29 protein-coding genes and 3 pseudogenes (2 of these 32 only partly in view) are annotated in these 57671 nt (G+C 73.8%); 14 read left to right on the forward strand and 18 right to left on the reverse strand.

Features of this window, described 5'->3' with window-relative positions; translation table 11 throughout:
* Both ACWD3O_RS28775 and sigK read right to left on the reverse strand, forming a co-directional pair.
* Positions 1-306 carry the start of an anti-sigma factor gene (locus ACWD3O_RS28775; protein WP_451412935.1) on the reverse strand. Its footprint begins 447 nt before the window's first position, so the window shows 306 of its 753 coding nt (coding positions 1-306); it begins with the start codon at positions 304-306; its stop codon lies off the left edge, out of view.
* A complete protein-coding gene (gene sigK / locus ACWD3O_RS28780; RefSeq protein ID WP_451412934.1) occupies positions 303-887 on the reverse strand; it encodes an ECF RNA polymerase sigma factor SigK in 585 nt (194 codons plus the stop codon). The genes ACWD3O_RS28775 and sigK overlap by 4 nt, the downstream gene beginning before the upstream one ends.
* Before the next feature lie 192 nt (positions 888-1079).
* Between sigK and ACWD3O_RS28785 the strand changes: the two genes are divergently transcribed.
* From ACWD3O_RS28785 to gap, 4 genes are all read left to right on the forward strand, one after another.
* A complete protein-coding gene (locus ACWD3O_RS28785; RefSeq protein WP_451417926.1) occupies positions 1080-1334 on the forward strand; it encodes an HU family DNA-binding protein in 255 nt (84 codons plus the stop codon).
* 14 nt (positions 1335-1348) lie between these two features.
* Positions 1349-1735, forward strand: coding sequence for an SRPBCC family protein (locus ACWD3O_RS28790; protein ID WP_451412932.1), 387 nt, complete (start codon positions 1349-1351; stop codon positions 1733-1735).
* A 65-nt stretch (positions 1736-1800) separates the two neighbouring features.
* On the forward strand, positions 1801-2757 hold the full coding sequence (locus tag ACWD3O_RS28795; RefSeq protein ID WP_451417927.1) for a GlxA family transcriptional regulator: 957 nt from the start codon (positions 1801-1803) through the stop codon (positions 2755-2757).
* Positions 2758-2950: 193 nt separating this feature from the next.
* A complete protein-coding gene (gene gap / locus ACWD3O_RS28800; RefSeq protein ID WP_451412930.1) occupies positions 2951-3949 on the forward strand; it encodes a type I glyceraldehyde-3-phosphate dehydrogenase in 999 nt (332 codons plus the stop codon).
* 67 nt (positions 3950-4016) lie between these two features.
* Here the strand turns inward: gap and ACWD3O_RS28805 are convergent, their stop codons facing one another.
* Positions 4017-4928, reverse strand: coding sequence for a dioxygenase family protein (locus tag ACWD3O_RS28805; protein ID WP_451417928.1), 912 nt, complete (start codon positions 4926-4928; stop codon positions 4017-4019).
* A gap of 112 nt (positions 4929-5040) precedes the next feature.
* Positions 5041-5478, reverse strand: coding sequence for a DoxX family protein (locus ACWD3O_RS28810; RefSeq protein ID WP_451412928.1), 438 nt, complete (start codon positions 5476-5478; stop codon positions 5041-5043).
* 102 nt (positions 5479-5580) lie between these two features.
* On the opposite strand from ACWD3O_RS28810, the gene ACWD3O_RS28815 reads away from it, so the two are divergent.
* Positions 5581-6105, forward strand: a complete 525-nt coding sequence (locus tag ACWD3O_RS28815; protein ID WP_451412927.1) for a MarR family winged helix-turn-helix transcriptional regulator — start codon at positions 5581-5583, stop codon at positions 6103-6105.
* A 98-nt stretch (positions 6106-6203) separates the two neighbouring features.
* On the opposite strand, the gene ACWD3O_RS28820 is transcribed toward ACWD3O_RS28815, so the two are convergent.
* Complete coding sequence (locus ACWD3O_RS28820; RefSeq protein ID WP_451417929.1) at positions 6204-6776, reverse strand: hypothetical protein; 573 nt, start codon at positions 6774-6776, stop codon at positions 6204-6206.
* Between the two features lie 183 nt (positions 6777-6959).
* On the opposite strand from ACWD3O_RS28820, the gene ACWD3O_RS28825 reads away from it, so the two are divergent.
* From ACWD3O_RS28825 to ACWD3O_RS28835, 3 genes are all read left to right on the forward strand, one after another.
* Positions 6960-7568 (forward strand): helix-turn-helix domain-containing protein, encoded by a 609-nt coding sequence (locus ACWD3O_RS28825; protein WP_451417930.1) that lies wholly within the window; start codon positions 6960-6962, stop codon positions 7566-7568.
* On the forward strand, positions 7565-8872 hold the full coding sequence (locus ACWD3O_RS28830) for an MFS transporter (RefSeq protein WP_451417931.1): 1308 nt from the start codon (positions 7565-7567) through the stop codon (positions 8870-8872). The genes ACWD3O_RS28825 and ACWD3O_RS28830 overlap by 4 nt, the downstream gene beginning before the upstream one ends.
* Positions 8873-8996: 124 nt before the next feature.
* Positions 8997-9761 (forward strand): dienelactone hydrolase family protein, encoded by a 765-nt coding sequence (locus tag ACWD3O_RS28835; protein ID WP_451417932.1) that lies wholly within the window; start codon positions 8997-8999, stop codon positions 9759-9761.
* Here ACWD3O_RS28835 and ACWD3O_RS28840 read toward each other — a convergent pair.
* The 4 genes from ACWD3O_RS28840 to ACWD3O_RS28855 form a co-directional block, all read right to left on the reverse strand.
* Positions 9727-10293 carry a hypothetical protein gene (locus tag ACWD3O_RS28840; protein ID WP_451417933.1) on the reverse strand — a complete coding sequence of 189 codons (567 nt, stop codon included), beginning with the start codon at positions 10291-10293 and terminating at the stop codon, positions 9727-9729. The genes ACWD3O_RS28835 and ACWD3O_RS28840 overlap by 35 nt on opposite strands.
* Positions 10294-10357: 64 nt before the next feature.
* The gene (locus ACWD3O_RS28845) at positions 10358-10834 is read right to left on the reverse strand and encodes an NUDIX hydrolase (protein WP_451417934.1); all 477 of its coding nucleotides are present in this window, start codon (positions 10832-10834) and stop codon (positions 10358-10360) included.
* A 77-nt stretch (positions 10835-10911) separates the two neighbouring features.
* Positions 10912-11763, reverse strand: a complete 852-nt coding sequence (locus ACWD3O_RS28850; RefSeq protein ID WP_451417935.1) for an SAM-dependent methyltransferase — start codon at positions 11761-11763, stop codon at positions 10912-10914.
* Positions 11764-12141: 378 nt separating this feature from the next.
* Positions 12142-12822 (reverse strand): NAD(P)H oxidoreductase, encoded by a 681-nt coding sequence (locus ACWD3O_RS28855; RefSeq protein WP_451412920.1) that lies wholly within the window; start codon positions 12820-12822, stop codon positions 12142-12144.
* A gap of 122 nt (positions 12823-12944) precedes the next feature.
* On the opposite strand from ACWD3O_RS28855, the pseudogene ACWD3O_RS28860 reads away from it, so the two are divergent.
* Both ACWD3O_RS28860 and ACWD3O_RS28865 read left to right on the forward strand, forming a co-directional pair.
* Positions 12945-13874, forward strand: a pseudogene (locus ACWD3O_RS28860) (AraC family transcriptional regulator); the annotation flags it as partial.
* A gap of 92 nt (positions 13875-13966) precedes the next feature.
* Positions 13967-14323: a hypothetical protein gene (locus ACWD3O_RS28865; RefSeq protein ID WP_451417936.1), complete on the forward strand. Its 357-nt coding sequence runs from the start codon at positions 13967-13969 to the stop codon at positions 14321-14323.
* 59 nt (positions 14324-14382) lie between these two features.
* Here the strand turns inward: ACWD3O_RS28865 and ACWD3O_RS28870 are convergent, their stop codons facing one another.
* Together ACWD3O_RS28870 and ACWD3O_RS28875 are read right to left on the reverse strand one after the other, a co-directional pair.
* Positions 14383-15027, reverse strand: a complete 645-nt coding sequence (locus tag ACWD3O_RS28870) for a pectate lyase (protein ID WP_451417949.1) — start codon at positions 15025-15027, stop codon at positions 14383-14385.
* Between the two features lie 126 nt (positions 15028-15153).
* Positions 15154-15696: pseudogene (locus ACWD3O_RS28875) on the reverse strand (RICIN domain-containing protein); the annotation flags it as partial.
* A gap of 511 nt (positions 15697-16207) precedes the next feature.
* Between ACWD3O_RS28875 and ACWD3O_RS28880 the strand changes: the two are divergent.
* Positions 16208-18484 (forward strand): glycoside hydrolase family 9 protein, encoded by a 2277-nt coding sequence (locus tag ACWD3O_RS28880; RefSeq protein ID WP_451417937.1) that lies wholly within the window; start codon positions 16208-16210, stop codon positions 18482-18484.
* On the opposite strand, the gene ACWD3O_RS28885 is transcribed toward ACWD3O_RS28880, so the two are convergent.
* From ACWD3O_RS28885 to ACWD3O_RS28895, 3 genes are all read right to left on the reverse strand, one after another.
* Positions 18462-19097, reverse strand: coding sequence for a chloramphenicol phosphotransferase CPT family protein (locus ACWD3O_RS28885; protein ID WP_451417938.1), 636 nt, complete (start codon positions 19095-19097; stop codon positions 18462-18464). The two genes, ACWD3O_RS28880 and ACWD3O_RS28885, sit on opposite strands and share 23 nt — an antisense overlap.
* Entirely contained in the window at positions 19094-20485 is a 1392-nt protein-coding gene (locus ACWD3O_RS28890; protein ID WP_451417939.1) for an MFS transporter, read from the reverse strand. The genes ACWD3O_RS28885 and ACWD3O_RS28890 overlap by 4 nt, the downstream gene beginning before the upstream one ends.
* 197 nt (positions 20486-20682) lie before the next feature.
* The gene (locus tag ACWD3O_RS28895) at positions 20683-21906 is read right to left on the reverse strand and encodes a M20 metallopeptidase family protein (RefSeq protein WP_451412911.1); all 1224 of its coding nucleotides are present in this window, start codon (positions 21904-21906) and stop codon (positions 20683-20685) included.
* A gap of 55 nt (positions 21907-21961) precedes the next feature.
* On the opposite strand from ACWD3O_RS28895, the gene ACWD3O_RS28900 reads away from it, so the two are divergent.
* The 3 genes from ACWD3O_RS28900 to ACWD3O_RS28910 all read left to right on the forward strand — a co-directional run bounded on the left by ACWD3O_RS28900 (position 21962) and on the right by ACWD3O_RS28910 (position 26705).
* Positions 21962-23170 carry an Lrp/AsnC family transcriptional regulator gene (locus ACWD3O_RS28900; RefSeq protein WP_451417940.1) on the forward strand — a complete coding sequence of 403 codons (1209 nt, stop codon included), beginning with the start codon at positions 21962-21964 and terminating at the stop codon, positions 23168-23170.
* Positions 23171-23323: 153 nt separating this feature from the next.
* The gene (gene aspT, locus ACWD3O_RS28905) at positions 23324-25003 is read left to right on the forward strand and encodes an aspartate-alanine antiporter (RefSeq protein ID WP_451417941.1); all 1680 of its coding nucleotides are present in this window, start codon (positions 23324-23326) and stop codon (positions 25001-25003) included.
* A gap of 31 nt (positions 25004-25034) precedes the next feature.
* Entirely contained in the window at positions 25035-26705 is a 1671-nt protein-coding gene (locus ACWD3O_RS28910) for a bifunctional aspartate transaminase/aspartate 4-decarboxylase (protein ID WP_451417942.1), read from the forward strand.
* Positions 26706-26739: 34 nt separating this feature from the next.
* Here the strand turns inward: ACWD3O_RS28910 and ACWD3O_RS28915 are convergent, their stop codons facing one another.
* The 4 genes and pseudogenes from ACWD3O_RS28915 to ACWD3O_RS28930 form a co-directional block, all read right to left on the reverse strand.
* Positions 26740-27117 (reverse strand): fic family toxin-antitoxin system, toxin component, encoded by a 378-nt coding sequence (locus ACWD3O_RS28915; protein ID WP_451412907.1) that lies wholly within the window; start codon positions 27115-27117, stop codon positions 26740-26742.
* Positions 27117-27362 carry a hypothetical protein gene (locus ACWD3O_RS28920; protein WP_451412906.1) on the reverse strand — a complete coding sequence of 82 codons (246 nt, stop codon included), beginning with the start codon at positions 27360-27362 and terminating at the stop codon, positions 27117-27119. The genes ACWD3O_RS28915 and ACWD3O_RS28920 overlap by 1 nt, the downstream gene beginning before the upstream one ends.
* Positions 27363-27478: 116 nt before the next feature.
* A pseudogene (locus tag ACWD3O_RS28925) lies at positions 27479-51337 on the reverse strand (amino acid adenylation domain-containing protein); the annotation flags it as partial.
* Between the two features lie 117 nt (positions 51338-51454).
* Positions 51455-57671: the 3' portion of a type I polyketide synthase gene (locus ACWD3O_RS28930; RefSeq protein WP_451417943.1), read on the reverse strand. 3938 nt of this gene lie beyond the right edge of the window; only the last 6217 of its 10155 coding nucleotides appear in the window; the start codon falls outside the window, past its right edge — the gene reads right to left on this strand; the stop codon is at positions 51455-51457.

A 57671-nucleotide genomic window follows, 5' to 3' on the forward strand; every position in this document is an offset into this window, starting at 1 on the left:
CAGCGCCCACCGGGCAAGGCCCCGTGCCCGCTGCGCGCCACGGCGTACCCGCTCCGGCGGCGCGGCACCGGGCGGCACCTGCCGCACGGTCCGGATGCGCCGCATGACCTGCTCCCGCATGGCCGGAGGCACGCGCACCGTGGTCGCCAGAGCCAGGCGCCCGGCGGTGGCCCGGAACTCGGCGACCTCCTGCCGGCAGGCGTCGCACTGGGCCAGGTGGCGCTCGAAGGCGGCACGTTCCTCGGTGTCCAGTGCGTGGACGGCATAGGCACCGGTCAGCGCGTGCAGGTCGGTCGTCCAGGTCATGCGGTCACCCCCAGGCAGTCGCGGAGCCGGATGAGCCCGTCACGCAGACGGGTCTTCACCGTTCCCAGCGGCAGCGACAGTGCCGCGGCGACCTCCCGGTAGGTGAGGCCGCGGTAGTAGGCGAGCGTGACCGACTGGCGCTGCAGCTCGGTCAGCGTGCGCAGGCAGCGCCGCACCTGCTCCTGTTCCAGCCGGGTCTCGACCTGTTCGGTCACCTCGTCGTGCATCGGTTGGTGCTCGAGCAGCGCGGCCCTGGTGTCACGCGCCGCGGCGGCTTCCACGGAGCGGACCCGGTCCACGGCCCGGCGGTGGGCGAGGGTGAGGATCCAGTTGACGGCCGTACCGCGCTCGGGCCGGTAGCGCGGGGCCGTGCGCCACACCTCCACCAGCACCTCCTGGGTGACCTCCTCCGACTGCGCCCGATCCCGCAGGACCGCCCGGACGACCCCGAGGACGGAGCCGGCCACGGCTTCGTAGACCGCGGCGAAAGCCTCCTGATCCCCCAGCGCCACCGCCTGGATCAGCTGTTGCAGATCGGGTCGGACAGCTGGATCGCTGCCGATGAATACCGGTTCCTTCACGATGAATCTCCCCTGAGCACAGCAGGGCGGAACAGCCCTCTGTAATCCGGAGCCACGCTAACCGCGGATTGGTCGCCCGCCGGACGCGGTCGCGAGGCGGTGCCTTTCCGCGTGCGGGAGGGCGGGGCCGGTGCCACGATGAGGAGGTTCGTCGTCCCCGAGGGCAGGAACACCGGGAAGCGGGTGCGTCGTATGGACAGGTCGGCACTGGTCGAGGCGGTCACGCGGAAGGCGGCGGACGGCGGTGACCTGTCCGACGCTCAGGTCGGCCGGGTGATCGACGCCGTGTTCGGCACCGTCGAGGAGGCGGGCGCGATCGCCCAGGCCCTCAAGGCGGGGCAGACCGTCACCCTCGTCGGCTTCGGCAGCTTCCACCAAGAGGACGGCGAGGCGGGCCTGCGTCCGGGCAAGGCCCTCAACGAGTACGTCAACGGCCAGGTCCGCTGAGCCGGCGACCGCCGATGGCCGCGCTCACGCTCCGGGTCACGGGCACCGCCTCCGCCGAGGAGGTGTGGCGGCGGTACGCCGCGCCCTCGCGCTGGCCGACGTGGTCGCCGCAGATCCGCACGGTGCGCGTGGCGGGCGACCGGATCGCCCCGGGGCTGCGGGGCGAGGTGGTCTCGTTCCTCGGTGTGACGGCCCGGTTCGTCGTGGAGAGCGTCGACGAGGCGCACCGGGAGTGGACCTGGCGGGTCCGGCTCGGGCCGGTGCGGATGCGGCTGCGGCACGCGGTGCTCGCCCGGCCGGCCGGATCGGCGACCGCGCTGCGGGTCGAGGGTCCGGCCCTCGCCGTCGCCGCGTACGCCGGTCCCGCCCGGTGGGCCCTGGGGCGCCTCGTGCGCGGGTGACGGCAGGGGTGGCCGGGGCGTAAGGCGCGGCACGGCCGCGGTCGGGCGGCACGTAGCCTTCTCCCATGCCAGCCCCGCGTCTGCACCGTGTCGCCGTGCTCGTGCTCGAGGGGGCGAAGCCGCTCGACGTCGGCATCCCCGCGCAGGTCTTCACGACCCGCGCGAGCATGCCGTACGAGGTGCGGGTGTGCGGCGCGACGCCCGGTCTGGTGACGGGCGGAGACGGCCTGTCGTACTCCGTCGCCCACGGTCTCGACACGCTCGCGTGGGCCGACATCGTCTTCGTGCCCGGCTACCGGCACCCGGACCGCGAGGACCCGCCGCGGGCCGTCGTCGAGGCGCTGGTCGCCGCCCACGCGCGGGGCGCGCGGCTGGCCGCCATCTCCACGGGCGCCTTCGCCCTCGCCGCGACCGGTCTGCTCGACGGCCGGCGCGCCACGACGCACTGGCACTACAGCCGGGCGCTCCAGGCACGGCATCCGCTGGTCAAGGTGGACGAGAACGTGCTGTTCGTCGACGAGGGCCGCGTCCTCACCTCGGCCGGGGCCGCCTCCGGCATCGACCTGTGCCTGCACATCCTGCGCGGCGACCTCGGGGTGGCGGCGTCGAACCACGCGGCCCGGCGCCTGGTCGCCGCCCCCTACCGCAGCGGTGGTCAGGGCCAGTACGTGCCGCGCAGCGTCCCGGAGCCGAAGGGGGAGCGCTTCGGCTCCACCCGGGAGTGGGCGCTGCACCGGCTGGGCGAGCCGCTCACCCTCGGCGTGCTGGCGCGGCAGGCCGGGGTCTCGCCGCGCACGTTCTCCCGGCGCTTCGTCGAGGAGACCGGCTACACGCCGATGCAGTGGGTGATGCGGGCCCGTATCGACCTGGCCCGTGAGCTGCTGGAGCGGTCGCAGCTCGGTGTGGAGCAGATCGCCGCCGACGTCGGCCTGGGCACCGGGGCGAACCTGCGGACGCACTTCCAGCAGATCCTCGGCACCACGCCCAGCGAGTACCGGCGCACCTTCACCCGCGGGGAGTAGCCGGCGGGGCCCCCACCGGCGGCCCCGCATCGGCGCTGACCCGGCCTGATCCTGCCTCGTCCCTGCCTGGCCCCTGCCTTGTCCCTGCCTCGTCCCTGCCTTGGCACGATCCTTTCGAACTGTGGCGATCTCGCCACTGTCGGCGGCGCGCGCCGCGAGCGAGGGTGGGTGGCGAAAGGGAAGGGACATCACCATGACTCGCATCGCCATCAACGGATTCGGCCGCATCGGACGCAACGTGCTGCGCGCGCTGCTGGAGCGCGACACCGCCCTCGAGGTCGTCGCCGTGAACGACCTGACGGAGCCCACCGCGCTCGCCCGGCTGCTCGCGTTCGACAGCACGTCCGGCCGGCTCGGACGTCCGGTGACGGTCGAGGGGGACGTCCTCGTCGTCGACGGCCGGCGGATCAAGGTGCTGGCCGAGCGTGACCCGGCGAACCTGCCGTGGGCCGAACTCGGCGTCGACATCGTCCTGGAGGCCACCGGCCGCTTCACCTCGGCGAAGGCCGCGGGCGCCCACCTCGACGCCGGTGCGCGGAAGGTGCTCGTCAGCGCGCCCGCCGACGGCGCGGACGTCACGCTGGCGTACGGGGTCAACACCGACGCCTACGACCCGGCGGTGCACACCATCGTCTCGAACGCCTCCTGCACCACCAACGCGCTCGCGCCGCTGGCCGCCGTCCTCGACGACCTGGCCGGCATCGAGCACGGGTTCATGACCACCGTGCACGCCTACACGCAGGAGCAGAACCTGCAGGACGGTCCGCACCGCGACCCCCGCAGGGCCCGCGCCGCCGGCGTGAACATCGTGCCGACCACGACCGGGGCGGCCAAGGCGATCGGCCTGGTGCTGCCGAACCTGGACGGCAAGCTGTCGGGCGACTCGATCCGCGTGCCGGTGCCGGTGGGCTCGATCGTCGAGCTCAACACGACCGTCGCGCGCGAGGTGTCGCGGGACGACGTGCTGGCGGCGTACCGCGCGGCGGCGGAGGGCCCCCTCGCCGGTGTCCTCGAGTACTCGGAGGACCCGCTGGTGTCCTCCGACATCACGGGCAACCCCGCCTCGTCGATCTTCGACTCGGCCCTCACCCGTGTCGACGGCCGCCATGTGAAGGTGGTGGCCTGGTACGACAACGAGTGGGGCTTCTCGAACCGTGTGATCGACACGCTTCAGCTGCTCGCGGCGGGCTGAGGCGGAACGGCGTGCCCGCGCGGGCGCGAGTCCGCGCGGGCGTGCGCCCGGTGGGGCGGTGTCGTGCTCAGGCCGCCTGGAAGGAGCGCCGGGAGCAGCCGACGGAGTAGCCGTCGAGCGTCGTCTCCACGGGCGCGGTGGGGTCGGTGGCCGCGCCGAGGGTGACGAACAGCGGCGTGAAGTGCTCCACCGTCGGGTGGGCGTAGGGCATGCCCGGCGCGGCGGTGCGGAAGCGGGCCAGCTCGGACACGTCGCCGCGGGCCAGCGCGTCCGCCGCCCAGGCGTCGAAGTCGGCCGACCAGCCGGGCACCCGGTTCTCCACGAGCATCTCCCGGGTCAGGAAGGGCAGCCCGTGGGTCATGTGCCCGGAGCCGACCACCAGCACCCCCTGCTCGCGCAGCGGCCGCAGCCGCCGGCCCAGGGCCAGCAGCGCGTCGGGGTCGTCGGTGGGCAGGCTCAGCTGCAGCACGGGGACGTCGGCGGCCGGGTACATGATCTTCAGCGGCACCCAGGAGCCGTGGTCCAGGCCGCGGCGGGTGTGCTGGTGCACCGGCGTCGTGTCCGGCAGCAGGCCCGTCACCTGGCGGGCCAGGCCGGACGCGTCGGGAGTGTCGTAGCGGAAGGTGTAGTACAGGGCGTCGAAGCCGCCGAAGTCGTAGACCAGCTCGGCCGGTCGGGTGGCGCTGAGCGACAGCGGCGCGGACTCCCAGTGCGCGGAGACCACCAGGATCGCCCTCGGCTTGGGCAGGGCGCGGGCCCAGTCGTGCAGCGGGTCCAGCCAGTCGGTCGCCTCGAACGGCATCGGTCCGCCGCCGTGGGACACGTAGAGGGTGGGCAGCGGCCCGTCCTCCGGCGTCCAGGGGCGGTGCGGGGCGTCGGCCTCGGCGGCCGCGGCACGGCGCAGGTGCGCGGCGAACGGGTGCGCGGCCGGGATCCGGGCGTCGGCGAGGGCGGTCGTGGTGGACGCGGGACTGGTCATGCGGACTCCTCGAGGGTGACGGCGGGCGAGGTGGGAGGCGGGACCGGGAGGCCGGGGGGGTGCGGACGGGTGCCGGCGGGCCTGACACCCCCGCACGCCCGGCCCTGGGGTGTCAGGCGTTCACGGGCCGGGGGGTGCGGCGGCGGCCGGCGAGCAGGTGGTCGACGCTGAAGCGCCCGGCGCCGACGGCGGCCAGCAGCAGGGCCGCCGCGCCGAGGACGAGGACGAGCTCGTAGCCGCCCTGGTCGACGAAGAGGCCGGCGCCCGCGTGGACGAAGGCGAAGGCGCCGATCATGTTGACCAGCAGGAGCAGTCCGGCGACGGGGACGGCGACGCCGAGGACGAGGGCCGCACCGCCGACGAGCTCGACGAGGGCGGCGAACCACGCGGCGGCCGTGGCGGCGGGCACGCCGACCGAGTCGAAGAAGGCGGCGGTGCCGTCGATGCCGTTGGTGAACAGCTTCTGCCAGCCGTGGGCGAGGAAGACGAGGCCGACGGCGATGCGGGCCAGCAGGACGGCGAGGTCACGGGCGGGGGCGGGGAACGTCACGGCGGATCCTGTCGGTGTGATGGAAGACTATGGTTGTTGCGACAACCTTCGACCATGACAGCACAACTTGTCGCTACAACCATTCCGCGGGAGGATGTGACCGTGGACACACCCTGGCTCGATCGCCGACAGCTCCGCGCGTGGATCCGGCTGCGCGGCGTCCTGGAACTACTGCCGGGCGTCCTCGACGCGCAGCTGCGGCGGGACGCCGGCCTCACCGAGTTCGAGTACTACTCGATGGCCATGCTCTCCGAGGCGCCCGGCCGCACGCTGCGCATGACCGAGCTCGCCCGGCAGACCAACGCCACCCTGCCCCGGCTGTCCCACGTCGTCAGCCGTCTGGAGGCCCGAGGGCTGGTGGAGCGCTTCCCGTGCCCGGAGGACCGCCGGGCGACCAATGTCCGGCTCACCGAGGCGGGGTGGGCGGGAGTGCGGGACGCCGCCCCCGGCCACGTGGCCACCGTCCGCGACCACGTCATCGACGCGCTGACCGACGAGCAGGTCGACCAGCTCGCCGCCATCGGCGCGGCGCTGCTCGCCCGGCTGGACCCGACCGGGTCGATGGCCGCCACCTACACCCGCTACGACGAGCCGGGGCCGGAAGCCGGTGAGCGGGGAGCCGGCTGACAGCCGGAGCAGCCGCCCGACAACCCGGAGCGGGGTCGGTCCGACCCCGGCGGCCGCACGGAGCACCGACACAGGCCGGGCGGCCGGACGTCCGACGGTTACCGCCGGGCCGCGGCGCCGTGCGGGGTGGTCTGCGCGGTCCGGGTGGTGAACCCGCGCTGCTGGGCCGTGGCCCGGACGAAGGAGGTGTGGGTGGGGCACGTCTCGATCACCGCGACCTCCGTGCCGGTGGCGTCGACGAGGGCGAGGCGCTCGGCGGCGGCGGGGACCTGCCCGTAGCGGTCGCGCATCCCGCGTCCGACGCACACCTCGCACTCGGTGTAGGAGCCGGGCGGCAGGGGCGGTGCGGGGACCTCGACGGTGATCTCGCGGACGACCTCGACGACTTCGACGCGGGTCATCGCGGCGCGCTGGGCGGCCTTGACCTCTTCGGGGTCCACCCGCGTCGGCGGCATCGTCCACTTGGCGTCGATGGCCGCCGCCCGGGAGGCCAGGTCGGCCAGCCGCTGCTCGGGAGGCAGCGCGAGACGCGCCTTGCGGGCCAGCTTCGCTTCGCGGTTGCGCTCGTGCTCCGCGCGCCGCCGGGCCTTGAGCTCCGCCTGCTCCGCCGCGTCCTGCAGGCGTCGCGCCTGGGCGTGCCGGACGTCGCCCGGCGTCGGTGTCCCTGCCATCCCCGTCTCCTCACGAACCCGGCCCACCCGGGCCTGCTCGGCAGCAGGTTAGTGACGCCGCCCGCCGCCGCCGGGCAGTTCCACGGCGCGACCCCACGATCGGGTGCCGGTCCGGCCATGTTGCAGAGAACTCTATGCAGAGACCCCTATGCAGAGGATGCTCTGCAATCTACGCTGTCGGGCATGAGTGACGAAGCGAAACCAAGGGCAGCGGCCCGGAACAAGCCGTTACGGCGCCTCGACGCCCGCAGCCTGCGAGGCCTGGCGCACCCCCTGCGCATGCGCATGTTGGAGGTGCTGGCCCTCGACGGTCCGGCCACCGCGACGGGGCTGTCGGCACGTCTCGGCGAGAACACGGGCACCGTGAGCTGGCACCTGCGGCACCTCGCCCAGCACGGGTTCATCGAGGAGGAGACGGGCCGCGGCACCAAGCGGGAGCGCTGGTGGAGGGTCGTCGAGGACACGAAGGTCCTGGAGACCGCCGAATTCCACGACGACCCCGACACCAGGGGCGCCCTGTCCGTTTACCTGCACGAGCTGGTGCAGCAGCACTTCAGCCGGGTCACGGACTACCTGAGCGAGGACTGGGACGGCGACTGGCAGGGTGCCGGCACCATCTCCGACTGGCGGGACCTGCGGATGACGCCGGAACAACTCACGTCCCTCAACGCCGAGTTGATGGACGTGATCGCGCGTCATGCCTCAGCTCCCGGTGCGGAGGCAAGGCCTGGCGAGCTGCCGGTCATCGTGCAGCTCCAGTCGTTCCCCCGCAAGGAACGGGGCAACGGATGAGCCGGGGGACACGTGTCGGTCTTCTGCGTCGGCACCGGGACTTCCGTCTGCTGTGGTGCGGGGAGACCACGGGGAAGTTCGGTGCCTCCGTCACGGCCGTGGCGATGCCCCTGGTCGCCGTGTCGACCCTGGACGCCAGCACCTGGGAGGTCGGGTTGCTGAGCGCCTCGGCCTGGCTGCCGTGGCTGGTCATCGGGCTCCCGGTCGGAGCGTGGGTGGACCGGGTGCGCCGCAGGCCCGTCATGCTGGCCGCCGCCGCGGCGTCCTTCCTGATGTTCCTCGTGGTTCCGGTCGCGGCGTGGAGCGGCCATGTGAACGTCGGCCTGCTGATGGTCGTCGCGCTGCTGACCGGCACGGCCGCCGTGTTCTTCCAGACCGCCTACACCGCCTACCTCCCCAGCATCGTGGGCCCCGAAGACCGAGCCGAGGGCAACGCGAAGCTGCACGGCAGTGCGTCCGCCGCCCAGATCGCCGGTCTCGGTTCCGCGGGCCTGATCGGGCAGACGGCAGGCGCGGTCAACGCGATGTTCGCCAACGCGGCGACGTTTCTCGTCTCCTTCCTCTGCGTCGCGAGCATCCGCAGGCGAGAACCGCGCCGCGACAGGACCGCCCTCCGCTCCGGAACGCTGCGCTCCGAAGTCGGTGAGGGCTTACGCCTGGTCGCCCGCGACCCCTGGCTCCGCACGCTGACGTCGTTCGGGGCCACCTCCAACTTGGCCCTGATGGGCTATCAGTCGATTCAGGTCGTCTTCCTCGTCCGCACGGTGGGCCTGGCGCCCGGAGCGGTCGGCGGACTCGTCGCAGCCACCGGCGCGGGAGGCATCGCCGGGGCTTTCCTCGCACGCCGGGTGGCCGCCCGGATCGGGACGGCTCGCGCGATGGTGCTGTTCGAGCTCGGGTTCACGGCCGCCGCGCTGCTGGTCCCGGTCACCTCCGCCGGACCCGGGATCCTCTTCTTCGCCACGGGCGGTTTCTGCGTGTCGGCAGGCGTCGTGGCCGGCAACGTCATCAAGGCGAGCTTCCAGCAGCAGTACTGTCCGCCCGAGCTTCTCGGCCGTCTCACCGCGAGCTCGGCCTTCCTCAACTACGGGACGATCCCGTTGGGCGGTCTGCTCGGCGGATGGCTGGGAACGGTCTTCGATCTCCGTACGGCCATGTGGATCACGACGGTGGGAGTGCCGCTGGCCGCGCTCATCCTTCTCTTCTCGCCCATCGGCCGCTCCCGCGACCTGCCGGTGATCCCTCGCGTCAGCGGTGCCCCGGGGCGGGCGAACCTCAGCCCGTCGCCACGGTCGCGTCGATGAAGTCGGTGAGGACGAGGCAGTCGGGGATGTCTCGCGGGATTCGGCGTCCGGCCTGTTCTGCTGTCGGCAGAGCCGCGGTCCGACCGCACCCGACCGGACCCGACCGTCACTACTGTCCGGTCCCATGACGACCATCACCACGCGCACGGTCCCGTACCCGGCCGACGGTCTGACGATGATCGGGCACCTGGCGCTTCCGGCCGGGACCGATCGCCGGCCCGCGGTGCTGCTCGGGCCGGAGGGCACGGGGCCCAGCGACGTCGAGCGCCGCCGGGCCGATGCTCTCGCCGAGCTGGGGTACGTGGCGTTCGCCTTCGACCTGCACGGCGGGCGCTATCTGGACGACCCCGAGGAGATGCTGGCCCGTTGTCTGCCGCTGCTCGCCGACCCCGACCGGATGCGGGGCATCGGTCACGCGGCGCTCGACGTGCTGCGCGCCGAGCCGCGGACCGACCCCGACCGGATCGCCGCCGTCGGCTACGGCACCGGCGGCGCCGTCGGGCTGGAACTCGGGCGCGGCGGCGTCGACCTGCGCGCGATCGCGACGGTCAACGGGCTGACCACGGGCCGACCGGGCGAGGCGGCGCGCATCCGCTGCCCGGTGTGGGCAGGCGTCGGGTCGGAGGACCCGATCATGCCGCCCGGGCAACGGGACGCGTTCGCCGCCGAGATGCAGGCCGCGGGCGTCGACTGGCGCCTGGTGGTCTACGGCGGGGCCCTGCACGCCTTCCACCACCCGCCGGTCGACCATCCCACGCTCCCCGGCGTCGGCCCCCACCCTCGGCACGCGCGGCGGGCCTGGCGCGATGTCGTCGACCTGCTCGCCGAGTGCCTGCCCCTGACGGAAACGGGCGTCAGTCCTGGTAGTAGGCGCGCAGGTCGTCCATGACCTCGGCGAACCTCTCGCGGGGCTTCTTCGCCGCGTCGGGATGCTGGTTGGGGCGCATCCCGGAAAGGCGGATCTCGACGTAGTAGCGTTCCACGGCGCCCAGCGCCCGGTACCCGCCGCCCGGGGTCACGGTGTCGTAGACCGAACAGAACCCCTCTCCGTCCGCGTAGCCGGGGAACCGGGTGGGATCGCCGCGGTCCTCGGCACAGCGGTCGCGTCTGAGGGCCTCGATCTCCTCCGGGCTTTCGCCGTGCGTGATCTGGAGGTGGAACGGCGTCCAGTAGTCGTGCCGGTCGTGGGCGGAGACCAGGCACTGGCCGTTCCCGTTCTTGTGCCAGTTTGCTATGACCTTGGTCTTCACGTCCTTCTCGAAGCGGAGGTCCAGGCTGCCCGCGGTGATCCGTCCGCCGCACTGTTCGGCCAGGTCCTTCTCCACCGCGCTGGGCTCCTCCTTCCCGCAGGAGGCGAGAGTGGCGACCAGCAGGAGAACCGTGCCGGCGGCCAGGGTCCTCGCGTGTATGTGTCGTGTCACGGACGGTAGCGTACGAGGGGCTGGTGAAGTGTCAACGCGGCTGCGCTGCAACGGCGTTGAGCCGTTACTGGGTGAGTGCGGCGAGGTAGGCGTCCAAGGGCTGCACCTGCCCGGGGAGGCGTTCGACGAGGTCCCACCAGTGGATGGCCGAGATTTCCTCGGTGGGCGCGAAGGTGCGGATCTCGGCGCAGGAGCCCGCGTAGAGGGCCAGGTACTCCGCCCGCCCGTCGGGCGCCAGCACGAACCGCGCGTGGCCGACGAACCGCAACCGTTCGTCGGCCTGCTGGGCGCTCTCCTCCAGCAGCTCGCGCGCGGCTGCCTGGCGGGGTGTTTCGCCTTCCTCGATGCTCCCCCCGGGCAGCTCCCAGGTCTGCCGGTGGCGGTCGAAGACCATGAGGACGCGACCGGCTCGCCACAAGGCCACCAGGGCCGCGGGCAGCGGGGCGTCCCGCGGCGGCGTTTCCTCGCAGCCGCGGGTGAACGAGACCAGGAAGTTGCCGCGGCCATCGGCTGCGAGGGGTTCGTCTTCGGTGTGGGCCATGGTCGGATGCTTCCCCGAACAGCACAGCTCCGCGACAAGGGGCCGCAGGCCGTCCCTCGCCCTCCCCGATGGTCTCGTCAAGCGGTGTGGGCGCCGAGGGCGGCGTGGACGGTGAAGTGGGGTGCGCGGCTGTCGTAGGGGGCGCCGGTGAGGTCGCCGAGGACGCGTACGTCGGTGAAGCCGGCGGCGCGGAGTTCGGCGGTCAGTTCGTCCGGGGTGAAGTAGCGGACCCAGTTGTAGAAGACGCGGTGCCGCTCGGCCTCGACGATCTCGTACTTGTCGAGGGAGACCCGCTCCCGTTCGTAGCGGTAGGTGTTGTGGAAGCCGAAGTAGGGCCGGTCGGACCAGAAGCCGTCCATGAGGGAGGGGGCGTAGGAGGCCTGCTCGGTCACGTCGGCGAAGGCCGCGGCGGAGTCGACGTCGAAGACGAAGGAACCGCCGGGGCCGAGGTGGTCGTGGACGGTGCGGAGCAGTGCGGCCCGGCTGTCGGGGGCCAGGGCGCAGTAGTCGCGCATGATCATGATGATCAGGTCGTAGCGGACCGCCTCGCGGTAGGTGAGGTAGTCCTGGCGCAGGTGGCGGGCGGGGAGGTTCTCGGCCGCGGCCAGTGTCCGGGCGTGGTCGAGGGACCGGGTCGAGAGGTCGAGGCCGGTGACCTCGGCGCCCGTGCGCGCGAGGCGGGTGGTGTACAGGCCGGGACCGCAGCCGAAGTCGGCGACGCGACGGCCCTCGCCGATGCCGAAGTGGTCGGTCATCCAGTCCACCGCCCGTTCGAGGTAGGCGGTGCGGTACGAGGACAGGTCGATGTCCGGGTCGAGGTGGGCGGCGAGCATCTTCCGGGAGATGTGGGGGTCGCTCCAGAGCTCGGGGGTCGTGGTGGTCGCGTAGAGGGCGGGGCGGGCATTGACGGCCGCGAGCTGTTCGAACACGGGGACTGCTTCCTTGCTGTGTCGGTGCCAGGAGGAGTACCGGGTGTCGTGCGGGCAGGCGTCGGCCGGACTCCCGCGGCCACGTGGTGAGGGGGCGGGAGGGAGGTCCGTGCCCCGAACAGCGGGGGGGGGAGGGCGCGCCTGCTGGTCACGACATGCCGGTCGGGGCAGGGCCGGGGCACCCGCGGCCGTGGGTTCGGCGGTGCGGGGTGCGGCTGGCTGCCGGGCATGGGGGACTTCGGGTTCAGAGGCGCATGGGACCGATGCTACCTTCCGGTCCCTTTGGTCCGGTGTCCGACGGTGGGGAGGCGCGCGGGCGGGGTGCCACCCCGTGCCACCCCGCCCGCGTGCCACCCCGCCCGCGTGCCTCCCCGGGCGTCACACCGCCACGAGTTCCTCGGCGATGAACGCCTCGACGAACTCCCGCGTACGCCTGTCGAACGCCGTGTACTGCGCCTCTCGCTCCGCGCCCGTGACCGCGTCGCCGACGAGCAGGTTGCCGTCGGCATCGACCCTCTGGGGGCGTTCCTCCGCGTCGGTGAGCAGGCCGACGGTGGAGCGGGCGAAGCCGCAGTAGTAGGCGATGCCCTCGTTGAGGCTGGTTTCGAGGAAGGTCCGCATGCCCTCGGTGATCGGGTCGTCGGCGGGGGCGCCGGCCAGGCCCAGCCACAGGATGCGCTTGCCGGCGAGCCGGGGCTTGCTGCGGCCGTAGGCGAACCCGTAGTTCCAGACGCGGTCGATCCAGCCCTTGAGGATGGCGGGCACGCCCTGCCAGTACACCGGGAAGACGGCGACGACGGCATCGGCGTCGAGGATGCGCCGCATGTGGGTGTGCACCTCCTCCGAGTACCGCTTCTCCCGGTTGCCCCAGTCCGGCTGGTCCGCCACGGTCATCCGCGGGTCGAACCCCTCGGCGTGCAGGTCGAGCAGGTCGACGCGGTAGCCGGCGGTCTCGAGCTGTGCGACGGCACGGCGGGCCGTGTGCGCGGTGAGGGAATCGGTGCGGTGGTGCGCGACGACGACGAGGGCTGTCCTGGCACGGCTGTGGTGCTGCGTCACGGCGTCTCCCCAAGGGACTCGGATCGGTTCGCTTTGTTGTGTGGGTCCAGTTCAACCGTGATGGCGTGGATGATCCATGGGAGAACCGCTCCGAAACATGCTCGATCGTCTACCGTGCGTGTATGGATCCTTTGAGTTCGCTGCTGAGCGGGATTCGGGCCGAGGGGTCGGTCGTCAGTCACGTCGTCCTCACGGTGCCCTGGGCCGTCCGCTTCGCCGACAACGCGCCGCTCACCATGATCAGCGTGCTGCGGGGCGGGGGCGTCCTGCTGCTGCCTGACGGAACGCAACGGGCGATCGGCTCGGGTCACACCGCCCTCGTGCGCGGGCCCGGACCGTTCCACCTCGTCGACCACCCCGCCACGCCGGACAGTTCCCACGTGGCGTACGAGATCAGCTGCTGGACCGATGATCCCGAGTGCGGTGGCCAGGAACTCGAGGGCATCCGGTGGGGCGACGACGCGGAGGAGGCGACGGCGTTGATCGTGGGCGCCTACCGCGCCTCGGGCCACCGCCACGAGCGGCTGCTGCGTGCCCTGCCGCCCGTGCTGGTGGTCGAGGAGGACGCCGAGGTCTGTGCCTGGCTGGAGACGGCCGCCGCCGACGCCGCCCGCCTGTCGGCGGGTTCGCAGGCGCTGATGGACCGGCTCCTCGACTGGGCCCTGGTGTGCACGTTGCGCTGCTGGTTCGACAGGGCGGGCGCCGACGCGCCCAGTTGGTACCGGGGGCTCGCCGACCCGGTCCTCGCGCCCGCGCTGCAGGCCTTCCACGACCGGCCCGCCGACCCCTGGACGGTGGCCTCCCTGGCCGCCCGGGCCGGCGTCTCCCGGGCGTTGTTCGCCAGGCGCTTCACCCAGCTGATGGGCCGCCCTCCCCTCGCCTACGTCACCGAATGCCGTATGGCGGAGGCCGAGGCGCTGCTGTCCGACACCGACCTCGGCATGGCGCAGATCGCCAGGTCCGTCGGGTACGCCGACGCCTTCGGCTTCAGCGCCGCCTTCAAACGCCACAAGGGCCGAAGCCCCAGCGCCTATCGCGCCGAGGCGGCAGCGGCGGGCTCCGCGGGCGCGGACGCCCGCACGTACCCGAGGGCGACGGCGATCGGCGCGCAGACGAGCGCCAGGGTGACCGGGTCGAAGGATCCGTGGAAGGCGCACTCCGCGAGGTAGGTGAGAAGTGCGGAGGCGACGACGCACAGCACGGGCACGGTCGGCCACGGGCCTCGGCGGCCCGCAACGTTCACCTCACGGCGTACGAGAACTGGCACCGGATGCCGCGCGGCTACCGGGTCCGGGTGAAGCCGGGCGCGCTGGTCGGCACGGCTGCCGCGCTGCGCGACCGCCTGGCCCGTACCGGCCTCGACGCCTGCGCCGCGCTCGGCCTGCCGGACACGGCCGTCCTCCAGGGCCGCCCCGGTTACCGGCTGAATCCCCGGACCGTCCACCGCTTCACGCACTGCCCCGCCGAGGTCGCCGACGGCAAGGTCACCGGGACCGGCTGAACGCGGAGGGCCCGCCCCTCCCGGCGGGGAGGGGCGGGCCCGGACGGGCGCTCCGCGGATCAGTCGACGTAGGTGATCTCCGACGCGGAGTAGATGCAGTGGGTGCCGTCCGCACCCGAGCCGATCTCGCTCGGCTCACCGCTCGTGGTGCCCCGGTACTTGGTGCAGATGTCCATGTCGCGGTCGCCGTCCTCGTAGATCGTGACGTCCGAGATCCGCGCCGTGTCGCCGTAGTTGGTGTTGATGCCGACCAGGCTGGTGCCCGGGGCGGTCGCCCAGATGTTCTGCAGCTGGATGTGGCGGGCGTTCTGCGTGGAGCAGTTGCCGCAGGAACGGACCAGCTTGCCGAAGTCGTCGACCTGGAAGTTCTTCACGACCAGGGTGCCGACGCCGTTGTGCTGGAACACCTTGTCCTCGGCCAGCTTCGCGCCACCGCCGTCGATGGTGCGGACGGTCGAGGTGGAGCCGCCGCGGAAGGTCGCGGCGTCCTCGCCCACGTCCTCCCACCAGACGTTCTTGAGGGTGCAGGCGCCCGCGCAGTGCACGCCGTCGGCGGCCGGGGCGCCGAGGATGACGTTCTGCAGGGTGGCGCCGTCCGCCAGCCTGATCATCGGGGGCTGGTCCTCGTCCTGACCGCCGCTGCCGAGCTCGCCGCTGCCGTACAGGCGCTTCATGCCGCCGTCGTACGTGCCGGAGACCTCGATGGTCGACGAGACCGCCTGGCTGCCGTTGGCGGTCGGCCAGGCCGGCCGGTCGGTGGGCGGGTCGGTCGGCTGGGTGGGCGGGTTCGTCGGCTCGGTCGGCGGGTCCGTGGGGACGGTGCCCGACGCCGCGAAGGTCCAGCTCTTGCTGGACACGGAGTCGCAGGAGTTCTGCTGGATCAGGGCGCCGGAGGCGGTCGAGCTGTCCTTCACGTTCAGGCACTTGCCGCCGTTGCCGTTGACGACCCGGTAGGTGTTGCCGCCGACCGAGGTCAGGTTCCACACCTGGGTGGTGGTGCCGGCGCAGTTCTGCTGCTCCACGGGCTTGCCCGCGCTGGTGGAGGCGTCCCGCACACCGGCGCACTTGGCGCTGTGCGCGGCGGTCAGGGTGTACCCGCTGCCCGCGGCGGTGAGCTTCCAGGTCTGGCTCGCGGCTCCGGTACAGGCGCTCTGGGTGAGCTGTGTGCCCGCGGCGGTGCCGGCGCCCGGCACCGTCAGACACAGACCGCTCGCCGCGTTCTTCAGGCTGTACGAGCCCGAGGCGGGTGCCGCCGAGGCCGAGCCGGTCGCGAGGAGGGCCGTGAAACCCGCGGCGAGCAGCGAACCCGCGGCGACGAAGACCGCGGCGGCACGACCGCCACGCCTTCTGACGTGCTGTTTCTCAGTGCGCACTGGCTATTCCTTTCACCGCCTGCGGCGTCCTCCGCAGGCACCTGTGGGGGTTGGTGCGGTGGTGAAGGCCGGTTCCCGACTCCGGAACAGAATTCAGCCCGGTGAACCATGTTCGTGTATGCGAACAGCCGTGACGGTAGGTCAACCACGGGACGCGGTCAATAAGTTGAGCGGAAGGATCAGTCCCCCGCCCGGTCGACGCCGGACCGGTGCCCTCCGGACCGCCGGTGCCCCATGGATCGCATCAGGTTGTGTGACGGCTGTTGACAGGTGCGGGCGCCGCTGGGTTGATGAACGAGGGTGATGGGAGCGCTCCCATCAGTTCCGGTGCGCAGTCCTCCCCACCACCGCCCGCCCCACCGACGTCGGAAGGGACGTTCCGTTGCGCCTCCCCACCGTGTTCCGCCGCAGACGAGGACCCGACGCCCGAGCGGGGTGGGGGTCCCCCCTGCCCGAGCGAGGCCGAGAGCTTGGGGGAGGGCGTCGCGCGGGGCTGACGGCCCTGGCCGGAGTGGTCCTCGCCGGCGTCCTGTTACCCCTGTCGGCCTCGTCCTCCGCCTCCGCCGCGCCCGCCTTCGCCTACGGCGAGGCGCTGCAGAAGTCGCTGCTGTTCTACGAGGCCCAGCAGTCCGGCCGTCTGCCGGACTTCAACCGCGTCGGCTGGCGCGGGGACTCGGGCCTGGACGACGGCAAGGACGTGGGCCTCGACCTCACCGGCGGCTGGTACGACGCCGGTGACCACGTCAAGTTCGGGCTGCCCATGGCGTACTCGGCGACGATGCTCGCCTGGGGCGGCATCGAGCAGAAGGCCGCCTACGCCTCCTCCGGCCAGCTCGAGCACCTGCGGAACAACCTGCGTTTCGTCAACGACTACTTCGTCAAGGCGCACCCCTCGCCGAACGTCCTCTACGGCCAGGTCGGCAACGGCGCGGACGACCACAAGTGGTGGGGCCCCGCCGAGGTCATGCCGATGGCCCGGCCGGCGTACAGGATCGACGCCTCCTGCCCCGGCTCCGACCTCGCGGGCGAGACCGCCGCCGCCATGGCCGCGTCGTCCATGGTCTTCCGCGACTCCGACCCGGCGTACGCGGACAAGCTGCTCACCCACGCCAAGCAGCTCTACACCTTCGCCGACACCTACCGGGGCAAGTACAGCGACTGCATCACCGACGCGCAGGCGTACTACAAGTCCTGGAGCGGCTACCACGACGAGCTGGTCTGGGGCGCGGTCTGGCTCCACAAGGCCACCGGCGACGCCTCCTACCTGGCCAAGGCGGAGACGTACTACGCCAACCTCTCCACCGAGCCGCAGACCTCCACCCGCTCCTACCGGTGGACGATCTCCTGGGACGACACCTCCTACGGCGCCTACGTGCTGCTCGCCCAGCTGACCGGCAAGCAGCGGTACGTCGACGACGCCAACCGCTGGCTGGACTGGTGGACGAGCGGGGTGAACGGCCAGCGGGTGAAGTACTCGCCCGGCGGGCAGGCCGTCCTCGACAGCTGGGGTTCGCTGCGGTACGCGGCCAACACCGCGTTCGTCGCCCTCTCCTACTCCGACTGGCTGACCGGCGACGCCGAGCGCAAGCGGCGCTACCACGACTTCGCGGTCCGGCAGATCAACTACGCGCTCGGCGACAACCCGCGCGGGTCCAGCTACGTCGTCGGCTTCGGGGACAACCCGCCCACCAAGCCGCACCACCGGACCGCGCACGGGTCCTGGACCGACCAGATCACCAGCCCGGCCGAGAGCCGGCACGTGCTGTACGGCGCGCTGGTCGGCGGTCCGAGCGCCGCGGACGACGCCTACACCGACGACCGGTCCAACTACACCAACAACGAGGTCGCCACCGACTACAACGCGGCCTTCACCGGTGCGCTGGCCCGCCTCTACGCGGAGTACGGCGGTGCGCCGCTCGCGAGCTTCCCGCCGGCGGAGAAGCCGGACGGGCCCGAGATGTCGGTGCAGGCCTCGGTGAACGCGACCGGCCCCGGCTTCACGGAGATCAAGGCGTACCTGGTCAACAAGTCGGCCTGGCCGGCGCGGGCGCTGAACGACGCCTCGCTGCGGTACTACTTCACCCTCGAGGACGGCGTCACGCCCGACCGGATCACCCTGACCACCAACTACAACCAGTGCGGCAGGATCAGCGGGCCCACGCAGTTCAAGGACGACGTGTACTACGTGACCGTGGACTGCTCGGACACGGTGATCGCCCCGGCGGGCCAGTCGGCGTACCGCAAGGAGGTCCAGTTCCGGATCGCCTCCGCCGGCGCCTGGAACCCGGCGAACGACTGGTCGTACCAGGGCGTCCCCACCGCCGCCGGCAGCACGCCCGTCGACGCGGCGAACATCGTGCTGATGGAGGGCGCGGCCAAGCAGTGGGGCGCGACCCCGGACGGGACGACGCCCACGCCCGGCCCGACGCCGACTCCCACGCCCACCCCTACCCCCACGCCCACTCCGACGCCGAGCGGTCCGTGCTCGGTGACGTACAAGGTCGGCAGCTCCTGGGGCAGCGGCTTCACCGCCGAGGTCGTGGTGAGGAACACCGGGACGACGGCGATCACCGGCGGCTGGAAGCTGGGCTTCACCTTCCAGGGCGGTGAACGGATCACCAGCGCCTGGAACGCCACCGCCACCCAGTCCGGGGCCGACGTCACGGTGACCAACGCCGCGCACAACGGCAGCGTCCCGGCGGGCGGCACCGCCTCGTTCGGCTTCCAGGGCACCGGGACGCCCGTGGGCGCGAAGGCCTTCGCCCTCAACGGGCAGAGCTGCGGATAGGACCCTCGGCCCGGCCGGGTCCCGCCGACGTGGCGGGGCCCGGCGCCGGCGGCGTGCCACCCGGCAGGTGACGGCGGCGGAGGCGGGTGAAGGCGGTGGGGCCGGTGCGGTGCGGGAGGGCTTCCTTGATGCGCTGGGCGCATGCGCGCGGGGTCGCCGTGCCGGTGTCGCACTCCAGGTCGTAGTCGCCGTGCGCGTGCACGAGGTCGTACTGGTACGCGGCGAGGCCCGAGGGGCGGTCTCCTCGGGCCTGCTCGCGGCGGACGAGTTCGTCCAGCGGGCAGCGGACGCCGACGAACAGCACGTCCTCGGGCGGCAGGACCGCCAGGCAGTCGAGCAGTCGCCACGGCTCGCTCAGCACGTGGTCGACGACGAGGTCGTTGCCCACCTCGGCCATGGCCGCGATCGACCGGTGGAAGCCCATCCTGGTCCGCCGCAGCGCGGCGTCCAGTTCCTCCGCCCCGAGTTCCCGTTTGGTGCGCATCGCGTTGAAGCTGTCGACCGCCAGGTGGAAGTAGACGCCGTCCTCGAGGATGTCCAGGAGCTCCCGGGCGATGCTCGACTTGCCCGAACTGGAGGTGCCGTTGAGGAAGATGATGCGTCCGGATGTCATGCCCGCATGATCACACCCGTCTCCGTGCGGCGGGCGAAGAGGGCGGTGGCCGCGCCCACGGCCGCGCACAGCGCGCACGCCAGCCACACCCCGACGTAGGCGGCCTCGCCGGGAACGCCCTCGGCCGCGGTGCCGGCCCGGGCCGAGGCCGCCATCACCGCGGCCATCACCCCGCCGGCCATCGCGCCGCCGAACGTCTTGACGTTGTTGTACAGCGCGGTCGCGATGCCGCTGCGGTCGGGATCGGCCGCCTCGACGACCACCGTGGGCATGGCGCTCAGGGCGATGCCCAGCCCCAGTCCCGCGACGATCTTCGACGCCACGATCTCCCCCACCGAGCCGTGCCGCAGCGCCAGCCAGCAGAAGCTCACCGCGACGAGCCCGTAGGCCCACGCCAGCGCGCGCCGGTAGCCGATGCGTCGGGCGAGCGGCACGGTGACGACCGAGCCGACGACCGCCGCCACGATGGCGGGCAGCAGGACCAGCGAGATCTGTGCGGAGGTGAGGCCGAAGCCGTACCCCGCGCTGCCGGGTTCGGCCGCCAGGAAGGTGGTGTCCGGCGCCTGGGCGGCGAAGTACACGACGCCGAACGCGGCCGCCGCGAGGTAGAAGGGCCCGGTGCGGCGGTCGACGAGCGCCCGCACGTCGACCATCGGATCGGCGGTGCGCGACTCGACCACGCACCACAGGACGAGCAGCACCGTGCCGGCGGCCAGGCCGGCCGGCACCCACGGCCCGGCCCCGCCCCCGTGCTCCAGCGCCGAGAGGGACGCGAGCAGAGCGCTGGCCCCCAGCGCGAGCAGGGCGAAACCGGCCCAGTCCATGCGTGCGGCCCGTGGCGTCCTCGATTCGGGCACCGCGAGGAAGGACAGCGGCACGCAGAGCACCGCGAGCGCCGCGGGAACCAGCAGCGCCGTGCGCACGCCGCCCAGGGCCTCCGCCGCCACGCCCATCACCGCGGCGCCCAGGAGACCGCCGACGGTCAGCGCCCCGACCAGGCGGGCGATGGCCCGGCGGGCGTCGGGCACCGAGAGACGGCCCCGGACCAGGGCGATCTCCAGCGGCAGCAGCGCGGCGAGGGGCCCCTGCAGCGCTCTGCCCGTCCACAGCAGGGCGGCGTTCGGCGACAGCGCGACGAGCAGGGAGCCCGCCGCCACGCACCCCAGCGCCAGCCGCAGCATGCGGCGGTGGCCGTACAGGTCGCCCAGGCGGCCGAAGAGCGGCACGCTGACGGCCGCCGCCAGCAGCTGCACGGAGTGCACCAGGTTGACGGCCGAGTCCTGGAGGCCGTAGGCGGCACCGAGTTCGGGCAGCAGCGGGGTGATGCCCATCTGCGCGAAGCCGCTCATGACCTCGAAGAGCACCAGGACACCGACGACCGCGGACACCGACCGGCCGGAGGCCGGCGGGCCGGTCGGCCCGGACGGCCCGGACGGCCCGGCGGGCTCGGGCGGCCCAGTCGGCCCGGCGGGCTCGGTCGGCCCGGCGGGCTCGGCGCGCTCGGACGGCTCGGCGGGTGTGCGCGGTACGTGCGGTGCGTGCGGTGTGCGCGGTGCGTGCGGAGTGCCTGGCTCGACGGTGTCGGTCACGGCTCGAGCACCGCCGCCCCGTCCGTCGCCGCCCGCTCCAGTCGGCGGGCCGCCAGGCCCGCGAGCAGCGCGGCGGCCGCCGGGAGGACCCCGTCGTCGAACGCCGCGTCGGGCGCGTGGTTCATCGGCGCGGTGACGGGATCGCGGTCCGCGGGGCAGGCGCCGAGGCCGAGGAAGGCGCCGGGCACCTGCTGGAGGACGAAGGCGAAGTCCTCGGAGCCCGAGATGGGCCGCGGTGCGACGAACACGCCCGGGCCGCCGACGACCTCGCGGGCGACGGAGACGGCGAAGTCGGTCTCCGCCTCGTCGTTCACGGTCACCGGGTAGCCGTCCTGGTAGTCGATGTCGACGCGCACGCCGTGCGCGTCGGCGATGCCCCGGAGGGTGCGCAGCACGTTCGCGCGGACCTGTGCGCGGACCGGCTCGGAGAGGGTGCGGACGGTGGCCTGGAAGGTGGCGGTCCCGGGGATCACGTTGCGGGCCTCGCCCGCGTGCAGCGAGCCGACGGTGAGGACGGCGGGATCGAAGACGTCGACGGTGCGGGTGATCATCGTCTGGAGGGCGAGGACCATCTCACAGGCCGCCGTCACCGGATCGGCGGCGCTGTGCGGGGCCGATCCGTGGCCGCCGCGGCCGGTGACGGTCACGTCGAAGCCGTCCGAGGCGGCGAGGACGGGGCCGGGGCGGGTGGCGACGAGACCCGCGGGCAGCGTGTTGGCGAGGACGTGCAGCGCGTAGGCGGCGACCACGCGCGATCCGGCGGCGTCCAGGACGCCCTCGTCGAGCATCAGCCGGGCGCCGCCGTGGCCCTCCTCGCCGGGCTGGAACATGAGGACGACGTCGCCCGCCAGGTCGGCGCGGGCCGCGGAGAGCAGCCGGGCGGCGCCGACCAGCGCGGCCACGTGCAGGTCGTGCCCGCAGGCGTGCATCACGCCCGGGCGGCGGGAGGCGTAGGGCTCGGTGCTGTGTTCCTGGACGGGCAGCGCGTCCATGTCGGCGCGGAGGAGCACGGCGGGTCCGGGCCGGCCGCCCCGCAGGACGGCGGTGACGGAGCTGAGGGCGGTGCCGGTGGTCGTCTCCAGCGGCAGGCCCTCCAGGGCGGCGAGGACGGTCGCCTGGGTGCGGGGCAGGTCCAGGCCGAGTTCGGGGTCGCGGTGCAGGGTGCGGCGCAGCGCGCGCAGGTCGTCGGCGTGGGCCTCGGCGTCGGTCAAGGAGATCATGGCGGTAGGGTGCGGTCTACTCGCCGTTCTCCCGCTCCCACGCCAGGATCCACCGATGTTCGCAGGTTTCCCGCAGGAATCCGCCACCCTGCCCGTCGCACCGCCCGGCACCCCGTCCGTCGCCCTCGACGAGCTGGACCTGCGGCTGGTGACGATGCTGCAGGGCAGTCCCCGGGCGGAGTGGAGCGAGGTGGGGGCGGCTCTCGGTGTCGACCCGTCCACGGTGGCGCGGCGCTGGGCGCGCCTGACCCGGGCGGGTCACGCGTGGTTCAGCTGCTACCCGGTGAGTCTGGAGGGGCTGCGGCTGATCGTCGCCTTCATCGAGATCGACTGCGTACCCGGCCGCCTGGACGAGGTGGCCGCGGAGCTGGCCGCCGACCACCACGTGTTCACCCTGGAACATGTCACGGGCGGCCGGGATCTGTTGCTGACCTGCGTGTTCACCGGTCTCGCGGAACTGTCCCGGTACGTGGGGCGGCGGATCGGCGCCCTGCCGGGCGTCGCGGCGGCCCGGACCCAGATCGCCACGGCGCTGCACAGCGAGGGCAGCCGGTGGCGGCTGGACCGGCCGCCGACGGGCCGGGTCCGGGCGGCGGGCGGCTCGGGCGGTCACGCCGGGCAGGCCGGCTCGGGGGCCGGGCGGTCGGCGGTCCGCCAGGAGGACGAGGACCTGGTGCGGGCCCTGGCGGCGGACGCCCGGGTGAGCGTGGCGGAGCTGGCCCGCCGCACGGGACTGAGCGCCACGACGGTCCGGCGGCGGCTCGGCCGGCTCGAGGCGTCGAGGGCGCTGGTGTTCCGGTGCGAGGTGGCGCGCGCCCTGTCGGGCTGGCCGGTGAGCGTGAGTCTGTGGTGCTCGGGCCCGCCCGACGCCACGGCGCACATCGCGGCCCATGTGTCGGCGATGCGGGAGATCCGGCTGTGCGCCTCGCTGACGGGTCCGCACAACCTGCTGTTCGCGGCCTGGCTGCGCTCGGTCGAGGACCTGCACGCGTTCGAGTCGCGACTGCTGGCGCCGTTCCCCGGGCTGACGGTCGTCGACCGGGCGGTGACCCTGTGGCCGGTCAAGCTGGCGGGGCACCTGCTGGACCCGCAGGGCTTCCGCCTCGGCAGCGTGCCCCTCGGCCGCTGGGACGGCGCGGCGCCCGAGGCGGCCGGGGAGGACCTGCTGAGCCGCCTGCGGACCACGGCGGCGCTCGACCGCGGCGGGCTCGAGGTCCCCGGCGGCGTTCACCTGCAGCGGCCCCTCCGGGAGGGCGCGGGGTGACGTCCGAACGGCCCCCTGCCCGTGCCCGGGACGGGTGAAGCCGCACCCGACCGGCCGCGTCCCCGTGGTGGAGGCGGGCCGGGCGGAAGAGGCTGTCACCGGCAGGGATGCCTGTCACACGCACAGGGACGCGGTGGACGACGGGGGTGGGACGTGGGCATCATCAAGGACCATCCCGAGCTGGCGCTCTTCCTCTGTCTCTCCGCCGGCTACCTGCTGGGGAAACTGCGGGTGGGCCCCATCACGCTGGGCGGGATCGCGGGCACCCTCATCGTCGCCCTGCTGGTGGGCGCGTGGACGAAGGTGACGGTCTCCGACGACGTCAAGACGGTGTTCTTCGCCCTCTTCATCTTCTCCCTCGGCTACATGGCCGGTCCGCAGTTCTTCGCCAATCTCAACCGCCGGGGACTGCGGTTCGGTGTGCTGTGCCTGATCGAGCTGGTCTGCGTCGTGTCGATCGCCTTCGGACTGGCCAAGGTCTTCGACCTGGACGTGGGCACGGCCTCCGGGATTCTCGCGGGGGCCGCCACCGAGTCGGCGGTGGTCGGCACGGCCACGGAGGCCATCGGCAAGCTGCCGGGGCTGTCGCCCGACCAGATCGACCGCTACCAGGGCCACGTCGCGACGGCGTACACGGTCAGCTACCTGTTCGGTCTGATCACCATCGTGCTGTACAGCAGCCAGATCATGCCCCTCATGCTGCGCATCGATCTGCGCGACGCGTCCAGGCGCCTGTGGCAGTCGATGCAGGGCGGGAAGGCGGCGCTGCAGAGCGACGAGGTGGCCGGGCTGCCCGGCCTGGTCGGCCGTACCTTCCGGGTGACGTCGGGCGACGGCATGCGGGTGCGGGACGTGCAGGAGCTGGACGGCGGACTGGTCACCGTGGAGGCGGTGCGGAGGGGGCCCAGGACGCTGCCCGTGGAGCCCGAGCTCCGCCTGGCGCGGTCGGACCTGGTGCTCGTGGTCGGCCGCCGGGCGGCGGTGATCGACGTCGGCGGGCGCGTCGGTGAGGAGACGGCGGGCATTCCGGGGGTGGAGACGCCGCTCGCCACCCGGCAGGTCGCCGTCACGGAGAAGGCCACGGCGGGACTGACCATCGACGAGATGAGGGCGCGACACCCCGAGTTCACCGCGGCCGGGGTGTACGTCACCGAGGTGGTCCGCAACGACCAGCACATGCCGGCCTCCGGCGAGACGGTACTGGAGCGCGGCGACGTCCTCACCCTGGTCGGGGCGAGGGCCGGGCTCGACCGGCTGGTGCGGCGGATCGGCGCGGTGGTGCGCAACGACGCGGCGGACTTCGTGTACATCGGTCTGGGCATCGTCGTCGGCTCGCTGCTCGGCCAGATCGAGGTGCGCGCGGGCGACGTGCCGCTGTCCCTGGGCACGGGTGGCGGATGCCTGATCTCGGGGCTGGTCTTCGGCTGGTTCCGTTCCCTGCGGCAGACCTTCGGGGCCTTTCCCGCCCAGGCGGCGTCGACGCTCAAGGACATGGGTCTGGCCGTGTTCATCGCCTGCACGGGCCTGGTGTCCGGGCCGCACGCCTGGCCGCTGCTGAAGCAGTACGGCGTGCTGCTGCCGTTCGCGGGGATCGCCATGGTGCTGATTCCGGCGACGATCTCGCTGGTCGTCGGCCTGCGGCTGCTGAAGATCGAGAAGCCGTTGCTGATCGGCGCCATCGCGGGACAGCAGTGCTCCACCCCGGCCATCACGGCGGTCAGCCAGGTCGCCCAGTCGACGGTTCCCCTGCTCGGTTACACCATCACCTACACCCTGTCGAATTTCCTGTTGCCGCTGACGGGCCCGGTCCTGGTCGGTGTCCTCGGCGGTTGAACGGCACCGGCTTTCCGTAAGGGAGTCCCGCATGTCCCCCACGAGCTTCTCCCGCCAGGAGATCGAGGCCCTCGCCCGGCTCTCCCCGTTCGAACTCAAGGACACCTTCATCCGGCTCGCCGAGGAGTACCAGCGGCACCGGCCGGGGCAGAAGGACAAGTCGGGTGTGCAGATGCTCAACGCCGGCCGGGGCAACCCCAACTGGGTGGCGACGGGCCCGCGCGAGGCGTTCCACGCGCTCGGCTACTTCGCCCTGGCGGAGTCCCGCCGGGTGTGGACCGCCGACGACCTCGGCGGCATGCCCGAACGGCAGGGCGCCGGGGGCCGTTTCGACGCCTTCGTGCGGCAGCACCCGGAGCTGCCCGGCATCGACCTGCTGAACAGGGTCGTCGCCCACGCCCTGGACCGCTTCGGGTTCGACAAGGACGCCTTCGTGCACGAGCTGACGGACTCGATCACGGGGGACAACTATCCGGTGCCCGGGCGGATCCTGCCGCACACCGAGCAGGTCGTCCGCGCCTACCTCGGTGACGAACTGCTGGGCGGGCGCCCGCACGACGGCGACGGCCTCGGCCTGTTCGCCACCGAGGGCGGGACGGCCGCCATGTGCTACATCTTCGACTCGCTGACCAAGAACGGGCTACTCCGGCGAGGTGACCGGATCGCGTTGATGGTGCCGGTGTTCACGCCGTACATCGAGATCCCCGCGCTGGACACCTACGGCTTCGACGTCGTGCTGGTCAACGCGAGCCGGATGGCGGAGGTCGGGGTGCGGGAGTGGCGGTATCCGCCGGAGGAGGTCGCCAAGCTGGAGGACCCGAGCATCAAACTGGTGTGTCTGGTGAACCCCTCCAACCCGCCCTCGCTCGCGCTCAGCGACCGCGTCGCCCGGCAGCTGCGCGACATCGTCGCGACCAGCAACCCGAACCTGATCGTGGTCACCGACGACGTGTACGGCACCTTCGTCGAGGGTTTCCGCTCCGTCGCGGCCGACCTGCCCCGCAACACGCTGCTGGTGTACTCGTACTCCAAGCACTACGGGGCCACCGGGTGGCGGCTCGGGGTCATCGCGCTGCACGACGACAACGTCATCGACGAGATGATCGCGGCGCTCCCCGCGTCCGAGAAGGCCCGGCTGGACGAGCGGTACGGCAGCCTGAGCCTGGAGCCGGGGAAGATGCGGTTCCTCGACCGGCTGGTCGCCGATTCACGGCAGGTCGCCCTCAACCACACCGCCGGCCTGTCCCTGCCGCAGCAGGTGATGATGACGCTGTTCTCCCTCTTCGACATGCTGGAGGAGGGCCAGGCGTACAAGCACAAGGTCCGCTCCATCGTGCGGCAGCGGCTGGACCTGCTCCTCGAGGGCGCGCGGATGAAGATCGGCGAGGACCGGCAGCGGGCCGCCTACTACGTCGAACTGGACCTGCTGGCCGAGGCGGAGCGCACCCACGGCCGGGAGTTCGCGGACTTCCTGCGACAGCGGTACGAGCCCATCGACCCGCTCATCCGCCTCGCGGAACAGACCGGCGTCGTGCTGCTGAACGGCGGCGGTTTCGACGGCCCCGAGTGGTCGGTGCGCGTCTCCCTCGCCAATCTCGACGATCTGGACTACCTGAAGATCGGTCACCACGTGCGGGAGATCTTCGACGCGTACGCGGCCGAGTGGCGCTCGTCCACGGGCTCGTCCACGGGGGCGGGGTGAGGGCGCCGGTGCCCCGCGCCGCCCCCGGGGCGTCTCAGGTGGTGGTGGGCCAGGAGCGCAGCAGGGTGGCGATGTCGCGTGCCGTGCACGTCTGGGCCAGGAGCAGGTCCTTCAGTGCGACGGCGTCCTCGCGGGTGGGTTTGACCGTGACACCCGCGGCCTCGAGGTACATCACGCCGGTGGCGGCGGCGACGGCCAGGTTGGAGCGCTCCAGCCAGCGGCAGCGGCCCAGCGTGTGCACCAGGGCGGCGGCCTTGGCGTAGGGGCCGTCGTAGACGGGCTGCTCGAACACCTCGGCCTGGTGGCGGGCGACCGCCGAGACCGGGACGCCGTAGTCGTCGGGGGCCGGATCGTCGGCGCCGGCGGCCTCGGCGACCTGAAGGATCCAGGGAACGTCGATGTGCAGGTGCATCAGGCGGCACGCGCTCCCTCGGGCGCCTGCGGCGGCCGGGCGCCCTCCGCCTCGTCGAAGACGTCCTGGTAGTCGGCGAGGAAGCGGGCGGCGGCGTCCACCGCGCGGGCGCGCAGCCCGCTGGTGTCGTCCTGCACCAGACGGGCGAGGTAGTCGCCGACGCTCAGACCCAGGTCCGCGGCGCGCCTCCTCGCGAGTTCCGCGACGTCCTCGTCCACGCGTGCGCCGAGTTGTGTTTTCGCCATACCGACATGGTAACAGTCGTTACCACGCGGTGGGAGTGCTCTGCCGGAGCGACGGCCGCCGCGGTCACGGCCCCGTCGTGGCGTCCGCCGTCGGGTGACGGCGGACGCCACGGGCCTCACACGGCGAACGCGGGCACCGCGCCGGGCACCGCGCCGGTGTTCGCACCGGGAATCGCGCCGGGGATCGCGGCGGCCAGGTGCAGGGCCATGGCCTGCGGGTTCTCCAGGGGCGCCGCGTGCGCGCCCTCGATGGTCCGGACCGTGAACGTGCCGCTGGTCAGCGTGGACCAGCCCGCCATGGTGCCCTCGGGCAGCACCGGGTCGGCCGTGGCCGAGACCGCGGTGACGGGGATGTCCAGCGGACCCCTGCGGTCGGCGTCCAGCAGGAGCTGGTGCCGGTTCCACATCGCGGAGTCGTTCCGCAGGTTCTCCAGGTAGGCGGCGAAGACCTCGTCGCTGGCGAGGATCGCGTCGGGCAGCATGCCCCGGAACGCCTCGGTGAGGGTCTCGGGCGCTGCGGTGTCCCACAGCGTGGCCACGTCCTGGAACCGCCGGAGCGCTTCCGGCGCCTCGCCGAACGGCGGCAGCGCGCAGGCGACGACGAGGGACAGTCGCGGCCGCACCAGCCTGCTGGCCAGCCGGTGGGCGACCTCCCACATGCCCGTCGCGCCCTGGCTGTGCCCGTACAGGACCGTCGGCACGTCGAGCCGGCCGGACAGCTCCGCCACGACGCGGTCGACGAGGACGTCCACGTCGACCGGCGGGGCCTCCCCGGCCTGTCCTTCACGGCCGGGGACCCGGACGCCGAGCAGTTCGACGTCCTCGGGCAGGTACGGGGCGAGCGGAACGTGGGAGGTGGTGGTGCCGCCCATGCCCGCCATGCACACGATCCGCGCCCGGGGCCGCCGCACCGGCTTGAGGACCCGCACCAACGGCTCCTGTGCCGCCCCGGTGTCGGGCCGGCGCCCGGTGAGCTCTCCGAGCAGGTGTTCCGCGACGGCCGCGCAGCTGCCGTTGCGGAACAGGACGTCGGTGCCGAGGGGCAGTCCGCTGCGCCTGGCGAGCCGGGCGCGCAGTCCGACCGCCGTCAGCGAGTCCATTCCGAGCTGCTGGAGGGGCTGTTCGGCCGGTATCTCCGCGACGCCGAGAGCGGCGGCGGCCTCCTCGCGGACCAGGTCGAGCAGCGTGCCCCGCTGGGCGTCCGGGCTCAGGCCCGCCAGCCGCTCCCCCAGCCCGCTCTCCGTGCGCCTGCCGGTCATCTCCGCCCGCGCCTGGGGAATGCCCAGCAGCAGCGGGCGCCGCCTGGCGACGCAGAACGTGGGGGTGAAACGGGACCAGTCGATGTCGGCGACCCCCAGCGCCACCCGGTCCGAGCCGAGCACCGTGTCCAGCGCGCCCAGGGCGCGGTCCGGGGGCATCAGCCGCAGGCCCCGCAGCCGGAGCTGCTCCGCGGCCTCCTCGGTCACCATGCCGCCGCCGGCCCAGCCGCCCCAGTGCACCACGGCGGCCGTGCGGCCACCGGCCACCCGGTGACGGGCGAGGGCGTCCAGCGCGGCGTTGGCGGCCGCGTACACCGTTCCGGCGCCCGCCCCCCAGAGACTCGCACCGCTGCCGTAGAGCAGGAACGCGTCCAGCGGCCGGTCGCCGAGCAGTTCGTGCAGATGCCAGGCACCGGACACCTTCGCGGCGAGTTCCTCCGCGGCCCGGGCGCCGTCGAGGTCGGCCAGCAGGGCCATCCCGGGGGCGCCCGCGAGGTGTGCCACCACCGTGAGCGGCGGGCCGTCCGCGTCGATCCGGGCGATCAGCCCGGCGACCTGGTCCCGGTCGCCGACGTCGCAGGCCACGGTCACGACCTGGGCACCGGTCGCCTCGAGGTCGTCCCGGCACTCCGCGGGGATCTCGCCGGAGCGGGAGGCGAGCACCACACGGTCCGCCCCGCGCTCCGCCAGCCAGCCGGCCAGTCGCCGGCCGAGAACTCCCGTGCCGCCGGTGATCAGGGCGGTACCGCTCGTCCTCCACGCCGGCGCCTGCGTCGGCGCGACGCGCCGCAGTCGCCGCACGAACCGGCCACCGGCCCGGACCGCGGCCTGGTCCTCGTCGTCACCGGCGAGGACGGCACGCACCAACTGCCCGGCCCAGTCCGGGCAGAGCTGCCCGGGCAGATCGACGGTGCCGCCCCAGCCCTCGGGGCGTTCCAGTGCGGCGACCCGGCCCAGTCCGTGGAACAGTGCCTGTTGGGGCCGCGTCACCGGATCGGTCGCGTCCACACCGACCGCGCCGCGGGTCACCAGCCACACCGGGGTCGCCGGGTGACGGCTCCCCAGTTCCTGCAGCAACTCCACCACGCGGAGGAAGCCCGCCTGAGCGTCGTCCTCCTCCCACGGCGTCAGGACGACCACGCCCGCCAGCGCCTCGGGCAGTGCCCGCAGGCCTGTCGGGTCCGTGCCCGCCGTGTGCGTGTCCGCTCCCGCCTCGCGCAGAGCGGTCACCAGCTCCGCGACCGGGGACGGCCGGTCCCCCAGGACCGCCCAGGCTCCGCCTGCCCGTGCCGGGGCGGGCTCGCCGGGCTGCCAGAACTCCTCGTACAGCCAGTCGGCGATGCCCGGGGCGCCGTCACGGCCCGCCCGCCAACGCCGGAGCAGCGGCAACACGTTCCGCAGGCTGTCCCTGTCCCGCTCCGACGAGGCGCCCAGCAGTTCGAAGAACGCCTCCAGGCCCTCCGCGCCCTCCGTGCCCTCCGCGCCGACGGCATCGACGCCATCGACCGCGTCAACGGCGTCAACCGCGTCGACGGCGTCCCAGAACGGCTGGTCGGTCGTCGCGCGGCGCGTCGGCTCCCGCCAGAAGCGCTGCCGCTGGAAGGCGTACCCGGGCAGGCCGACCGAACGGCCGCCGGGGGCGGCCGCCGACCAGTCGACGTCGACACCGTGGGCGTGCAGTTCGCCCAGGGTGCGGCGGAGGCGGTCCAGGCCGCCCTGTCCGCGTTCCATGGCCGCCAGGACGACCGCGTCCCGGTCCGCGCCGCCGTCGGCGAGCGGCATGGCCAGCACCGGGTGCGGGCTGATCTCGACGAACACCGTGTAGCCGTCGGCGAGGAGTTCCCGCTGGGCGAGGTCGAGCCGTACGGGTTCCCGCAGGTTCCGGCACCAGTGGCCGGCGTCCAGTTCCTCACCCGTGGCCCGCCGGCCCAGCACCGTGGAGTACAGCGGGACGGTGGACGGGCGGGGGCGCAGCGGGGCGAGTGTCTCCCGGAGGCCGGGCAGCAGCGGGTCCATGTGCGCGCTGTGGGAGGCGCAGGCGGCGTTCAGCGTGCCGCAGGGCACGTCCTGGTCGTCCCACGCGCAGAGCAGTTCCTCCACGATGTCCCGGTCGCCGGAGACGACCGTGGAGCGGGGGGTGTTCACCACGGCGACCGAGACGGCGTCCCCGTAGGGGGCCAGGGCGGCCTCGACCTCGGCGACCGGGAGTTCCACGGTCGCCATCTCACCGTCCGAGGTCAGCGCGGCGAGGGCGGTGCTGCGCGCGGCCACGATCCTGGCGCCCTCGTCCAGGGTGAGGGCGCCGGCGACCACGGCCGCGGCGATCTCGCCCTGGCTGTGGCCGACGACGGCCTGTGCCTCCAGACCGAGTTCCCGCATGGCGGCCGCGAGGCCGAGATACATGGTGAACAGCACCGGCTGGGCGACGTCCAGGCGGTCCCAGGCGATGCGGTCGTCGTCCTGGAGCAGGTCGCGGACCGACCAGCCGGTCCAGGGGCGCAGTGCCTCGTCGCAGCGGTCGACGGTGTCGGCGAAGGCGGGGCTCTCGGCGAAGAGGCGCCGGGCCATGCCGGGCCACTGCGAACCCTGGCCGGCGAAGACGAACACGACCTTCCCCGGGCGCGCGGTGGCGACCGTGACCGACGCGTGCGGTTCGTCGCGGGCGACGGCGGTGAGTTGCTCGACGATCGCGGGCAGGTCGGTTCCGGTCACCGCCGCGCGTTCGGCGAAGTGCCGGCGGTGCCGGGTGGTGGTCCGGGCGAGGTCGGTGAGGTCGGTGCCGGGGTGCTCGGTGAGCCAGTCGGCCCACCGCCGGGCCTGGTCCCTCAGGGCCTGCGGGGTGCGCCCGGACACGACCACCGGCACCGAGCCGGGCGCCGCGTCCGGTGCGGGGGCCGACTGCGGGGCCGGCTGCGGGGGCTGCTCCAGGACCAGGTGTGCGTTGGTGCCGCCGATGCCGAACGACGACACCCCGGCCCGGCGGACGCCCGCCCAGGCCCGGTTGTCGTCGCTGACCCGCAGGACCGCCGAGCCGTCCAGGCCCAGCTCCGGGTCGGGGCGCCGGAAGTTGACGGTGGGGACGAGTTCGCCGTGGTAGACGCACAGCGCGGCCTTGACCAGGCCGGCCAGGCCCGCGGCCACGTCGACGTGGCCGATGTTCGACTTCACCGACCCGACCGCGCACGGCTCGTCCCGGTCCGCGGTGAACACCTCGCGGAGGGCCTGGATCTCGATCAGGTCGCCCATCGCGGTGGCGGTGCCGTGCGCCTCGACGTAGCCGATGTCGGCGGAGGAGAGACCGGCGTCGGCGAGGGCGTCGGTGATGACGGTGGCCTGGCCGCTCACGCTGGGCGCGGTGAACCCGACCTTGTCCGACCCGTCGTTGTTGACGGCGCTGCCCCGCACCACCGCGTAGATCCGGTCCCCGGCCTCGACGGCGTCCGACAGCCGCCGCATGACCACCGCCACCACGCCGTTGGCGAGGACGGTGCCCTGCCGGTCGGCGTCGAAGGGCCTGCAGTGGCCGTCCGGCGAGGCCACGAAGCCTTCCTGGTACTGGTAGCCCTGCTCGAGGGGGAAGGTGAAGGCTGAGGCGCCGACGAGGGCCACGTCGGACTCCCCGCGGAGCAGGCTCTGCCTGGCCAGATGGGTGGCCACCAGTCCCGTGGAGCACGCCGTCTGCACGGTCAGTGCCGGGCCCCGCAGGTTGAGCATGTGGGCCAGGCGGGTGGCGAGGAAGTCGTTCTTGTTGCCGATCGCCGAACGGAACACCTCGGAGGCGTCCTCGGGATCGCCCTGGTCGTAGCCGCCGAAGCCGACGCCGCCGAACACGCCGATGCGGCCGTGGTACCCGTCGGGCACGATGCCCGCGTTCTCCAGGCCCTGCCATGCCGTCTCCAGGAAGAGCCGGTGCTGCGGATCCATGTTCTCCGCGTCGGACGGAGAGCACCGGAAGAACTCGGCGTCGAAGAGGTCGGCGTCCTCCACGTATCCCTTGGCGGGGACGAATCCGGGCGTCTCCAGCACGTTCCTGGGCACCCCGGCGTCCAGCAGTTCCTGGTCGGTGAAGCGGCGGATCGACTCCACACCGCCGCGCAGGTTCGCCCAGAACCGGTCCACGTCGTCGGCGCCGGGCAGGCGCAGGGCCACGCCCACGATCGCCACCGCGCCGTCGTCCCTGTCCTCGGCCGGGCGCTGCCGCGGCGGCGCCTCGGTCACCGCGTGGGGGGTGTCACCGCGCAGGAACGCCGTGAGCTGCCGCACGGTGGGGTGGCGGAACAGCGCCGAGAGCGGGAACTCGCGGTCCAGGTCGGCACAGATCAGTTCGTGGACGCGGAGCGCCGCCATCGACGTTCCGCCGAGTTCGAAGAAGCCCCGGTCCGGTTCCACCTCGGCCGGCCGCAGCCCCAGGACCTGGGACCAGGCCGACACGACCGTCTCCCACACCTGGTCGTCGCCCGCGGCGGCCTGCGCCGCCTCAGGTCGTGCGGCGCCCGGTCGTGCGGGCTCCGGCCGGGGCGCGGGCAGTGCGGCGAGGGCCAGCCGGTCGATCTTGCGGTTGGGTGTCAGCGGCAGGCTCTCCTGCCGGACCCAGCGTGCGGGCAGCATCGGCACCGGCAGCCGCTCCGCGGCGTGCGCGGCGAGGACCCGCTGGTCGGCGTCGCCGGAGTAGTAGACCCACAGGGCCGGCGAGCCGGCGTCCTCCCGGACGACCGCGGCGGCCTCGCGCACGCCGGTGCACCCGGAGACAACGGACTCGATCTCGCCGAGCTCGATGCGGTGTCCGGCCAGCTTCACCTGGTCGTCCACGCGGCCGCAGTACTCCAGTGAGCCGTCCTCACGATGGCGGACGACGTCCCCCGTGCGGTACATGCGTCCCGCGCCGGGATACGGGTCCGTCACGAACCGCTCGTCGGTGAGGGCGGCCCGGTGCAGGTAGCCCCGGGCGACACCGTGCCCTCCGATCCACAGCTCACCGCGGCAGCCGCGCGGTACCGGCCGCCGATGCCGGTCGAGGACGGCCAGCCGGGTGCCGGGCACGGGCGTGCCGAGCGAGACCGGTCCGGGCTCGACCCGCCAGGTCGTCGACCAGATCGTGGTCTCGGTGGGCCCGTACATGTTGAGCACGTCGCCGCCGCAGGTCCGCAGCAGCCGGTCGGCGAGTCCGCGGTCGAGGGCCTCGCCGCCGACCAGGAGGAGGCGCAGCCCGCCGAGCAGGGTGCGGCCTTCCGCGTCGGCCAGCAGCATCCTGGCCAGCGAGGGCGTGCACTGCAGGTGCGTCGGCCCGTGCTTCCGGTGTCCGGCCAGGCCGCCGAGTTCGCCGCCGGCGACGATCACGCGGTAGCCCCGGGTCAGGGTCCACAGCAGTTCCAGGCCGGAGATGTCGAAGGACACGCTGGTCACGGCGAGCCAGGTGCCGTCGCCGCCGCCCCCGACGCGTTCGTCCATGGCCCGGCAGAACGCGGCGAACTGCGCGTGCTCGACGACGACGCCCTTGGGGGTTCCCGTGGAGCCGGAGGTGTAGAGGACGTAGGCGGGGTCGGCCGGTTCCGGCAGGGCGATCGGAGCGTGGTCCGGTTCCTGGTCCCGCCCGGTCTCCGTGACGGCTTCGACGGGCAGCACCCGCAGGCCGTCCGGGAGGACATCGGCGAGGGTGCCGCTCGCGATCACGACCCGGAGACCGCTGTCGGACACCACGTGGTCCAGGCGTGCCTTCGGGTACTCCGGGTCCAGCGGTACGTAGGCGGCACCGGCCATCCAGGTGCCGAGCATGGCCACCGGCAGGTCGACCGTGCGGGGGAGGCAGAGACCGACCAGGTCGCCGCGGGTGACGCCCAGGCCGGCGAGGTGCCGGGCGACCGCGCGGGCCCGCGCGGACATCTCCCGGTAGGTCAGTTCGCGTCCGTCCGACTCCACGGCCACCGCGTCGGGCGTCCGGGCCGCCTGTTCGAGGATGCGCCGGCACGCGGTCCCGGCGGTCGGCCGGGCCGCGACATCCCCGCCGTGTTCGGCGAGCCACCGGTGCTCCGCGTCGCAGAGCAGTCCGGCCTCCCGGACGGGGCCGGAGGGTTCGGCGGTCAGCGACGCCAGCAGGGTCGCGAAGTTGGCGGCCATCCGGTGGGCCGCGGCACGGTCCAGCACGTGGGGCTGGAACTCCAGCTCCCCGCGCAGGACGTCACCGTCGGCGGTCAGGGTGAGGCCCAGCTCGAACTTCGGCGCGCCCTGGACGTTGCCGGACACGCTGCCCGTGGCGGGGAGCCGCCAGGCCGTCGTGCCCGTGCCGATCGCGGGGAAGGCCGTGCCGCCGTAGTTGAAGACGGCCCGGAACAGCGGGTTCTCCTCGCCGGTCCGGTCGCCGCCGGCGATGCGCACGACCTCGGTCAGGGGAACGCTCTGGTGCTCGAACGTCCCCCGCACCCGGGTGTGGGTGCGGGCGAGGACGTCCTCGAAGGACACCGTCCCGGTGAGGTCGCAGCGCAGCGGCAGGGTGTTGGCCAGGAATCCGAAGGTCTCGGCGACCTGCGGCAGTTCCCTCGCCGACCAGATGGTGCCGATGCTGAAGTCGTACTGGTCGGTGTAGCGGGCGAGGAGGACCGCGAAGGCGCTGACGTACACGGTGTAGCCGGTGACGGCGTTGCGTGCGGCCAGCTCGTCGAGGCCGGCCCGCAGCTCCGCGGGCACGGTGAAGTGCACGGCGTCGCCCTGCTCGTCGTCGGCGGCGGGGCGGGAGGGGAGTTCCAGACGCGGGGAGCCGTCGAGTTCGGACGCGAAGTACGCGAGCGAGCGCTCGAAGGCGCCCTGTTCGAGGGACCGCTTCTCCCACCGCGCGTAGTCGCCGAGATGGTACCGGACGTCCGGCAGCCGGGGGGTGTCCCGCTCGGCGAGGGTCCGGTACGTCCGGTGCAGCTCGTCGAGCAGCAGGGACAGCGACCAGCCGTCGGTGACGGCGTGGTGCAGGGTGAGGCACAGGGTCGACCCGTCGCCGGTGTCCACCAGCAGGCAGCGGAACAGGGTCTCACCGTCCAGCGCGAACGGGGTCCGTTCCTCGGCGCGCAGCATCCGGTCGAGTGCGGCGGCGTCGGCCGCGCGTTCGTGGCGGAGCGGGACGGTGAACTCCTGGTGCACCACCTGGACCAGTTCACCGTCGCGGAGTTCGAGTCCGGTGCGCAGCGCCTCGTGGCGTTCCATCACCGCGCGCAGGGCCCGGTCGAACGTCTCCGGGCACAGGGGGGCGTCCGTCTCGAGCCGGAGGACGGCGTTGTACTGCGCGGAGTCCGGGCGCATCCGCTCCAGGAACCACAGCCGGCGCTGGCCCTCGGTCGCCGGATGGACGTCGCGCCGCTCGGCACGTTCCATGGGCAGGCCGGGGGGCGGCAGTTCGGAGAAGGCCTCGGCCAGCAGGTGGTCCGCGACCGCCTGGGGCGTGGGGTGCTCGAAGGCGAGCGTGGACAGCAGGGGTGTGCCGGTCACCTCGCTGAGCCGGTTGCGCAGTTGCAGCGCCATCATCGAGTCCAGCCCGCGGTCCTGGAACCGCTCGTCCACGGGCATGGGGTCGGCGAGGCCGAGGACGCCGCGGACCACGTCCTGCACGGCCTCCAGCACGGCGCGGGCGCGGGCCGGCCCGTGCAGTGCCGCCAACCGGGCCGCCAGGTTCTCGGGGGGTGCCGTCGGTTCCCGCCGGGTGCGGGGTCCGCCGTCGATCCAGTAGCTCTGCCGCTGGAAGGCGTAGCCGGGCAGGTCGGCCAGGCGGCCGGGACCGTCGACGACCCGGGTCCAGTCCACCGGGTGGCCGTGGACGTGCAGGTGCCCGAGACCGCGCACGATCTCCGCGAGGCCGCCGTGCTCCCGGCGCAGGCTGGAGAGGACCACTCCCCCGCTGTCGGCGGTGAACGCGGTCAGCGGGATGGCCAACATGGGGTGCGCGCTGATCTCGGTGAACACGCCGTGGCCGGCGGCGCGCAGCGCGTCGAGCGCCAGGTCCATGCGCACCGGTTCCCGCAGGTTGCGGCACCAGTACCGGGCGTCCAGGGTCTCGCCGCCGATCGGCGCGCCGGTCACCGTGGAGTACATCGGCACCGTCGTCGCGCGGGGGCGCAGGTCGCCGAGGGCCGTTTCGACCTCGGGCAGCATGGGGTCGACCAGGCTGCAGTGTCCGGCCCGGTCCGCCTTGATCCGGCGGGAGAAGACGTCACGGTCCGCGAGCGTGGCGAGGAGGGCGTCGACCGCGTCCGGTGCGCCGGCCACCACCACCGATCCGGGGGTGTTCACGGCGGCCACCGACAGGGCTCCGTCGTACGCGGCGAGGAGTTCCTCCACCTCGGTCAGCGGCAGTCCCAGCAGGGCCATGCCGCCCGAGCCGCTCTCGATGCGGGAGAACGCCCGGCTGCGGACGGCGACGACCTTGGCGCCCTCCTCCAGGGTCAGCGCGCCGGCGACCACGGCGGCGGGCACCTCTCCCTGGCTGTGCCCGACGACGGCCTCCGGTTCCAGTCCGACGGACCGCCACACCTCCGCAAGGCCGAGGGCGACCGTGAAGAGCGCGGGCTGCGCCACCTCCACGTCGTCCAGGCTCAGCCCGTTCGCCCCGGGGTTCCGCAGCAGGTCGCGGACCGACCAGCCGGTCCACGGGCGCAGTGCCTCGTCGCAGCGGTCGACGGTGTCGGCGAAGGCGGGGCTCTCGGCGATCAGGCGCCGGGCCATGTCCGGCCACTGGGAACCGTGGCCGGCGAAGACGAACGCGACCCTGCCGCGTTCCTGGGCCACCCCGGTGCACACCGCGTCGTCGGCCTGTCCGTCCCCGAGCGCGGTCAGTGCGCGCACCGCCTCGTCCAGGTCGTGGGCGACGACGGCGGCCCGGTGCTCGAAGTGCCGGCGGTGCCGGGTGGTGGTCAGGGCGAGGTCGGTGAGGTCGGTGCCGGGGTGCTCGGTGAGCCAGTCGGCCCACCGCCGGGCCTGGTCCCTCAGGGCCTGCGGGGTCCGCCCGGACACGACCACCGGCACCGAGCCGGGCGCCGCGTCCGGTGCGGGGGCCGGCTGCGGGGCAGGCCGCGGGGGCTGCTCCAGGACCAGGTGTGCGTTGGTGCCGCCGATGCCGAACGACGACACCCCGGCCCGACGGACGCCCGCCCAGGCCCGGTTGTCGTCGCTGACCCGCAGGACCGCCGAGCCGTCCAGGCCCAGCTCCGGGTCGGGACGCCGGAAGTTGACGGTGGGGACGAGTTCGCCGTGGTAGACGCACAGCGCGGCCTTGACCAGGCCGGCCAGGCCCGCGGCCACGTCGACGTGGCCGATGTTCGACTTCACCGACCCGACCGCGCACGGCTCGTCCCGGTCCGCGGTGAACACCTCGCGGAGGGCCTGGATCTCGATCAGGTCGCCCATCGCGGTGGCGGTGCCGTGCGCCTCGACGTAGCCGATGTCGGCGGAGCACAGCCCGGCGTCCGCGAGGGCCTCACCGATGACGGCGGCCTGGCCGCTCACGCTGGGCGCGGTGAACCCGACCTTGTCCGACCCGTCGTTGTTGACGGCACTGCCCCGCACCACCGCGTAGATCCGGTCCCCGGCCTCGACCGCGTCCGACAGCCGCCGCATCACCACCGCCACCACGCCGTTGCCGACGACGGTGCCCTGCCGGTCGGCGTCGAACGCGCGGCAGGAGCCGTCGGGGGAGAAGACGAAGCCTTCCTGGTGGTAGTAGCCGTACTCCAGCGGATACGTGAGGGCCGAGGCGCCGACGAGCGCCACGTCGGTCTCCCCGCGCAGCAGGCTCTGCCTGGCCAGGTGCGCGAGCACCAGTCCCGTGGAGCACGCCGTCTGCACGGTCAGCGCGGGACCGCGCAGGTTCAGCTTGTGGGCCACCCTGGTGGACACGAAGTCGGACTTGTTGCCGAGGAGGTTGCGGTAGAACTCGTGGAGCTCGGTGATCTCGTCGCCGCGGACGCTTCCGGCGTTGTAGCCGCCGAAGCCGGCGCCGGCGAAGACTCCGATGCGGCCGGGGTGGGCGTCGGGCACGATGCCCGCGTTCTCCAGGCCCTGCCAGGCCGTCTCCAGGAAGAGGCGGTGCTGGGGGTCCATGTTCTCCGCCTCGGACCGCGAGTATCCGAAGAACTCGGCGTCGAAGAGGTCGGCGTCCCCCACGTACCCCTTGGCGGGGACGAAACCGGGGGCGTCCAGGACGCTCCTGGGCACCCCGGCGTCCAGCAGTTCCTGGTCGGTGAAGCGGCGGATCGACTCCACACCGCCGCGCAGGTTCGCCCAGAACTCCCGCACGCTGCCGGCGCCCGGCAGGCGCAGGGCCACGCCGACGATCGCCACGGCGTTCTCGTCGATGTCGGCGTCGGCGTCGGCATCGGCATCGGCGCGCGCGTCGAGGTTCGCGTGCCGGTGCTCGTTCTCGTGCTCCTCCGCTTCCGGCCGCTGTCCGGCCGCCGCCGTCGCCGCCGTCGCCAGGGTCGGCGACGTCTTGGCCTCGGCCCGCAGGAACGCGGTGAGCTGCCGCACGGTGGAGTGGCGGAACAGCGTGGAGAGCGGGAACTCGATCTCCAGGGCGTCCCGGATCAGTTCGTGGACCCGTACCGCCGTCAGCGACGTCCCGCCGAGGTCGAAGAACCCGCTGTCCGGGTCCACCTCGGCCGGCTCCAGCTCCAGGACCTCGGCCCAGGCGGAGACGACCGTCTCCCTCACCCGGTCGTCGCCGGTGGCCGTCCGCGCGGGCTCCGGCCGGGGGGCGGGCACTGCGGCCGGCTCCGGCGTCGCGCCGTCACCGTGCCGCCGGAACCGGCCTTCGTCCTCGACGTGACGCAAGGACAGGCGGCTGACCGGCAGACCGCGGTCCTGGGCGAAGGAGTGCAGCAGCGTCTCGAGGTTGGCGACCATGCGGTGTGCGGACGCGCGGTCCAGCACGTGTGACCGGAACTCCAGCTCCCCGCGCAGCCCCTCGCCGGCGGGAGCCAGGCTCAGGGTCAGCTCGAACTTGGCGGTTCCCGCGACGTTGCCGGTGTGGCTGCCGGCGAGCGGCTGCCAGGCGTCGTCGGCCGGCTCCGCGCCCAGGCCGTAGTTGAACACCGCCCGGAACAGCGGGTTCTCCTCGCCGTTGCGCTCGGCGTCGACGGCCTTGACCACCTCGGACAGCGGCACGTTCTGGTGTTCCATCACGCCGAGCACGCGGGTCCTCGTCGCCGAGAGCAGCTCGGGCACGGTCGGGTCGGCGGAGAGGTCGCAGCGCAGCGGCAGGGTGTTGGCGAGGAATCCGACGATCTCCGCCGAACCGGGCAGGCCGCGCCCGGACCACACCGTGCCGATGCCGAAGTCGCGCTGGTCGCTGTACCGGGAGAGCAGCACCGCGAAGGCGCCGGCCAGCACCGTGTACAGGGTGACTCCCGCGTCGGAGGCCAGGGTTTCCAGCTCGCTCCGGAGGTCGCCGGGCAGGGTGAAGCCGATCTTGTCCGGGCCGGAGTCCGGGGTGCTCGGGGGAAGTTCGAGGCGCGGGGTCCCGGTCAGTTCGTCGCGGAAGAAGTCCAGGCCCGGGCCGAAGGCTCCCCGCGTGAGGGAGTTCCGTTCCCAGGCGGCGTAGTCGCCGAGGTGGACGGGCGGCTCGCTCCCGTCGTCGGGCGCGAGGCCCGCGCGGAACCGGCCGTACGCGGCGAACAGCTCGTTCAGCACCATGACCATCGACCAGGCGTCGATGACCGCGTGGTGCAGGGTGAGGCAGACCACCTGTTCGTCCGCGGCGGTGAGCACCAGGCAGCGGAACAGCACGGGGCCGGACAGGTCGAAGGGCGACTCGGCCTCGGTCTGGATCCGGTCGGCCAGGTCCCGGGGGTCGGCCGCCTCCTCGAAGCGCAGCGGGGTGCCGTACTCGTCGTGCACCACCTGGACCAGCTCGCCGTCGCGGCTCTCCAGGCCGGTGCGCAGTGCCTCGTGCCGCCGCACCACGAAGGCGACGGCGGAGGCGAACGCCGCGCGGTCCAGGGGTTCGGCGACGCGGACCGGCATCGTGACGTTGTAGTCGGCCGTGCCGGGACGCATCTGTTCCAGGAACCACAGCCGTCGCTGGCCCTCGGTCGCCGGATGGACGTCGCGTCGCTCCACGCGCTCCACGCGTGCGCGGCCGGTGCCGTGGTCCGTGTCGTCGCCCGTGCCGTCGGCCGTGCCGTTGTCCGTCGTCCGCAGGCAGCCGTTGAGGTACTCGGCCAGGCGGGCGGGCGTCGGGTGGTCGAAGACGGCCGTCGCGGGCAGGGACAGTCCGGTCTCGGCGGAGAGCCTGCGGCGCAGTTCCACGGCCATCAGGGAGTCGAGTCCGAGGTCGGTGAACCGTGCCTCGGGGCTGATCCCGTCGGCACTGCCCAACGCCTCGGCCGCTTCACGCCGCACGAGTTCGGAGAGGGCCTGAAGGCGTCGCGGTTCCGTCATTCCGGTCCAGCCGGTGTCGACGGCCTCGGCCCGGGTGTCCGCCAGCCTCCGTACGCGGGTCCTGCCGCGCAGCAGCGGCGAACGGGCGTCCTCCGCGCCGGACAGGTCGAGCCGCAGGGGGACGAGGTGGGCGCGCCGGGAGGTCAGCGCCGTGTCGAGGGCCGCCAGCGCCTGCGCGCCGGTCAGCGCGGCCACGCCCTGCCGGCGCATCCGCGCGAGTTCCGCCCGGCCGAGGTGTGCGGTCAGTCCCGTTCCGGCCTGCTCCCACAGCCCCCAGGACAGGCTCAGTCCGGGAAGTCCCTGACGGCGCCGTTCGAGGACGACCGCGTCCGCGAACGCGTTGGCCGCGGCGTAGACGCTCTGCCCGGCGCCGCCGAGGACACCCGCGGCGGAGGAGAACACCACGAACCAGGTCAGCGGCCGGTCCGCGGTGAGCTCGTGCAGCCACCGGGCCGCGCGTGCCTTCGGCGCCCAGACCCGTGCCAGGCGTTCGGGGGTCTGGTCGGTGAGCAGCCCGTCGTCGAGGACGCCGGCCAGGTGCCAGACGCCGTCGAGGTCCGGGAGGGACTCCAGGAGTGCGGCGACCTGGTCGCGGCTGGTGACGTCGCAGGCCACCACGCGCACGCTGTCGGCCCCGGCGGCGGTCAGCTCGGCGACCAGTGCGTCGGAGCCGTCGGCCGCGTCGCCCCGGCGGGAGGCCAGCACCAGCTCGCGCACCCCCCAGGTGTTCACCAGGTGCAGGGCGACCTGCCGCCCGAGTTCACCGGTGCCGCCGGTGATCAGCACGGTGCCCGGTGCGCGTTCCGTGTCACCACCGGCCCGGTCGGCTGCGGGTGCCGTGTCGTGCGGGGAGACCGGAACCAGCCGGGGAACCAGCACCGTTCGGCCGCGGACGGCCAGTTCCGGCTCGGTGAGGTGCAGCGCCGTCCGCAGGGTGTCCGGGTCGGCGTCCTTGTCGACGTCGACCAGCCGCACCGGGTGTCCCTCGGCGCGCGCCGCACGCAGCAGACCCCACAGGGGCGCCGAGGCCAGGTCGACGGTCTCGTCCTCGTCGACGGCCAGTGCCTGGCGGGTCACCCAGACCAGTTCGGCACCGGCCGGCCGCGGGCCGGTCAGCAGGTCACGCGCCCGGATCAGGGCCGCCGCGGTGAACTCCTCCGGCGTGCCGGAGGGGCAGGTGGCGTCGACCACGAACCGGGAGGGCACCGGTCCGGTCCCCTCCGTGTCCGGCGTGGGCAGTCCGAGCACGGCCGCGAGGGGACCGTCGGTGATCACGGTGACCGCCGGCTCGGCGGCGGACGACGGGCACTCCTGGAACTCCAGCCGGTGCAGGTGCCGTTCGGCCCGCCCCGTCCGCAGGTTGTCCGCACGGGCCTCCCGGAGACGGAGGCCCGCGGTGACGACCAGCTCCCCGTTCTCGTCCGTCACCCACAGCTCGGCCTGCTCGCGCGTGCTGTCGAGGCGCACGCGCACCCGTACGACCGACGCCCCGGTGGCGTACAGCCGGGCGTCGTTCCATTCGAACGGCAGCAGGACGCGCTTCCCTCGGCCCGGACCCGCGTCACGGTGGGGCACGGCGCCGTCGTCGGCCTCCTCGGCGGTGAGGATGGTGTGGAGCGCGGCGTCGAGGAGGGCGGGGTGGATCGTGAACCCTTCGGGCCGCAGGCTCTCCGGCAGGCGGAGGACGGCGTAGAGCTCGTCGCCCTGCCGCCACAGGTCGGCGAGGCCCTGGAACGCGGGGCCGTAGGCGAGTCCGCGCTCGTGGAAGCGGTCGTAGAACCCGTCCAGGGGCACGCGTTCCGCGGAGGCGACCGCCGACGCCCAGTCCACGGACGCGGGGTCCTGTGAGGTGCCGTGGGCGGGTGCGCCGTGCGCGAGTTGGGCGGTGGCGTGGGTGGTCCAAGGTGTGCCGGGGTGGGTGTCCGGGTCGGGGTGGCTGTACACGGTGGCCTGGCGGCGCCCGTGGGCGTCGGCGCCGGTGACGGCGACCTGGACGCGCAGCGGCCCGGTCTCGGGCAGGACGAGCGGGGTGGTGAGGGTCAGGGTGTCCACCGCGCGGGCGCCGACCCGCTCGGCGGCGGTGAGGGCCATGTCGAGGATCCCGGTGCCGGGCAGCAGCGTCGTGCCGAACACGCGGTGGTCGCCCAGCCAGCTCTGTCCGGCGGCGGTGGCGTCGATGGTTCCGGTGAGGATCAGTCCGTCGCCGGAGGCCAGCGGCGTCGACAGCGTGAGCCACGGGTGGTCCGCGCCGTCCGCACTCCGGCCCGGCGGGACCGCCGCGGTGGTGTCGGGGGCGGCGGGCCAGTGGCGGCGGCGGTCGAAGGCGTAGGTGGGCAGGCCGCCCACCACCGGTGCCCGCGGGACCAGCCGGGGCCACGGCCAGGCGTCCCCCTGGGTGAGTCCGGCGCGGACCCATGAGGTGAGGACGTCGGTGGTGTCGGCCCGGTCCCGGTGGGCGGTGGCGACGGCGGTGCCGCCGTGCTGCCGGGTGATCTCGTCGAGGACCAGGGCCATGACGGGGTGGGGGCTGATCTCGGTCCAGGTCTGGTGGCCGTCGGTGGCCGCCGCCGCCCGGGCGGCCTGGTCGAAGCGGACCGGTCGGCGCAGGTTGGCGCACCAGTAGTCGGCGTCCAGCTCGGTGCCGTGGATGAGGCGGCCGTGGACGGTGGAGTACATCGGGATCCGTCCCGCCGCAGGCCGCAGGCCGGCCAACTCCTCGGCCAGGGCGGGCAGGAGCGGGTCCATGTGGGCGCTGTGCGAGGCGTAGTCCACCTGCACCCGACGGGCGAACACGTCCTCGGCCTGCAATTGGGCCACGAGTGCGTCCAGTGCCTGGTCGTCACCGGAGACCACGGTGGAGGTGGGTGTGTTGACCGCGGCGATCGACAGGCCGGTACCCGCCAGGCGTTCGGTGACCCACTCGTGGCCGCGTTCGACGACGGCCATGCCACCCCGGCCGCGGCAGGTGGCCACGGCACGGGAGCGGGCGGCGACGATCTTCGCGCCCTGCTCCACGGTGAGGATGCCCGCGACCACGGCGGCGGCCACCTCGCCCTGCGAGTGGCCGATCACCGCCCGCGGCGTGACACCCATGGACTCCCACCAGGCGGCCAGACCGAGGCTCATCGCGAACAGCGCGGGCTGCACCTCCTCGACGCCGGACAGCGGGCGCTGTCCGGTGAGGACCTCGGTGACGGACCATCCGGTCCAGGGCAGCAGGGCCGCGTCGCAGGCCGCCACCGCGTCGGCGAACGCGGGAGAGTGCTCCAGCAGGGCACGGCCCATGCCCTCCCACTGCGACCCCTGACCGGGGAACACCCACACACCGCCGGCACCGTCGCCTTGGGGGGCCTCGGCTCCCGGTCCCTCGACGGGTGCGATCACGCCGTCCGCGTCGGTTCCCTCGGCGAGCGCTTCGAGGCGGCTGATGGCCTCGTCGCGGGTGGTGGCCAGGACGGCGCCCCGGTGGCCGAACCAGCTCCGGTGCCGGAGCGCGGTGGACGCCACCTGTTCCGGCGTCACCTCCGGGTGCTTGCGCCACCAGGCGGCCCAGCGCCGGGCCTGCTCCCGCACCACGCCCGCGTCCCGGCCGGACACCACCACCGGGAGGACCCCGTCGGTCTCCCGTCCGGGGACCGTCTCCTCGGCGGGGGCCTCCTCGATCACCAGGTGGGCGTTGGTCCCGGACAGGCCGAAGGACGACACGCCCGCGCGTCGCGGCCGGGACTCCTGCCGCGGCCAGGACCGCGCCTCACCCACCAGCTCGAGCCCGCTGCCCTCCCACTCGACGTGCTCACTGGGCCGCCCCGCATACAGACTCGGCGGCAACTCCTCGTGCTGCAACGCCAGCACCATCTTGATCACACCAGCCACACCAGCGGCCGCCTGCGCATGACCGATGTTCGACTTCGACGACCCCAGCCACACCGGCCGTTCCACCGGCCGCCCCGGCCCGAACACCGCCGCCAGAGCCCCCGCCTCCACCGGATCACCCAACGGAGTCCCGGTACCGTGCGCCTCGATCGCGTCCACGTCCGACGGGGACAACCCCGCACGCGACAACGCCTCCTGGATCACCCGCTGCTGCGACGGCCCGTTCGGAGCAGTCAACCCCTGCGACCGACCGTCCTGATTCACCGCCGAACCACGGATCACCGCCAGCACACGATCCCCGGCAGCACGCGCCACCGACAACCGCTTCAACACCAGCACACCACAACCCTCGGACCAACCCGCCCCATCCGCATCCGCCGAAAAACTCTTGCACCGCCCGTCCGCAGCCGTCCCCCGCAACCGGGAGAACTCCACGAACACCGACGGCGTCGACATCACCGTCACACCACCCGCCAACGCCACATCACACTCACGCTGCCGCAACGCCGCCACCGCCAGATGCAACGCCACCAACGACGACGAACACGCCGTGTCCACCGTCACCGCAGGCCCCTGCAACCCCAACGCGTACGACACCCGACCCGACAGCACACTGCCGGCGCTGCCCAGCGAGCCGTACGCGTCGAGCGCGCTCAGGTCGTGCCCGTGGAGGCGGCCGAAGTCCGATCCCATGGCGCCGAGGTACACGCCGGTGTTGCTGCCCTCGAGGGTTCCGGGGCGGATTCCGGCGCGCTCGAGGGCTTCCCAGGAGGCTTCCAGCACGAGCCGTTGCTGGGGGTCCATCGCCTGCGCCTCGCGCGGGGGGATCCCGAAGAACGCGGCGTCGAACTCCTCGACGTCGCGCAGGAATCCGCCCTCACGGGCGTACGTCTTGCCGACGGCTTCCGGGTCCGGGTCGTACACGTCCCAGCCGTCCCACCGCGACGGGAACCCCTCGATCGCGTCCCCGCCCGAGGACAGCAGCTCCCAGAACTCCTCCGGCGTGCCCACCCCGCCCGGCAGCCGGCACGCCATCGACACGATCGCGACGGGATCGTCGTCCTCGTCGGCAGCCCGGACGTCCGCGGCCCGGTCGTCCGCGGCCCGGTCGGCGGTCTCGGCGGGCGGCGCGGCCGGTGACAGGTCCATCCGCTCCAGGAGGAAATCGGCCATGGCGACCGGGGTCGGGTGGTCGAACGCCAGCGTGGCCGGCAGGGACACCTCGGTGTCCTGCGAGATCCGGCGCCGCAGTTCCACGGCCATCAGCGAATCGAGGCCGAGGTCCCTGAGCACCTGGTCGGCCGGCACCTCGCCCTCGTCCCGGAGACCGAGCACGGTCGCCGCCGCCGACCGCACCAGCAGGGTCACGGACTCCCGCCGCCGGTCGGGGGAGAGCGCCGTGAGTCTGTCCCGCAGGCCCGACGGGGCCTGGCCCGCGTTCGCCCGCCGGAGGCGTGTCCTGACCAGGCCGCGCAGCAGCGCCGGCACCTCGTCCTGGCCGCGGTGCGCCGAGGCCGTCCTGAGCCGTACGGGAACCAGGTGGCCCCGCGCGTGCGTCGCCAGCGCCGCGTCGAGTGCCCGCAGCCCTTCCTCCACGGACAGCGGCTCGACGCCGAGGCGCCGGATCCGGTTCAGCTCGGCCTGGCCGAGGTGCGCGGTCAGCCCCGTGCCGCCCTGCTCCCACAGCCCCCAGGACAGACTCCTGGCGGGCAGCCCCGCCTGGACACGCCGTACGGCGAAGGCGTCGAGGAACGCGTTGCCCGCGGCGTACGTGCTCTGGCCGGCGCTGCCGAGCACTCCGGCGAGCGAGGAGAACATCACGAACTCGGACAGCGGGCGGTCCCGGGTGAGTTCGTGCAGGTGCAGCACGGCGTCCAGCTTGGGGGCGAGCACCCGTGCGAGCCGTTCCGTGTTCTGGTCCGGCAGCAGTCCGTCGTCCAGCACGCCGGCCAGGTGCCATACCGAGTCGAGGTCGTCGAGGGAACCGATCAGACCGGCGAGGGCTTCCCGGTCGGCGACGTCACAGGCCACGATCCGTACGCTCTCGGCGCCGGCCGCGGTGAGTTCGGCGGCGATGCCGGCGGCTCCGGGGGCCCGGTCGCCCTGACGCGAGGTCAGCACGAGACGCCGGACCCCGCGGGTGCGCACCAGGTGCCCGGCGAGTTCCCTGCCCAGCTCACCGGTGCCGCCGGTGATCAGCGCCGTTCCCGGCGCCGTTCCCAGCCCCGTTCCCGGCGCCGTTCCTTCCGGCGGCGGCGTGGCCGCGGTGACGTCCTGCGGCTCCGCTGCGACCGCGACCAGCCGTGCGACGCGGATCTCCCCTCCGCGTACCGCGATCTCGGGTTCCTCGGTGACGGACACCGCCCTGGCGAGCGCGGCGGCGTCCTCGGCTCCGGTCCCGACGTCGACCAGGCGCAGCGACCGCTGCGGGTACTCGGCGCGCGCGGCACGGACAAGGCCCCACAGCGGGGTGTGCAGCAGACCGTCGACGCCCTCCCCCGGCTCGACCGGCACGGCTTCCCTGGTCACCCAGACCAGTTCGGTCCCGTCCAGGCGGGGCTCGGCCAGCAGGCCCTGCAGCAGGCGCAGTCCGGTGGCGGTGGCCGTGCGCACCGCGTCCGCCAGGTCGCCAGGCCCCTGCGTGGTGCTGTCGACGACGAGGCGGGCGGGGGGCTCGTCGCCGGCGTCGAGCCGGGCGCGCAGGGCGTCCAGGCCGGTGACGGCGCGTGCGCCGATCACGTGCGCGAGGTCACCGGGGCCGGCGAGGACCCAGGTCTCGGCCGGCGTCTCGCGGGTCGTGCGGGGGCGCTGGAAGTCGAGCCGGTAGAGGTGGCCGCCTGTGCGCGGCCGCAGCCGCTCTCCGGTCGCCGGACGCAGGGCGAGCGCTTCGACGTAGGCCACCGGATCGCCGTGGGCGTCCGCCATCCAGAGCCGGACCTGGGACGACCGCGGGTCCCGCTCGGCCCGGACACGGAGTTCGGTCGCCCCGGTGGCGTACAGTTCCGCCCCCGTCCACTCGAAGGGGAGGGACACGTCCGCGGTGTCGGCGTCCAGCGCGGCGACGGCGTGCAGCGCCGCGTCCAGCAGCGCCGGGTGGACCGCGAAGTCGCCTGCCGCCGCGCTCTCGGCCTCGGGCAGGCGGACCACGGCGTAGGCGGTGTCACCGCTGCGGGAGAGCTCCGTCAGCCCCTGGAACGCGGGGCCGTAGTCGATGCCGCGGGCGCGCAGCCGCTCGTAGAAGCCGTCGAGGTCCACCGGTTCCACCGGTTCCATCGGCGTGGCACCCGCCGCCGGCCGGCTCCGGAGGTCCCGGAAGCCCTGGTCGTCGGTGTCACCGGCGGTCCGGTGGGTGAGCCGGGCGGTGGCGTGGGTGGTCCAGGGGGCGTCGGGGTGGGTGTCGGGGCCGGGGTGGGTGTGGACGGTGACCTGGCGGCACCCGTCGGCGTCGGCGCCGGTGACGGCGACCTGGACGCGCAGCGCGCCGTCGTCGGGCAGGACGAGGGGGGTGGTGAGGGTGAGGGTGTCGATCCGGGTGGCGCCCACGCGTTCGGCGGCGGTGAGCACCAGGTCGAGGATTCCGGTGCCGGGCAGGAGCACGGTGTCGAAGACCTTGTGGTCGCTCAGCCAGCGCTGTCCGGGTTCGGTGGCGTCGATCCTGCCGGTGAGGACGAGGCCGTCGTCGTCGGCGAGGGGGGTGGAGAGCGCGAGCCAGGGGTGGTCGAGCCCGTCCGCGCCCCAGGCCGAGGGGTCGGCCTGGATGCCGGTGGGTTGGGCGAGCCAGTACCGCCGGCGGTCGAAGGCGTAGGTGGGGAGGGTGGCCTCGACCGGTGTCCGGGGCACCGCGCGTTCCCACGGCCACCCGGTCTCCCGGGCGAGTCCGGCGCGGACCCACGAGGTGAGGACGTCGGTGGCGTCGGCCCGGTCCCGGTGGGCGGTGGCGACGGTCGTTCCGCCGTGCTGCCGGGTGATCTCGTCGAGCGCCATGGCCATGACGGGGTGAGGGCTGATCTCGATCCAGGTCTGGTGGCCGTCGGCGGCGGCCGCCTCGCTGGCCCGGTCGAAGCGGACCGGCCGGCGCAGGTTGGCGCACCAGTAGTCGGCGTCCAGCTCGGTGCCGTGGATGAGGCGGCCGTGGACGGTGGAGTACATCGGGATCCGTCCCGCCGCAGGCCGCAGGCCGGCCAACTCCTCGGCCAGGGCGGGCAGGAGCGGGTCCATGTGGGCGCTGTGCGAGGCGTAGTCGACCTGCACCCGGCGGGCGAACACGTCCTCGGTCCGCAGGCCGGCGAGGAGGGCGTCGAGCGCGTCACTGTCACCGGAGATCACGGTGGATCCCGGGGTGTTGACCGCGGCCACGGACAGTCCGGTGCCGGTGAGACGTTCGGTGATCCAGTCCACGCCGCGTTCGACGACGGCCATGCCACCCCGGCCGCGGCAGGTGGCCACGGCACGGGAGCGGGCGGCGACGATCTTCGCGCCCTGCTCGACGGTGAGGATGCCCGCGACGACGGCGGCGGCCACCTCGCCCTGCGAGTGGCCGATCACCGCCCGCGGCGTGACACCCATGGACTCCCACCAGGCGGCCAGACCGAGGCTCATCGCGAACAGCGCGGGCTGCACCTCCTCGACGCCGGACAGCGGGCGCTGTCCGGTGAGGACCTCGGTGACGGACCATCCGGTCCAGGGCAGCAGGGCCGCGTCGCAGGCCGCCACCGCGTCGGCGAACGCGGGAGAGTGATCGAGCAGGGCACGGCCCATGCCCTCCCACTGCGATCCCTGACCGGGGAACACCCAGACGCCTCCGGGGCCGGTCGCGAGGATGTCCTCGGCCGGCGTCTCGACGGGAGCGATCACTCCCAGGGCGTCGGTGCCCGCGGCGAGGGCTTCCAGGCGGTCGATGGCCTCGTCGCGGGTGGTGGCGAGGACGGCGCCACGGGAGTCGAACCGGCTGCGGTGCCACAGGGCCGTGGAGGAGACCCGGTCCAGGGACACCTCCGGGTGCTCGCGCCACCAGGCGGCCCAGCGCCGGGCCTGCTCCCGCACCACCCCCGCGTCCCGGCCGGACACCACGATCGGGAGAACCCCGTCGGCCTCCGGCCCGGGGACCGTCTCCTCGGGTTCCGGCGCGGTCTCCGCAGCCGTCGGCGGCTCCTCCAGGATCAGGTGGGCGTTGGTCCCGGACAGGCCGAAGGACGACACACCCGCGCGTCGCGGCCGGGACTCCTCCCGCGGCCACGACCGCGCCTCACCCACCAACTCGAGCCCGCTGCCCTCCCACTCGACATGCTCACTGGGCCGCCCCGCATACAGACTCGGCGGCAACTCCTCGTGCTGCAACGCCAGCACCATCTTGATCACACCAGCCACACCCGCCGCGGCCTGCGCATGACCGATGTTCGACTTCGACGACCCCAACCACACCGGCCGCCCGGCCTCCCGCCCCGGCCCGAACACCGCCGCCAGAGCCCCCGCCTCCACCGGATCACCCAACGGAGTCCCGGTACCGTGCGCCTCGATCGCGTCCACGTCCGACGGGGACAACCCCGCACGCGACAACGCCTCGCGGATCACCCGCTGCTGCGACGGCCCGTTCGGAGCAGTCAACCCCTGCGACCGACCATCCTGATTCACCGCCGAACCACGGATCACCGCCAGCACACGATCCCCGGCAGCACGCGCCACCGACAACCGCTTCAACACCAGCACACCACAACCCTCGGACCAACCCGCCCCGTCCGCATCCGCCGAAAAACTCTTGCACCGCCCATCCGCAGCCGTCCCCCGCAACCGGGAGAACTCCACGAACACCGACGGCGTCGACATCACCGTCACACCACCCGCCAACGCCACGTCACACTCACGCTGCCGCAACGCCGCCACCGCCAGATGCAACGCCACCAACGACGACGAACACGCCGTGTCCACCGTCACCGCAGGCCCCTGCAACCCCAACGCATACGACACCCGACCCGACAGCACACTGCTCGCCCTGCCGGTGTTGACGTAGCCGTCCTGATCGCCGAGACCGTGCCCCAGGCTGCCGTAGTCGCCGTTCATCGTGCCCAGGTACACACCGGTGTTGCTGCCCTCGAGGGCCTCGGCGGGGATGCCGGCGCGCTCGAGGGCCTCCCAGGAAGTTTCGAGGACCACCCGCTGCTGCGGGTCCATCGCCTGCGCCTCGCGCGCGGGGATCCCGAAGAACGCGGCGTCGAACTCCTCGACGTCCCGCAGGAATCCGCCCTCCCGCACGTAACTCTTGCCGACGGCCTCCGGGTCCGGGTCGTACACGTCCCAGCCGTCCCACCGCGACGGGAACCCCTCGATCGCGTCCCCGCCCGAGGACAGCAGCTCCCAGAACTCCTCCGGCGTGCCCACCCCGCCCGGCAGCCGGCACGCCATCGACACGATCGCGACCGGTTCGGTGAGTTGCGCCTCCAGATCGGTCGCCCGCCTCTTGAGCTCCCGGATGGCGGGCAGGGCGAGTTCCAACCGACTCTGTTCAGACATGGAGCAGTTCCTTCCGGCAGGGCGATGGGGGGACGGAAGCATCTACAGATCGAGTGCGAGGAGGGCCTCGAGTTCGGCGCCGATCTCGGCGGCGGACCGGGCCGGCGCGAGGGCCTGCGGGGTTTGCGGGGTTTCCGGTGTTTTCGGGGTTCTCGGGGCTTCCGGGGCCGTCGGGGACCCCGGTTCCGGTGCGGTCGCGGTCTCCGGGCGGGTGATGCCCAGGCGCCGCGTCAGCAGGTCCGCGATGGCGGCCGGGGTGGGGTGGTCGAAGGCGAGGCTCGCCGGCAGCGGGACGTCGGCGGCGTCCGCGAGCCGGCGTCGCAGTTCCACGGCCATCAGGGAGTCGAGGCCGAGGTCCTTCAGCACGGCCTTGCTCCTGAGCGCTCCCGGACCGGGCAGTCCCAGGACGACGGCGGCCTCCTCCAGCACGAGCCGGGTGACCGTGGCGGCCTGCTCCTCGGGCGTACCGCCGCGCAGGCGCCGTCGCAGCCCGTCTCCCGCGCGGCCGTCGCCGGCGCGGCGGAGGGAGGGCCGGACGAGTCCGCGCAGCAGCGCCGGGGGTTCGCCCTCCAACGCGGCGAGGTCGAGCCTGACGGGGACGAGGTTGCCGTCCGGTGAGCGCAGCGCCCGGTCGAGCAGTCGCAGGGCGTCGGCGACGGGCAGCGGGGCGATGCCCTGCCGTCGCAGACGCCGTAGCTCCGCCTCGGTGAGGTGGGCGGTCATGCCGGGGCCGGTCGGCTCCCACAGGCCCCAGGCGAGGCTGGTGCCGCCGCTGCGGGCGGCGAGGGCGTCCAGGCAGGCGTTGGCGGCGGCGTACGCGCCCTGTCCGGCGGAACCGAAGGTGGCGGCCACCGAGGAGAACAGGACGAACGCCGACAGGCCCATCCCGGCGGTGAGTTCCGCCAGGTGCGCGGCGCCGTCCAGCTTGGGGGCCAGCACCTGGCGCAGGCGCCGCCGGTCGTAGTCGAGCAGCAGGCCGTCGTCGAGCACGCCCGCGAGGTGCAGCACGGCCGACCAGTCGTCGGCCGTGGACAGGACGTCGGCCACCTGGGTGCGGTCGGTGACGTCGCAGGCCAGTACCCGCACCGAGCGTGCGCCCGCCCCGGTCAGTTCGGCGACCAGGTCCCCGGCCTGCGGGGCGGACGGGCCGCCGCGTGAGGTCAGGACCAGGTCGCGCACCCCGTGTTCGGTCACCAGGTGCCGGGCGACGGCCCTGCCGAGTTCGCCGGTCCCGCCGGTGATCAGTACGGTTCCGCCGGACACCGTGGCGGTGGGTGTGCCGGGGGCGCCCGCGGCGGTCAGCCGGGGGGCCAGGATTTCTCCGTCCCGGACGGCGAGTTCGGGTTCGCCGGTCACGGAGAGCGCCGCCAGCAGGGTCGCGGCGTCGATCCGGTCGCAGTCGACGATCCGCAGGGCCGCCTCCGGGTGTTCGCGCCGTGCCGCCCGCAGCAGGCCCCACAGCGGCGCCCCGGCGAGGCCGTGCACGCGGTCGTCGGGGCGGGCGGCGACGCTGTCCCGGGTGATCCACACCAGCTCGGTGTCCCGGAGCGGCAGCAGCCGGCGCAGCAGGTCCAGCGCGTGCGCGGTCGACTCGTGGGCGGCCTCGACGCCCTCGGGGAGCCCGGTGGCGTCGATCAGGACGCGGCGCGGGCCGTCGTCCGTGCCCGCCTCGACCGGTGTCGGTCCGAGGGCCTCGGAGGGTGTCAGTCCGAGGGCCTCGGACACCGGGCCGCGGCCCAGGACCGGCATCGGCGCCGTGACCGGCACCGGGTGCGTCTTCGGCACGGGGCGGAAGGCCACCCGGTAGAGGTCGGGGACGGAGAGGGCGGCTCGCAGCTGACCGGCGTCGACCGGACGCAGCCGCAGGCCGCCGATGTGCATCACGGGGGCCCCGGCGGGGTCGGTGACGGCGGCCCGGATCCCGTCGTCCACGAGGTCCACGCGGACGTGGAGTTCGGTGGCACCCGTGGCGTACAGGCGGACGTCGGTGAACTCGAACGGGACGCGGGCCTCGGCGGAGGCCGGGACCACCGCGCGCATCACCTGCAGGGCCGCGTCCAGGAGGGCGGGGTGGACACCGAATCCGCCCGCCTCCGCGACGGGCAGCCGCACCACGCCGCAGGCGGTCCGGCCCTCTCCGCGCAGTTCGACGACGCCGTGGAAGGCGGCGCCGTAGTCGACGCCCTGGGCGGCGAAGCCCTCGTAGAAGCCGGTCAGGTCGACGGCGGGCAGGTCGGGCATCGTCCAGTCGGCGGGCTCCGGACCGGGCTCGTCCAGCAGCACGCCCTCGGCGTGGGTGGTCCAGGCAGGGGTGCCGTCCACCCTGCTGTGCAGGGTCACCGTGCGTCGCCCCTGTTCGCCGGGCTCGATCCTGACCTGGACCCGGGCCGCGTCGCGCAGCACCATCGGCCGGGACAGCGTGAGCTCGCCGACTCCGGCGGCTCCGGCCCGGCCGGCCGCGGCGAGGACCAGGTCGAGCAGGGCGGTGCCGGGGACGACCACGGTGCCGTGGACCACGTGGTCGGCCAGCCAGGGCTGGGACGCGGCCGAGACGCGGCCCGACACGACCCAGCCGCCGTCGGCGAGTCCGGTGGTTTCGGTCAGCCAGGGGTGCCCGGCGCCGGAGGGGTCCAGCCAGTGGCGCCGCCGCTGGAAGGCGTAGGTGGGGAGGTCGACGCGGCGACGCCGCCCGCCGAGGAGCGCGGGCCAGTCCGGCGCGGCTCCCGCGGTGTGTGCCGTGGCGATCGCCAGGGTCAGGGCCTCGGGGCCGGACCGGTCCGGCCGCTGGGTGGGGATGACGACGGCGTCGCGGTCCACGCAGTCCTCGGTCATGGCGGCGGTCGTCCCGTCGGGGCCGATGCCGAGGAACGAGGTGACGCCCTCGCCGAGCGCGGTGCGGACGCCGTCGGCGAAGCGGACCGGCTGCCTCACCTGGCGCACCCAGTGGTCGGGGCCGCAGGCGGTGACGAGCCGTCCGGTCAGGTTGGTGACCAGCGGGATGCGCGGCGGGTGGAAGGTGAGGCCTTCGGCCACGCGGCGGAACGCGTCGAGCATGCCGTCCATGTGCGGGGAGTGGAAGGCGTGGGACACGTCGAGCCGTTTGGCGCGGCGTCCGGTGAATCGTCCGGCCACCTCGTCCACGGCGTCCGCGTCACCGGAGATCACCACGGAGTCGGGTCCGTTGACCGCGGCGAGGGCGACCCGTGGGGACGTCAGCGGGGCGATCTCGTGCTCGCCGGCCTGGAGGGCGAGCATGACGCCGGTGTCGGGCCGGTCCTGCATCAGCCGGGCCCGGGCGGCGACCAGCGCGCAGGCGTCCTCCAGGGAGAGCACGCCCGCCACGTGGGCGGCGGCGAGTTCGCCGACGGAGTGTCCGAGGACCAGGTCGGGCGTGATCCCGAGGCTCTCCAGGAGCCGGAACAGCGCCACCTCGAAGGCGAACAGCGCGGGCTGCGCGAACTCGGTACGGCGCAGTGCCTCCGGGTCGTCGACGACCCGGTCGAGCGGAAGGCGGAGGTGCCGGTCGAGTGCGGCGCGGATCTCCTGCCAGGCGGCGTCGAACACCGGGTAGGTCCGGCGCAGGTCCGCTCCCATGCCGGCGCGCTGGGTTCCCTGTCCGGCGAAGACGAACGCCGTCCGGCCGTCCCGCGCCGACCCTTCCACCACCGACGTCGAGGACTCTCCCCCGGTGACGGCACGCAGTCCGGCGAGCAGGTCGGCGGTGTCCCGGCCGACGACGACGGCGCGCTCCGGGAAGGACGTGCGCGAGGTGGCCAGGGAGAACGCCAGGTCGGCCGGGTCCGTGCCGGGGTGCGTGCCGACGTGGACGGCCAGCCGGGACGCCTGCTCGCGGAGGGCGTCGCGGCTCCGCGCGGAGAGGACCCAGGGCAGCGGCCCGGGAGGGGCGGCGGGGGCCGCCGGTTCCTCGGCCTCGGCGGCCTGTTCGAGGATCAGGTGGGCGTTGGTGCCGCTGATGCCGAAGGCGGAGACGCCCGCCCGCCGGGGGCCGTCGCCGTCCCAGGCGACGGGGTGGGTGGCGGGCCGGAGGGAGCTCGCCGCCCAGTCCACGTGCCGGGAGGGCGTGTCGGCGTGCAGGGTGCGCGGGACGAGGCCGTGGCGCATCGCCAGGACCGTCTTGATCACCCCGGCCACGCCCGCGGCCGCCTGGGTGTGGCCGATGTTGGACTTCACCGAGCCCAGCCACACCGGCCTGCCGGAGGCGCCGTACGTGGCCTGCAGGGCGTGTGCCTCGATGGGGTCGCCCAGCGTCGTGCCGGTGCCGTGGGCCTCCACGACGTCCACGTCGGAGGCTTCGAGCCCGGCCGCGGCCAGGGCCTTGCGGATCACCCGCTGCTGGGCCCGGCCGCTGGGGGCGGTGAGCCCGTTGGAGGTGCCGTCCTGGTTGACGGCCGAGCCGCGGATCACGGCCAGGACCGGATGCCCGTGGCGCCGCGCGTCGGACAGCCTCTCCAGGAGCAGCAGTCCGCTGCCCTCGGCGAGCGCGGTGCCGGAGGCGTCGTCCGAGAAGGCGCGGCAGCGTCCGCCCGGGTCGAGGCCGCGCTGCCGGCTGAACCCGACGAACAGCCGTGGGGTGGCCATGACGGTGGCGCCGCCGGCGACGGCCATCGCGCACTCGCCCCTCGACAGGGCCTGCGCGGCGAGGTGGACGGCGACCAGCGAGGCCGAGCAGGCGGTGTCCACCGTGACCGACGGGCCTTCCAGGCCGAGCGCGTACGAGACGCGGCCGGAGACCACGGCGGCGGCGCTGCCGGTGAGGCCGAAGCCCTCGGAGCCGTGGGGGGTGCCCAGTGACGCGTAGTCCTGGCCGTTGGTGCCGAGGTAGACGCCGGTGTCACTGCCGCGCAGGGTGTCCGGTGCGATGCCGGCCCTCTCCAGCAGGTCCCAGGCGCCCTCCAGGAGGATCCGCTGCTGCGGATCCATGGTCAGCGCCTCCCGGGGGCTGATGCCGAAGAACTCGGGGTCGAAGGCGGCGGCGTCCACGAATCCGCCGTGGCGGACGTAGCTGGTCCCGGGGTGGTCCGGGTCGGGGTGGTACAGCGAGGACAGGTCCCAGCCGCGGTCCTCGGGAAACGGGGTGATGGCGTCCCCGCCGTCGGCGAGCAGCCGCCAGAAGCTCTCCGGATCGTGCACGCCACCGGGGAACCGGCAGCTCATGGAGACGATCGCGATGGGCTCCGCGGGGCCCTCTCGGTCCTCGGCGGCGGCGGGCGCCGGGGCGGCGGCGGCCGGCGCGAGGGCGACCCGCGCGGCGGCGGCCGGTTCGTCGGCGGCCCGGGTGAGGGCGGCCGAGCGGTCGGCGACCGGGGCGGAGGCAACCGACGCGGCGCCAGCCGCGGTGGGAGCGGCGGCAGCCGCGGGCACGGCGGCGCTTGCGCCGGGAGCTGCGGGCACGGCGGCAGCCGCGGTTGGAACGGTCGGCACGGCGGCGGCTGCGGTGGGAACCGCGGCCGCGGCGAGGGCGGCCGGCACGGAGGCGCTTGCGGCGGGAGCGGCAGACGCGTCGGCAGCCGCGGCGAAGGCGGCGGGCACGGTGGCGGCCTCAGCGGGGGCGGCGGGCGCGTCGGCAGCCGCAGTGGGGGTGGTCGGGACGGCCGTGGTTGCGGTGGGCGCGGCGCCAGCCGCAGTGAGGGCGGCAGGCGCGGTGGGGGCGGCGGTCGCGGCGGTTGCGGCGGTTGCGGTGGGGGCGGCGGTTGCGGCGGTTGCGGTGGGGGCGGCGGTTGCGGTGGGGGCGGCCGGCGCGGCGGCGGGTGGGGAGGCGTCCAGGTCCAGCGCGTCGAGGATGTGGTCGGCCACCTGGGCGGGCGTGGGGTGGTCGAAGATGAGCGTGGCGGGCAGCCGCAGTCCGGTGGCGGCTCCGAGCCGGTTGCGCAGTTCGACGCCGTGGACCGAGTCGAGGGCGAGTTCCCGGAAGGTGCGTTCGGCGTCCACGGCGTCCGCCGCGGGGAGCCCCAGCAGGTGGGCGACCTGCCCCCTGACCTCCTCCCGCACGGCGTGCGGCCGGCTCTCCGCGGGGAGTTCGGCGAGCCGCCGCCGGAAGGCGGGCGCCCGTACGTCCGGTGCCTCGGCGCCGTCGGGCAGATCGCCGACGAGGGCGCTGGGACGGGTCGCCGTGAACACGGTGCGGAATCGCTCCCACCGCACGTCGGCCACGGTGGTGCAGGGTTCCGGGGCCGCGACGGCCCGGTCCAGGGCGGTCAGGGCCAGGTCCGGTGCCATCGGGGGCACGCCGTGGCGGTCG

The organism is Streptomyces sp. NPDC002640, from assembly GCF_053592575.1.

Bases quoted from the DNA above. Each gene is read 5' to 3' on its own strand.
- ACWD3O_RS28920 (WP_451412906.1), bottom strand. From the start codon at position 27,362: ATGGCGAAAACACAACTCGGCGCACGCGTGGACGAGGACGTCGCGGAA.
- gap (WP_451412930.1), top strand. From the start codon at position 2,951: ATGACTCGCATCGCCATCAACGGATTCGGCCGCATCGGACGCAACGTG.
- ACWD3O_RS28825 (WP_451417930.1), top strand. From the start codon at position 6,960: ATGAGTGACGAAGCGAAACCAAGGGCAGCGGCCCGGAACAAGCCGTTA.
- ACWD3O_RS28885 (WP_451417938.1), bottom strand. From the start codon at position 19,097: ATGACATCCGGACGCATCATCTTCCTCAACGGCACCTCCAGTTCGGGC.
- ACWD3O_RS28820 (WP_451417929.1), bottom strand. From the start codon at position 6,776: ATGGCAGGGACACCGACGCCGGGCGACGTCCGGCACGCCCAGGCGCGA.
- ACWD3O_RS28805 (WP_451417928.1), bottom strand. From the start codon at position 4,928: ATGACCAGTCCCGCGTCCACCACGACCGCCCTCGCCGACGCCCGGATC.
- ACWD3O_RS28900 (WP_451417940.1), top strand. From the start codon at position 21,962: ATGTTCGCAGGTTTCCCGCAGGAATCCGCCACCCTGCCCGTCGCACCG.
- ACWD3O_RS28795 (WP_451417927.1), top strand. From the start codon at position 1,801: ATGCCAGCCCCGCGTCTGCACCGTGTCGCCGTGCTCGTGCTCGAGGGG.
- ACWD3O_RS28790 (WP_451412932.1), top strand. From the start codon at position 1,349: ATGGCCGCGCTCACGCTCCGGGTCACGGGCACCGCCTCCGCCGAGGAG.
- ACWD3O_RS28845 (WP_451417934.1), bottom strand. From the start codon at position 10,834: ATGGCCCACACCGAAGACGAACCCCTCGCAGCCGATGGCCGCGGCAAC.
- ACWD3O_RS28785 (WP_451417926.1), top strand. From the start codon at position 1,080: ATGGACAGGTCGGCACTGGTCGAGGCGGTCACGCGGAAGGCGGCGGAC.
- ACWD3O_RS28830 (WP_451417931.1), top strand. From the start codon at position 7,565: ATGAGCCGGGGGACACGTGTCGGTCTTCTGCGTCGGCACCGGGACTTC.
- ACWD3O_RS28895 (WP_451412911.1), bottom strand. From the start codon at position 21,906: ATGATCTCCTTGACCGACGCCGAGGCCCACGCCGACGACCTGCGCGCG.
- ACWD3O_RS28910 (WP_451417942.1), top strand. From the start codon at position 25,035: ATGTCCCCCACGAGCTTCTCCCGCCAGGAGATCGAGGCCCTCGCCCGG.
- ACWD3O_RS28915 (WP_451412907.1), bottom strand. From the start codon at position 27,117: ATGCACCTGCACATCGACGTTCCCTGGATCCTTCAGGTCGCCGAGGCC.
- ACWD3O_RS28835 (WP_451417932.1), top strand. From the start codon at position 8,997: ATGACGACCATCACCACGCGCACGGTCCCGTACCCGGCCGACGGTCTG.